53 protein-coding genes (1 of these 53 only partly in view) are annotated in these 57,671 nt (G+C 39.5%); 35 read left to right on the top strand and 18 right to left on the bottom strand.

The annotated features are described in order from the left end of the window. Positions 1-186: 186 nt before the first annotated feature. On the bottom strand, positions 187-762 hold the full coding sequence (locus tag EOK74_RS11375; protein ID WP_133470130.1) for a TetR/AcrR family transcriptional regulator: 576 nt from the start codon (positions 760-762) through the stop codon (positions 187-189). Between the two features lie 97 nt (positions 763-859). Between EOK74_RS11375 and EOK74_RS11380 the strand changes: the two genes are divergently transcribed. Continuing rightward, positions 860-1,300, top strand: a complete 441-nt coding sequence (locus EOK74_RS11380) for a cupin domain-containing protein (RefSeq protein WP_133470131.1) — start codon at positions 860-862, stop codon at positions 1,298-1,300. 1 nt (position 1,301) lies between these two features. Here EOK74_RS11380 and EOK74_RS11385 read toward each other — a convergent pair whose 3' ends face one another. Then, entirely contained in the window at positions 1,302-3,329 is a 2,028-nt protein-coding gene (locus tag EOK74_RS11385; protein ID WP_133470132.1) for a TonB-dependent receptor, read from the bottom strand. A 201-nt stretch (positions 3,330-3,530) separates the two neighbouring features. Between EOK74_RS11385 and EOK74_RS11390 the strand changes: the two genes are divergently transcribed. After that, complete coding sequence (locus EOK74_RS11390; RefSeq protein ID WP_133470133.1) at positions 3,531-4,886, top strand: hypothetical protein; 1,356 nt, start codon at positions 3,531-3,533, stop codon at positions 4,884-4,886. A 143-nt stretch (positions 4,887-5,029) separates the two neighbouring features. Here EOK74_RS11390 and dnaK read toward each other — a convergent pair whose 3' ends face one another. Further along, positions 5,030-6,937: a molecular chaperone DnaK gene (gene dnaK / locus EOK74_RS11395; RefSeq protein WP_133470134.1), complete on the bottom strand. Its 1,908-nt coding sequence runs from the start codon at positions 6,935-6,937 to the stop codon at positions 5,030-5,032. Between the two features lie 290 nt (positions 6,938-7,227). Between dnaK and EOK74_RS11400 the strand changes: the two genes are divergently transcribed. From EOK74_RS11400 to EOK74_RS11410, 3 genes are all read left to right on the top strand, one after another. Further along, entirely contained in the window at positions 7,228-7,995 is a 768-nt protein-coding gene (locus tag EOK74_RS11400) for a Crp/Fnr family transcriptional regulator (RefSeq protein ID WP_239024095.1), read from the top strand. Positions 7,996-8,295: 300 nt separating this feature from the next. Next, on the top strand, positions 8,296-8,673 hold the full coding sequence (locus tag EOK74_RS11405) for a hypothetical protein (RefSeq protein ID WP_133470136.1): 378 nt from the start codon (positions 8,296-8,298) through the stop codon (positions 8,671-8,673). Between the two features lie 201 nt (positions 8,674-8,874). Continuing rightward, positions 8,875-9,138, top strand: a complete 264-nt coding sequence (locus EOK74_RS11410; RefSeq protein WP_133470137.1) for a hypothetical protein — start codon at positions 8,875-8,877, stop codon at positions 9,136-9,138. A gap of 76 nt (positions 9,139-9,214) precedes the next feature. On the opposite strand, the gene EOK74_RS11415 is transcribed toward EOK74_RS11410, so the two are convergent. From EOK74_RS11415 to EOK74_RS11425, 3 genes are all read right to left on the bottom strand, one after another. After that, positions 9,215-9,439: a hypothetical protein gene (locus tag EOK74_RS11415; protein WP_133470138.1), complete on the bottom strand. Its 225-nt coding sequence runs from the start codon at positions 9,437-9,439 to the stop codon at positions 9,215-9,217. A gap of 12 nt (positions 9,440-9,451) precedes the next feature. Further along, a complete protein-coding gene (locus tag EOK74_RS11420; RefSeq protein WP_133470139.1) occupies positions 9,452-10,612 on the bottom strand; it encodes a Na/Pi symporter in 1,161 nt (386 codons plus the stop codon). Between the two features lie 79 nt (positions 10,613-10,691). Next, positions 10,692-11,567 (bottom strand): DNA ligase, encoded by an 876-nt coding sequence (locus EOK74_RS11425; protein ID WP_133470140.1) that lies wholly within the window; start codon positions 11,565-11,567, stop codon positions 10,692-10,694. A gap of 123 nt (positions 11,568-11,690) precedes the next feature. Between EOK74_RS11425 and EOK74_RS11430 the strand changes: the two genes are divergently transcribed. Continuing rightward, on the top strand, positions 11,691-14,087 hold the full coding sequence (locus tag EOK74_RS11430; RefSeq protein ID WP_133470141.1) for a fatty acid cis/trans isomerase: 2,397 nt from the start codon (positions 11,691-11,693) through the stop codon (positions 14,085-14,087). Here EOK74_RS11430 and EOK74_RS11435 read toward each other — a convergent pair. Continuing rightward, positions 14,084-14,734 carry a TVP38/TMEM64 family protein gene (locus tag EOK74_RS11435; protein ID WP_133470142.1) on the bottom strand — a complete coding sequence of 217 codons (651 nt, stop codon included), beginning with the start codon at positions 14,732-14,734 and terminating at the stop codon, positions 14,084-14,086. The genes EOK74_RS11430 and EOK74_RS11435 overlap by 4 nt on opposite strands. A 327-nt stretch (positions 14,735-15,061) precedes the next feature. Between EOK74_RS11435 and EOK74_RS11440 the strand changes: the two genes are divergently transcribed. The 3 genes from EOK74_RS11440 to EOK74_RS11450 all read left to right on the top strand — a co-directional run bounded on the left by EOK74_RS11440 (position 15,062) and on the right by EOK74_RS11450 (position 18,368). Beyond that, the gene (locus tag EOK74_RS11440) at positions 15,062-15,964 is read left to right on the top strand and encodes an isopenicillin N synthase family dioxygenase (protein WP_133470143.1); all 903 of its coding nucleotides are present in this window, start codon (positions 15,062-15,064) and stop codon (positions 15,962-15,964) included. Continuing rightward, positions 15,961-17,160: an MFS transporter gene (locus EOK74_RS11445; protein ID WP_133470144.1), complete on the top strand. Its 1,200-nt coding sequence runs from the start codon at positions 15,961-15,963 to the stop codon at positions 17,158-17,160. Before EOK74_RS11440 ends, EOK74_RS11445 begins: the two co-directional genes overlap by 4 nt. 86 nt (positions 17,161-17,246) lie before the next feature. After that, complete coding sequence (locus EOK74_RS11450) at positions 17,247-18,368, top strand: PepSY-associated TM helix domain-containing protein (protein ID WP_133470145.1); 1,122 nt, start codon at positions 17,247-17,249, stop codon at positions 18,366-18,368. A gap of 52 nt (positions 18,369-18,420) precedes the next feature. On the opposite strand, the gene EOK74_RS11455 is transcribed toward EOK74_RS11450, so the two are convergent. Genes EOK74_RS11455 through EOK74_RS11465 form a run of 3 tightly spaced genes read right to left on the bottom strand, consistent with a single transcriptional unit; the run spans position 18,421 to position 20,471 of the window. Continuing rightward, positions 18,421-19,122, bottom strand: coding sequence for a glutathione S-transferase family protein (locus tag EOK74_RS11455; protein WP_133470146.1), 702 nt, complete (start codon positions 19,120-19,122; stop codon positions 18,421-18,423). A gap of 38 nt (positions 19,123-19,160) precedes the next feature. Further along, the gene (locus tag EOK74_RS11460) at positions 19,161-19,547 is read right to left on the bottom strand and encodes an MAPEG family protein (protein WP_133470147.1); all 387 of its coding nucleotides are present in this window, start codon (positions 19,545-19,547) and stop codon (positions 19,161-19,163) included. 30 nt (positions 19,548-19,577) lie between these two features. Then, positions 19,578-20,471, bottom strand: coding sequence for an AraC family transcriptional regulator (locus tag EOK74_RS11465; RefSeq protein ID WP_133470148.1), 894 nt, complete (start codon positions 20,469-20,471; stop codon positions 19,578-19,580). A 220-nt stretch (positions 20,472-20,691) separates the two neighbouring features. On the opposite strand from EOK74_RS11465, the gene EOK74_RS11470 reads away from it, so the two are divergent. The 5 genes from EOK74_RS11470 (at position 20,692) to EOK74_RS11490 (ending at position 24,742) form a co-directional block, all read left to right on the top strand. Next, positions 20,692-21,513, top strand: coding sequence for a type 2 periplasmic-binding domain-containing protein (locus tag EOK74_RS11470; RefSeq protein ID WP_133470149.1), 822 nt, complete (start codon positions 20,692-20,694; stop codon positions 21,511-21,513). Between the two features lie 132 nt (positions 21,514-21,645). Continuing rightward, the gene (locus tag EOK74_RS11475) at positions 21,646-23,139 is read left to right on the top strand and encodes an Hsp70 family protein (RefSeq protein WP_133470150.1); all 1,494 of its coding nucleotides are present in this window, start codon (positions 21,646-21,648) and stop codon (positions 23,137-23,139) included. A gap of 340 nt (positions 23,140-23,479) precedes the next feature. Next, positions 23,480-23,986 (top strand): hypothetical protein, encoded by a 507-nt coding sequence (locus EOK74_RS11480; RefSeq protein ID WP_133470151.1) that lies wholly within the window; start codon positions 23,480-23,482, stop codon positions 23,984-23,986. 30 nt (positions 23,987-24,016) lie between these two features. Further along, positions 24,017-24,235 (top strand): Imm27 family immunity protein, encoded by a 219-nt coding sequence (locus EOK74_RS11485; protein ID WP_133470152.1) that lies wholly within the window; start codon positions 24,017-24,019, stop codon positions 24,233-24,235. Between the two features lie 171 nt (positions 24,236-24,406). Continuing rightward, positions 24,407-24,742, top strand: coding sequence for a hypothetical protein (locus EOK74_RS11490; RefSeq protein ID WP_205964633.1), 336 nt, complete (start codon positions 24,407-24,409; stop codon positions 24,740-24,742). Positions 24,743-24,883: 141 nt separating this feature from the next. Here EOK74_RS11490 and EOK74_RS11495 read toward each other — a convergent pair whose 3' ends face one another. Then, positions 24,884-28,132: a S41 family peptidase gene (locus EOK74_RS11495; protein WP_133470154.1), complete on the bottom strand. Its 3,249-nt coding sequence runs from the start codon at positions 28,130-28,132 to the stop codon at positions 24,884-24,886. 168 nt (positions 28,133-28,300) lie between these two features. Further along, positions 28,301-29,242 (bottom strand): alpha/beta fold hydrolase, encoded by a 942-nt coding sequence (locus tag EOK74_RS11500; RefSeq protein ID WP_133470155.1) that lies wholly within the window; start codon positions 29,240-29,242, stop codon positions 28,301-28,303. Positions 29,243-29,855: 613 nt separating this feature from the next. Between EOK74_RS11500 and EOK74_RS21055 the strand changes: the two genes are divergently transcribed. The 5 genes from EOK74_RS21055 (at position 29,856) to lepB (ending at position 33,014) form a co-directional block, all read left to right on the top strand. Next, positions 29,856-30,347 carry a hypothetical protein gene (locus EOK74_RS21055; RefSeq protein WP_239024096.1) on the top strand — a complete coding sequence of 164 codons (492 nt, stop codon included), beginning with the start codon at positions 29,856-29,858 and terminating at the stop codon, positions 30,345-30,347. A 67-nt stretch (positions 30,348-30,414) separates the two neighbouring features. After that, positions 30,415-31,329 carry a M14 family metallopeptidase gene (locus tag EOK74_RS11510; protein ID WP_133470156.1) on the top strand — a complete coding sequence of 305 codons (915 nt, stop codon included), beginning with the start codon at positions 30,415-30,417 and terminating at the stop codon, positions 31,327-31,329. Positions 31,330-31,400: 71 nt separating this feature from the next. Then, a complete protein-coding gene (locus EOK74_RS11515; protein WP_133470157.1) occupies positions 31,401-31,919 on the top strand; it encodes a hypothetical protein in 519 nt (172 codons plus the stop codon). Positions 31,920-32,003: 84 nt separating this feature from the next. Continuing rightward, positions 32,004-32,219, top strand: a complete 216-nt coding sequence (locus EOK74_RS11520; RefSeq protein ID WP_133470158.1) for a hypothetical protein — start codon at positions 32,004-32,006, stop codon at positions 32,217-32,219. A 144-nt stretch (positions 32,220-32,363) separates the two neighbouring features. Next, the gene (gene lepB, locus EOK74_RS11525) at positions 32,364-33,014 is read left to right on the top strand and encodes a signal peptidase I (protein WP_133470159.1); all 651 of its coding nucleotides are present in this window, start codon (positions 32,364-32,366) and stop codon (positions 33,012-33,014) included. Here lepB and waaA read toward each other — a convergent pair. Both waaA and EOK74_RS11535 read right to left on the bottom strand, forming a co-directional pair. Continuing rightward, positions 33,011-34,294, bottom strand: coding sequence for a lipid IV(A) 3-deoxy-D-manno-octulosonic acid transferase (waaA, locus tag EOK74_RS11530; protein WP_133470160.1), 1,284 nt, complete (start codon positions 34,292-34,294; stop codon positions 33,011-33,013). The genes lepB and waaA overlap by 4 nt on opposite strands. 16 nt (positions 34,295-34,310) lie before the next feature. Beyond that, positions 34,311-35,042, bottom strand: coding sequence for a glycosyltransferase (locus EOK74_RS11535; protein WP_239024097.1), 732 nt, complete (start codon positions 35,040-35,042; stop codon positions 34,311-34,313). 283 nt (positions 35,043-35,325) lie between these two features. Here EOK74_RS11535 and EOK74_RS11540 point away from each other — a divergent pair, with 283 nt between their 5' ends. Next, a complete protein-coding gene (locus EOK74_RS11540; protein WP_133470161.1) occupies positions 35,326-36,003 on the top strand; it encodes a sulfotransferase family 2 domain-containing protein in 678 nt (225 codons plus the stop codon). A 15-nt stretch (positions 36,004-36,018) separates the two neighbouring features. Here EOK74_RS11540 and EOK74_RS11545 read toward each other — a convergent pair whose 3' ends face one another. Together EOK74_RS11545 and EOK74_RS11550 are read right to left on the bottom strand one after the other, a co-directional pair. Further along, on the bottom strand, positions 36,019-36,834 hold the full coding sequence (locus EOK74_RS11545) for a glycosyl transferase (RefSeq protein ID WP_166638758.1): 816 nt from the start codon (positions 36,832-36,834) through the stop codon (positions 36,019-36,021). Positions 36,835-36,973: 139 nt separating this feature from the next. Continuing rightward, the gene (locus EOK74_RS11550) at positions 36,974-37,810 is read right to left on the bottom strand and encodes a DUF2797 domain-containing protein (protein ID WP_133470162.1); all 837 of its coding nucleotides are present in this window, start codon (positions 37,808-37,810) and stop codon (positions 36,974-36,976) included. Between the two features lie 181 nt (positions 37,811-37,991). Here EOK74_RS11550 and hpf point away from each other — a divergent pair, with 181 nt between their 5' ends. The 3 genes from hpf (at position 37,992) to EOK74_RS11565 (ending at position 39,891) form a co-directional block, all read left to right on the top strand. Next, positions 37,992-38,348: a ribosome hibernation-promoting factor, HPF/YfiA family gene (gene hpf / locus EOK74_RS11555; RefSeq protein ID WP_133470163.1), complete on the top strand. Its 357-nt coding sequence runs from the start codon at positions 37,992-37,994 to the stop codon at positions 38,346-38,348. 150 nt (positions 38,349-38,498) lie between these two features. Further along, positions 38,499-38,792, top strand: a complete 294-nt coding sequence (locus EOK74_RS11560) for an EF-hand domain-containing protein (protein ID WP_133470164.1) — start codon at positions 38,499-38,501, stop codon at positions 38,790-38,792. A gap of 115 nt (positions 38,793-38,907) precedes the next feature. Next, entirely contained in the window at positions 38,908-39,891 is a 984-nt protein-coding gene (locus tag EOK74_RS11565; protein WP_133470165.1) for an oxidoreductase family protein, read from the top strand. 10 nt (positions 39,892-39,901) lie between these two features. Here the strand turns inward: EOK74_RS11565 and EOK74_RS11570 are convergent, their stop codons facing one another. Next, positions 39,902-40,675: a type 2 periplasmic-binding domain-containing protein gene (locus EOK74_RS11570; RefSeq protein WP_133470166.1), complete on the bottom strand. Its 774-nt coding sequence runs from the start codon at positions 40,673-40,675 to the stop codon at positions 39,902-39,904. A gap of 68 nt (positions 40,676-40,743) precedes the next feature. On the opposite strand from EOK74_RS11570, the gene EOK74_RS11575 reads away from it, so the two are divergent. The 6 genes from EOK74_RS11575 to EOK74_RS11600 all read left to right on the top strand — a co-directional run bounded on the left by EOK74_RS11575 (position 40,744) and on the right by EOK74_RS11600 (position 48,821). Next, on the top strand, positions 40,744-42,492 hold the full coding sequence (locus EOK74_RS11575) for an ABC transporter transmembrane domain-containing protein (protein WP_133470167.1): 1,749 nt from the start codon (positions 40,744-40,746) through the stop codon (positions 42,490-42,492). Positions 42,493-42,545: 53 nt separating this feature from the next. Beyond that, entirely contained in the window at positions 42,546-43,064 is a 519-nt protein-coding gene (gene def / locus EOK74_RS11580) for a peptide deformylase (RefSeq protein WP_133470168.1), read from the top strand. A gap of 68 nt (positions 43,065-43,132) precedes the next feature. Next, positions 43,133-44,380: a lytic murein transglycosylase gene (locus EOK74_RS11585; RefSeq protein ID WP_133470169.1), complete on the top strand. Its 1,248-nt coding sequence runs from the start codon at positions 43,133-43,135 to the stop codon at positions 44,378-44,380. Positions 44,381-44,582: 202 nt separating this feature from the next. Further along, positions 44,583-44,993 (top strand): universal stress protein, encoded by a 411-nt coding sequence (locus EOK74_RS11590; RefSeq protein ID WP_133470170.1) that lies wholly within the window; start codon positions 44,583-44,585, stop codon positions 44,991-44,993. A 471-nt stretch (positions 44,994-45,464) separates the two neighbouring features. Next, a complete protein-coding gene (locus EOK74_RS11595) occupies positions 45,465-46,373 on the top strand; it encodes a DMT family transporter (RefSeq protein ID WP_133470266.1) in 909 nt (302 codons plus the stop codon). A 150-nt stretch (positions 46,374-46,523) separates the two neighbouring features. Further along, positions 46,524-48,821: a YgiQ family radical SAM protein gene (locus EOK74_RS11600; protein ID WP_133470171.1), complete on the top strand. Its 2,298-nt coding sequence runs from the start codon at positions 46,524-46,526 to the stop codon at positions 48,819-48,821. Between the two features lie 121 nt (positions 48,822-48,942). Here EOK74_RS11600 and EOK74_RS11605 read toward each other — a convergent pair whose 3' ends face one another. Next, entirely contained in the window at positions 48,943-49,764 is an 822-nt protein-coding gene (locus EOK74_RS11605) for an HAD family hydrolase (protein ID WP_133470172.1), read from the bottom strand. Between the two features lie 294 nt (positions 49,765-50,058). Between EOK74_RS11605 and EOK74_RS11610 the strand changes: the two genes are divergently transcribed. From EOK74_RS11610 to EOK74_RS11635, 6 genes are all read left to right on the top strand, one after another. Beyond that, entirely contained in the window at positions 50,059-50,352 is a 294-nt protein-coding gene (locus tag EOK74_RS11610; protein ID WP_133470173.1) for a high-potential iron-sulfur protein, read from the top strand. Positions 50,353-50,358: 6 nt separating this feature from the next. Further along, positions 50,359-50,838 carry an RNase H family protein gene (locus EOK74_RS11615; protein ID WP_133470174.1) on the top strand — a complete coding sequence of 160 codons (480 nt, stop codon included), beginning with the start codon at positions 50,359-50,361 and terminating at the stop codon, positions 50,836-50,838. 257 nt (positions 50,839-51,095) lie between these two features. Then, complete coding sequence (locus EOK74_RS11620) at positions 51,096-52,604, top strand: DUF4397 domain-containing protein (protein ID WP_133470175.1); 1,509 nt, start codon at positions 51,096-51,098, stop codon at positions 52,602-52,604. Positions 52,605-52,789: 185 nt separating this feature from the next. Beyond that, positions 52,790-54,460 carry a DUF3466 family protein gene (locus tag EOK74_RS11625; protein WP_133470176.1) on the top strand — a complete coding sequence of 557 codons (1,671 nt, stop codon included), beginning with the start codon at positions 52,790-52,792 and terminating at the stop codon, positions 54,458-54,460. Between the two features lie 78 nt (positions 54,461-54,538). Continuing rightward, positions 54,539-55,333, top strand: coding sequence for a phytanoyl-CoA dioxygenase family protein (locus EOK74_RS11630; RefSeq protein ID WP_205964641.1), 795 nt, complete (start codon positions 54,539-54,541; stop codon positions 55,331-55,333). A gap of 206 nt (positions 55,334-55,539) precedes the next feature. Continuing rightward, positions 55,540-57,671, top strand: partial view of a bifunctional aconitate hydratase 2/2-methylisocitrate dehydratase gene (locus tag EOK74_RS11635; RefSeq protein WP_133470178.1) — the 5' portion only. It continues 682 nt past the right edge of the window; the window shows 2,132 of its 2,814 coding nt (coding positions 1-2,132); it begins with the start codon at positions 55,540-55,542; its stop codon lies beyond the right edge, outside the window.

Raw genomic sequence — 57,671 nt, forward strand, 5'->3', positions numbered from 1 at the left:
AGCCTAGCAGTTTTGAGGATGTGAAAAATCACCTAGGAAGTTGCTTAAGTATTAAGTTTTATACATGACTTTCCCCTGTAAGAAGACTCTAGTGTTGTTGAATTGATGTTTAAATACCAAAAATACAACGAGTAACAATACACATTGGGTTCAAGCTAAACCGTACAAGCAGAAAAAGTATATCTGCTAATTCTTATATTTTTGGTCTAGGTAATCTATGGCTTGTAGCACCATAAGTTGCGCGCATTCTGTCGATGTGGTGAGGTCAAAGTCATAATTGATCCTGTAATACCGCCAGCTTGTGGCGCTTATAAGATATCTTAAGTTCGCGGCTGTTTTTATCACTTCTGCTTGCTCGGCTTTTGGGTAAGCAGTAATTAATAGTTGTTTAAAAACATTAAATCGAACTTCCGATGAATTATTTAATACCCTTGGAAATAAATCAGCGCTTAACAACACCATAACTTTACGAGGTTGAGCATCGAATTTTTGATACAAGCAAATTAAATAGTGTGTAATACCGTGGATAGTGTCAGGTGGGGGAGGTAGATTTAATTCATTATGTAAACGCTTAGCTAAAGCATCAAGAAAATCATCTCTTGTTCGAAAATATCTAAACATAGTTCGTTCGGATATTTGGGCTTGTTTGGCAACTTTTTTAAAGCTTAATTCGCTCACCTCTTGAGTTTGAATTAATTCACAAGCAGCATCTAGTAATAAGTTAATCGCTAGCTCATTTTTCTTTTTTTGTAGCAGATTCATTTTTTGTCATACCTCATGCCATATTGACGTTTATTCTGTCTTTGTTTATATTTTATCCACTTGGCACTATTTTTACAAATATGAAAAGGAGAGAGTAATGACTACAAATACTATAGTAAAACAAGCTAATGAGGGAGATTGGTTAGATGTATTAGGAATGAAAGTTCAGTTTCTAAGTACCAGTAAAGACACACAAAATAGATATTCGAGTATGTTAAATACAGTTCCTAAAGGAAAAGGCGCACCGCCCCATTGCCACCCCTGGGATGAGTCTTTTTATATTCTCAAAGGAGATATAGAACTTTGTATAGGCGCTAAAAAACACCATTTGTCGACTGGTGATTATGCTTTGATTCCTGCGGGCCAATCCCATGCTTTTACTGGATTGTCTGAAGAAGAAGGGTTGATGATATTGTTTGACTCTCCAAGCCATTCTCAAGCATTTTTTCAAGAAATAAACGACACAATAAAATCTATTCCACAAGATTTACAGAAAATGCCAGCCATCGGAGACCGGCATAAAGTAAGTTTTTTATAGTTTAGAACTGGTAGGTGACGCCCATTCTAACCGTGCGTGGTTCAATAGGGTGGTAGTGGATATCTTCAACGCCTTCTTCGGCTTCACCTGGCAATCTGCTGGTGTACAAGTAGTCTATATCGTGGTCTTCACTGTCGAGTAAGTTCAGCACTGATAAGTCTAACCTCCAATCGTTTAGTTGATACTGAGCGTTGGCATTCACAACGGTGAAACTATTTGATTGGGTTTCATTAAAGCTATCCAAGGTCCGCTTTCCAAAATGGCGAACTCGTAAGTTTGTGTTTAGCTGATCGTTTACTTCCCAGTTGATCCCAAGACTGGCAACAAATGGCAGCGAGCCGTCTATATAATCACCTTCACCTTCCGCTGATTCACTAAAACGAGAATGTGTCCACGCTAGCTCCAGATCAGTGGTGAGGTTAGGGGTTAACCAAAAGTTACTGGAAAATTCTACTCCTTTGCGTTCAGAAGCTCGGCTCGCTTCGGTATTACCTGCATCTCCTACAAATACTAATTCCGAGTCATTTTCTAGCCACCACAATGATAAAGACATATTGTACCTACGGATAAGTGATACCCGTAAGCCAACTTCGGCACCTTGACCGCGTACTAAAAGGTCTACTGGGTCGGTGGGTTCTAATGTTGTTGGATCAAGGCTAATGACTACGCCTCTAGCATCATTAGAATGGAACGATTGCCCAGCATTAGCATAGGCCTGCCATTGGTCATCAATCAAATAGCTAATACCGGCTTTTACGTTTGTCATGTGGTCGTTAGCTTTACCACTATTGGCATCTAAGTCACTTTTAACATCGACTGATAAGTAGTCATGCCTAATGGCTGCATTGGCAATCCAGTCTTCACCTATATAGGCGTCTACTGTATAAAATACGCTAGCAGACCACTCGTCAACCGAGTCAGTACGAACCGTGGATAAGCGCTCTCTTTCTTTGGTCTTGTAAAGGCCAACTTCAGCAATATCGTCATACTGTACATCTAGCCCTACTTTTTGATGGAGGTGGTAGTTGTCCGTATCAACAGAAAATACTTTAGTGATATTACCGCCATAGATATTTCTATCGTCGACTTGTTCGAATTGGTCGCCGTTAACTGGATCGTCAAGAAAGTAAGTAAAATTTGAATATAAATCTAAGTCACTGGTGATGGCATAACCAGATACAAACCAATCTTGGTTTTGCCAGTTTGCAGATAGACTGTAGCGATTAGACTCGCCACCAACTGTGGTGTCTAATGAACCTAATGGGTTAATTAAACCAGACGTGATTGCCCGTTCTGGTATTTGGTCTGCCGAATTCCAACTATTGTCGTACCCTAAAAAAGTGACGTTTAACATGCCGCCAGCTAACACTTGTTGATACCTAGCAAATAGGTTAGTTTTGTTTACATCTTCATTTACGTCTGTCCATGGGCCATCATATTGTTGCCACTCGGCTCCAAAAGCAAAGTTTCCTTCATCAGTGGCCACATTGTTACCCACAACACCGCGTACATAACCGTTTTCACCTAATTCAACTTTGGCTAAAGGGTTTTGGATGATCGACATTAACGAAAAGTTAGCGGCGCCTGCTGTAGAAAAGTCGCCTTGCGTGCCTTTATATGGGCCTTTTTGATAGTCGATTCGTTCGACAAACTCAGGAATAATGAAATTAAGGTCGGTATAACCTTGGCCATGACCGTGGGTTCTCATATTGACTGGCATACTATCTATAGTGGTACTGAAATCTGTGCCGTGATCTAGGTTAAAGCCTCTTAAAAAATACTGGTTAGCTTTACCGGAGCCGCTGTGTTGAGTCACAACCATGCCAGGAATAAACTCTAGAACCTCGCCAGCTCTTAATATAGGGCGTTGTTGAATGTCGCCATAACCTATGACGCCTTCAGAGGCCGATAATGAATCCCCAATTAAATGGGCCTGCTTACCATAAACAACAAAGTGTTCAAATCCTGCACCGTCAGCGAAAACGTAAGTGCTCATGGCAAAAATGGGAATATATAACAAAGCTTTCATGAAATTAAATGTCTCAATAATTTTTAACAAAAGGAGAAGTTAATACTCCAAAAATAATCGCGAGATAATACAATAAAGATTAATATCCTAAAATGTTAGTGAACCCAAATTTCTGATACATCACAGTTTTTCCTTAATTGATGGTATTTTTTCAATCGTGTTGAGGTATTTTCTCTAGGTGAGATTTATTAAGGAGTGACATTGAAACATACAAAATCAGCCCCTTCGCAAGATTCTTCTGAGCAAGTTCGTCCAGAAGTGAGTGCTGGATTACCCGGTGCGTCACCAGTATTGCATCGTAACCTTAGAAAGGCCGGTATTGATCCAGACAGGCTTTCAATTTTACATTTGGGTTTGCCTGCTCACTTGCATCGTCAATTTCCAGCTTGGATGAAGCGTATGTTGGTGGGCTATGCATTATGGCTTGCTTTGTTTGTATTAAAATTAAATTCGGTAGCTATATCTCCTTATCTTGAGGCCGTTTTTTCACTTGTAGTGGGGTTATTGATTATTCAGGTGGCATGTCAGGTGTTAGTGACAGCGACTGAGCGATTTGCTGCGCGAATGGGCTGGACACACTATGTTGCAGGTACCGCCTCTGAAATCCTATCGACCTTACCAGAATTGGTAGTAATTGCGTTTCTTGTGCCTGTTAGCCCTTTAACCGCATTTATTGTGACTATGATAACCATCTATAACAACACCTTAGTTTTTAGTATTTACTCTTTCTTCTTACCAAAAAACTATATGGGAAAATTTCTGATGCCAAAGCCGATAACCGATGCTGGTACTCAAGTATTGATAGCTGGTGGCGCTTTAGGTTTAGTGCTAGGCGTGGTGATGTTGGTTCTTTCTTCAAGTGGCCATCCTAAACAAGGGTTTGAAGCTTTTGACTTGGCTGTGGTTGCCGTTTTGTTGTTAATTATATTTGTGGTGTATCTCTATAAATTAGTCAGAGATATTGGCAAGGAAGAAGATGATGTACAGACGACTTTGCAGTTAACAGAGCATGAAATGGAAGAACGTCAACAACTTGCATTCAAAAATGTGGAGCGCTGTGGTTATGGACAGATCGCCCTTTTACTTATTTTGGGGATGTTAGGGGCAGTATTAGGGGGGGAAAGCATCGCCGAATTTGCATCTTTGGTTATCGATGAGATGGGAGTGAGTGGCATAGTCGCAGCCTTAATACTTGCGGTTTTTGCTGGCATGAGCGAATACGTTATATTGTGGACATCTCATCGTAAAAAAGAATACGGCATAGCCTTAGCAAATGCATTTGGTGGTATCGCCCAATTATTATATTTAACAGTGCCATTTACCTTTCTTGCAATTGCTTATTATCAAAGCTTTGTGGATCCCAACCATGATGACTTCCCTCTGTTATTCTCGGTGCCAAATATATTATTGTTGATTTTTCTTTTTCCTACTATGCACACTTTGGCTTCTTTACTAGAAAAAGATCACACTATGGATATTTTGGATACCATTATTATGGTTGCCTTAGTGGGATTGTTGCTTATTTTGTTGGTTGCTTATGGCGCGGTGCCAACTTAAACCTAGCTTTAGTTTGGTAATGCATACTGGTGTTTTATAAGATAAAAAAAGCCCCTAATACTGAGTATTAGGGGCTTTGTATTTATCAAAACTAGTATTTTAAAAGTAAGGCTTGCTTATACAAGCCTTGTTGTATTTAACGATTAACCGTTGCTTACATCTTCAAAATCAGCATCGATTATATCGTCGTTAGCACTATTGCTGGCTGGCGCGTCTTGCTGCTGACTTGCTTGCCCCTGTTGTTGCGTCTGAGCCTGCTGGGCTTGCATTATGCTAGCGTAAGCTTGTTGTAATGCGTTTTGGCGCATTTCAATGGCTGACTTATCATCACCGTTAACTGCCATTTTAAGCTGTTCAATTAAGGTTTTAAGCTCAGTTTGCTGTGCTTCAGGCAAACTTGTCATCGATGTTTGCACCGTATGTATCAGTTGGTCTGCTTGGTTACGTTGCTCAACTAACTCACGTTTTCGTTTGTCTTCGCCAGCATGCTGTTCGGCATCTTTCACTAAGCGATTGATTTCATCTTCAGTTAAACCACCAGAAGCTGTAATCTCAATGCTTTGCTCTTTACCTGTGGCCTTGTCTTTAGCTGACACATTTAATATACCATTTGCGTCAATATCAAAGGTGACCTCAATTTGCACTGAGCCTCTTGGCCCAGGGCTGATGTCACTTAAGTTAAATTGACCCAGTGACTTGTTATCTGCTGCCATTTCACGTTGGCCTTGTAACACATGTACGGTTACCGCAGCTTGGTTGTCTTCAGCTGTTGAGAACACTTCTGATGCCCGCGTGGGTATGGTAGCGTTTTTCTCAATCAGCTTAGTCATCACGCCGCCTAGGGTTTCGATACCAAGTGATAGAGGGGTCACATCTAACAATAATACATCGTCAACTTCACCGGATAACACGCCAGATTGAATAGTTGCACCAAGTGCTACTGCTTCGTCCGGATTGACATCTTTACGTGGCTCTTTACCAAAGAAGTCTTTAACTGCGTCTTGCACTTTGGGCATACGTGTTTGACCACCTACCAAAATCACCTCGCTAATTTCGCTGATACTCACACCTGCATCTTTTAATGCTTGCTCACAGGGCGCAATGGTGCTTTTTACTAAGTCATCTACCAGCGACTCTAGTTTGGCTCGTGTTACCTTCACATTTAAGTGTTTAGGGCCACTTGCATCAGCCGTTATGTATGGCAAGTTTACTTCGGTTTGTAATGCCGATGACAACTCGATTTTTGCTTTTTCAGCCCCTTCTTTAATACGCTGTAGTGCCAAAGAGTCTTGTTGTACATCGATACCACTTTCTTTTTTAAACTCATCCGCTAGGTAGTTAATAAGGCGTAAGTCAAAGTCTTCACCCCCTAAAAAGGTATCGCCGTTTGTGGCGAGTACTTCAAATTGTTTCTCGCCATCCACGTTTGATATTTCGATAATCGACACATCAAAGGTACCACCACCTAAATCATATACTGCGACTTTTTGGTCGGCTTTACTGTTTTTGTCTACGCCATAAGCCAGTGCTGCAGCTGTAGGTTCGTTAATAATCCGTTTCACGTTAAGTCCTGCAATTTTACCTGCATCTTTAGTGGCCTGACGTTGTGAATCATTAAAGTAAGCGGGTACCGTAATTACTGCGTCGGTAACGGTTTCACCTAGGTAGGCTTCGGCGTCTTTTTTCAGCTTACGTAAAATTTGTGCCGATACTTCTTGTGGTGACAAGGCCTTACCATTGACTTCAACCCATGCATCGCCGTTGTCTGCTTTTACAATTTTGTAAGGCGCTAACTTAATATCTTTCTGTACTTCTTTGTCGTCAAACTTACGACCAATTAAACGCTTAATGGCGAATAATGTATTCGTTGAGTTAGTCACCGCTTGTCTTTTAGCGGGTTGACCGGTTAATGTTTCGTTATTTGCATAAGCAACAATCGATGGTGTGGTGCGGCTACCTTCGGCATTTTCAATAATTTTTGCTTTGCCTGCTTCCATCACTGCTACACATGAATTTGTTGTTCCTAAATCAATACCTATAATCTTTGTCATAATAATCACCTAATATTTAGTTGGTTTAATCTAATGCTTATGGTGTTGACCAAGTAAGCAGTTTGACCACATAAACACCTTGATATTGACTAACTAACTTTGCCGCTAACACTCAAGATGTTTGGTTAGTGGGGCTATAATACGCAGGCTAAAAAAATGCCGATGTCACAATTGTGACAGTAATTGAAAGTTTGTTATTTTGATGTCGCTTGGGTATGTACCCACAACAGGGTAGAATGAATTTACTTATTTACAGTACTGCTTAAATCTAATTTTTTATGCACCCAGACGTGTCTCATTTACCGCAAAAAGCCAGCCCAGTATTGGTGAAACAAGCAAACATGTTTGCGGGTTTGCCGGCTACGTTAATAGAAGACTTTCAACAAGAGTTTTTATTAAACGAATGGCACAAAGGTGAATACTTTGATCCTAAATTATTGACGCAACGATTTTTTGTGGTGTTAGATGGCCAAGTAGAAATCAAACAATGTAATCCAGAGACAGGTCGAGAAACCACCTTAGATATGCTGTACGCCGGTGACTGTTTTGATTTGATTGTGCTATTAGATGACCAACCCCACGATGTCATAGTGTCGCCTTTGAGTACGGTTAAGTTGCTGTCGGTTAAACTGGATACCATGCGTAATTGGTTGTGGACCTACCCAGAGTTCAATAAACAGTTTATGCCTTATCTTGCTCAAAAAATGCGCGAGAAAGAAGAGCAAGCCAGTAGTGTGATTTTGCACAATGTCACCACACGTTTAAGTCGTATCATTTTAAAACACATTAAGAAAATTAAGTTTTATACCGGCCGCAAAGAAGAAGAGCATCAGCACCATTTAGTGAATGGCTTAAACGACGACACCCTAGCCAGAATGTCTGGCACAGTGCGGCAAATAGTGAATAAACAGCTACAGCTTTGGAAGAAAGACGGTACCATAGATAAAAAGCGTAATCAGCTGATAGTAAAAGATTTAGAAGCTTTGGAGAAAGAAGCTAAATATACGGATACCTTGCCCAATACGCGGTTAATTGAAGCGCCCAACAAAAAGCGTTGAGAGCTTTTTTCTGAGTTTTTATTATGATCTTTTAGCTACCTTGTAGTTATGCATAGGAGCCTAGCCTATTAGTTTGCAGAGTTTTATCTCCTCCTTCATCCCATATCCTCCATTACTTATTTTTTCATTTACCACATCTACGTTCAGTGCGCTTCATTTTATTTATAGGCAAATTACCAGACTTTTACTGAGAGATTTTTGGATTCTCTCACACTGATTATTTGCTTAGCATAGAAAGAAAAATTACGGCATTCGTTATCGAGTCGAAGTAACAATAATCAGTAAATTAAGGAAGGTATTATGTTTTTCATTAGATTGAAGTGGCTTACAGTGGGGGCTTTGATGCTAGTTCCGCTAACATCAACTTATGCAGATACATTTTTAATATGTAAACCACCAAAAACAGGTATGGCCGGAAAAGGGGCATGTATAAATGCCTATAATCCAACGGCAAATCAAGTTTGTTCTGGTAGCGGCGAAAATAAAGTCTGCTCAACGCAAAGTCTTGAAGACTTATGCATAAAAGTAGGTACCAAAGTAGGAATACCATTCAATCAATTTTCTTCTGGATTAGGCACATTCGAATCAGAGTCACAATGTTTGCAATCATGCAACAAAGAATATGGGGGGGCGTTTGTAAAGTTTGGCGGCGAGTGTTTTGGAACAGTGTCAAAGTAAATTAGTTAAGCTGAATTAACAGGCAATGATTAGAAAATGTCAGATTTAATTTTGATCTTACTGAACAACTCCTCTCTGCCTATTTATTGTACTATGACTCGACACCTGATATCATCTTGACCTATAGGCCATATATCAGTATGGCCTAATCAAAACAGACTCGGTGCCTCTATCGAGTTGATGTTTTACAAGGAGGATGGTATGAGCATTAAGGTTAATCATTATGCAGCAAAAACTATAGAGCCTAGTTATTATTTGAATTTCGAAGCCTTAGTTATTGAGTTATCTGTTGCTGTTATATTGGGTGTTATGGCTATTGGTGGTTATAACACTGGGCTTTGGGTGGTGTGGGTGCCCTGTGGCGTTATTTCGGCTTGTTGTTTGGTGTTGGTTTTGTATTCGCTTTACAACTATATTTCGGACAAACTGACTCGTAAAATGGTTGCTCCTACCGACAATAAATAGTACTGCTAAGCACGTTTATGTCACATTTTCAATGCGGTAGCTTTGCTTATTACCCACTTAAAACTATATATCGGGCCTACTCTCGGCTTTTTAAATCATTAGTAAGATAGGCTAAAAACTCACGTATGGTATCTAAGCTTAATTCAGCGTCTTTCATATGTTCTTCTAAGTTTTCAATAGCGTTTTCTTGTTTCAATAACTCTCTTCTTTCTAACTCTATGGTGAGTTGTTTGAGTGTACCTTCAGTATCTGCAATCAAGGCTTTCAGACGTTCGGTAGTAAGTACGTTGACATTTGCCATGGGCTTTAATCCTTACTGAAATTGGTTCGATACAAGAATACACAGAGCAGGTACGATAAAGAACACACTTAAAATATAGGCTAAAGCGACCATTTTATTTTCAGATGCGCTACGTCCTAACCATTCGGCACATTGCACTGGTATGTAACGAAGAAATGGCAATCCATATATGAGTAATACCCCTAAAATATTGTAAGTAAGATGAATAAAAGCTATTTGTAGGGCCGCTTCGCTATTACCCGTTACTGCGGTTGCTGCTAATACTGCTGTGATACATGTTCCAACATTTGCCCCTAGGGTGAATGGATAAATCTGCTTTAAGCTAAATGACCCTGTACCCGCTAAGGGCACCATCAATGAGGTGGTGGTGGACGAAGATTGCACTAATACAGTTACCAGTGTGCCAGAAAAAATTCCTGATATTGGACTGCGCCCAATGGCTGAGTGCATTATTTGCCGCGCTTTACCCACCATGAGTTTTTTGAGTAGCTTTCCCACCAAAGTGATGGATATAAAAATCAGTATGATCCCAAATATGATGAGAATGATCCCACCAGTCTGGTCGCCAAATGATTGCATGGCATATTTCACATTACTGACAACAGGAGAGGTAGCAGCTTTTACAAAGTTGAAGCTATGCATTGAAACTTCGCTGCCACCATAAAATAATTGGGCAAGCAAAGAGCCTAACTTTTCAAGTAATCCAAAGGCAATCTCTAAAGGTAAAAATATCAGTACTGAAAGCAGATTGAAAAAGTCATGGACTGTGGCGGCAGAAAAAGCTCGGGAAAATTCTTCCTTAGCTTTTACATGACCTAAAGACACTATGGTATTGGTAATAGAGGTGCCAATATTTGCCCCCATCACCATAGGAACCGCCACTGAAACTGGCAAGCCGCCAGCTACTAGGCCTACTATAATGGCGGTAACCGTCGAAGAAGACTGGATTAAAGCTGTCGCTACTGTACCTATTACCAAACCTGCAAAAGGGTTGCTTGCAAAGGCAAATAGCTCTTCTGCATGGCCTCCAGCAGCCATTTTAAAGCCGCCCCCAATAATGCTTACTGCACAAATAAGTAGATAAACGAGTAGGGCAACAAAAAACCATTGAGATAAGTGGTTCGAAGTACGGTCTGGGTTGTGGGTTGAAAGGGTGCTAGTGAGTTCACTCATTCTTACTATCCAATAATATTGACTAGCTTAGTGTACGAATGAAATGCGTCAGTGTTATGACAGTGGTCAATTTGCTCAGTTAACTCTTGGTTAAATTAGGTTTAACTCTCAAAAAAACTGCGAAACGGGGTATACCTTTTGCGGTGTATCCATAATATTTGAAGGTGATGGTTGTGCCTATTTGAGGTGGGTTTCGTCTTTGTAGGTCGCTAAAGCCGGAGCCTATTTTAAATTGTAGGCCGCTATCTAGCTCTACCAGTATGGCTCCTAACATACCAAGATATTTACCTTTTCCTGGCAAATGGGCAACCACAGTTGCTTCACTGTCTTGGTGTTTTTTTAGCTTAAGCAAGTTTGCACTTCTACCATTCTGATAGGTCGCTCTTTGATGATGCAACATTAACCCTTCAGCACCTTGGGCTACCAACTCATGTAGCTTGGCCATCAATTGATCTTTAGTATTTAACTTGAAATGGGGAATAACGAACAAATAGGGATTGGTGGAGTTATCTACTATCGTTTCTAAGTCACTAAGCCTACGGGTAAAATCTCCCTTATGTTGGGGCAAATCAAACAACATATATTTGATTTGCTTCCATTCATCTGTGGGAGTATCTCGTAAAACAATTGAGGCAGTTTTTTCAAAACTATTACGTGCTAACCATAACTCACCATCCAATACTTGATTGCCGAAGCCTTTTACAAACCAGCTAGGTGCATGAATTCTATTGCCATTTCGGGTGATAAGTTCTGAACCTGTCCAGCGGGCACGGATACCGTCTAGCTTTTCGCTTATCCAATATTCTTTAACCTTTATATTGTCTTGATAAACTTGCGCAAGTTGTTGTGGTTGACTGGATTTATATAGCTCTGATTCTCTGGCTAAAGATAAATTAATTACTGCGAGTAGTTGGCTTGTGGCAACTAGAGCATAAAAGTATTTTGAAAAGCGCATATTCAGTACTGTCCATGTTGTTGAATAAAGTTAAGCCTAGCTTACAAATGTAAAATTGTTAGCTAAGGGACAGTGGGTTATCATTATATGTGGCTGTTTATAATGTATTTGAGTGGAATAACTATGCAAAACACATATATTCGGAAATTGAAAATTTTCATCGTTGCGGTTTTGATTTTGTCCGGTTGTGCGACTATCGCTAACTTGGATTTGAATAAGCTTTATGGTGATGAGAACTCAGAAAACCGAGCTTCTGCATATATAGAGCAAGCCTCATCCAATAGCTCTGCGAGTCAATTTTTTGAAAATGATGTTGCGCCCATAATCGAACAGCGTTGTGTGGTGTGTCATGCTTGTTACGATGCCCCTTGCCAATTGAAAATGAGCTCACCTGAAGGCATAGAGCGTGGAGCCAATAAAGAAATGGTTTACCACGGAGATCGCCTATTAGCGGCCACGCCTAATCGTTTATTTATGGATGCATTAAACCCTATAGAGTGGCGGGAGCGTGGTTTTTATCCAGTACTGAACGAGCGGCAACAAACCCCAGTGGCTAATACTCAAGCCTCTGTTTTAGCAAAAATGTTAACCCTAAAGCAGCAACATCCATTACCTAATGACAAGTTATTAGACGACCGATTTGACGTAAGTATTGATAGGGCGCAAGAATGCCCAACCATCCAAGAGTTTGATTATTATGCTAAGACCCAACCCTTTGCAGGTATGCCCTATGCCTTACCCGAACTAACGACTGATGAGCACAACACACTTATGGCGTGGATTGAAAAAGGTGCCTATATGCCTTCTCAAGCGCCAATTTCAGCAGAGCAACAGCAAGCGGTAGATAATGTAGAAGGGTTCTTAAATGCCGACTCTTTAAAAATGCAATTAAGCGCTCGATATATTTATGAGCACCTGTTCACCACTCATTTATATTTTAACGAATTAGTTGAACCTGACACTCAACCGCAATTTTATAATTTAGTGCGATCAAGAACGCCTATTGGTGAGCCCATTGATATTATTGCTAGTCGCCGTCCTTTTGATAAACCTGATGTATCTCGTGTGTATTACCGATTACAGCCTGTTGTCTCAACTATAGTCACCAAAACTCACCAGCCCTATGCCGTGGATCAGCCTTTAATGGACAAATGGCAATCATGGTTTGTGGATGCTGAGTATAAAGTCACCTCTATGCCAAGTTATGAACCAGAAGTAGCGGCTAATCCTTTAACGGCGTTTGCGCAATTACCGGTAAATGCTCGCTATCGTTTTATGTTAGAGCGTGCCCAAAACACCATTATGGGTTACATCAAAGGTCCTGTTTGCCGAGGGCAGGTGGCCCTTAACGTGATCAACGATCATTTTTGGGTGTATTTTGTAAAACCAGAAGTGGCAACATCCCCAGAGCTGAATGCTTTTTACGAATCTCAACGTGACAACTTGCGTTTACCTGCTGAACAGGAAAGTACTGCTTTGGCTGTGAATTGGGTTGAGTATGCAAAACGTCAAGGGGACTATGTACGTGCTCGGCACAAGTTTATGAATTCGGCAGTAGAAGGCGGCCAACAGTTTTCTATTGATGATATTTGGAATGGTGATGGCAGCAATGATAACGCTAGCCTTACCATATTTAGGCATTTCGATAATGCTAGTGTAATTAAGGGGTTGGTTGGTGCGCCACCAAAAACAGCTTGGGTTATAGATTATCCACTACTTGAGCGTATTCATTATTTGTTGGTAGCTGGTTTTGATGTTTACGGTAACTATGGTCATCAATTGTTAACTCGTTTATATATGGACTTTTTACGGCTTGAAGGAGAGGCAAACTTCTTAGCATTTTTACCACCTCAGAGTCGTAGTGAAGTGCATAAGTCTTGGTATCAAAAAGCAGGTCCAGAGTTAACTTCTTTCATGCAAGGTAAAGTTAATAAGTTTTACCAACCAAGTGGCATAGAATTCACCACTAAAAATTATAAAGAAGAACTGTTTGATATGTTTGCTGAACACCTTAAATCAGTGCAACCCAACGAATACAAAATTAAAGATAGTAAGTTGAGCCATAACAACAAGGCGCTACTTGCCGAACTCAATAAGTTAAAGGGCTTTAGTGCTGCCATCCTGCCAGAGCTAAGTATGATAATGGTTGAGCTAGAAAATAGTGATGAGCCTGAAATATTTACTTTGGTACGTAATAGTGCTCACTACAATGTAAATAGTTTGTTTTTTGAAGAAGGTAATCGTGATTTTAAAAATGATAATGTGACCTTAGTGCATGGCTTGTTAGGGAGTTACCCAGATGTGTTTTGGCATGTAAAAGAAGCCGATATTGCCAAGTTAGTGGCCAAGGCCCAGCAAATAAAGACTCAGCAAGATTATGAAGCTTTTTTAGATATATTTGCATTACGACGTACCTCACCCGAATTTTGGTCGTTTAGTGATAGGTTGCATCAAACATTTATGGCACATAAACCAATCGAGGGAGGCCTGTTAGATTACAACCGCTTGGAAAATCGTTAGCTGCACTTTGTCTTTACGCGATGATAATACCATGCCAACCAAAGGAGCACGTTGACGCTTATTGCACTATAGATTGCAGGGGCAGGGTTATCTAAGGAGCTAACTGAGCCAGCATAGGTACAAATTAAAATATAAGGAGTGATACTCAGCAACCAAGCTCCTATGAATCTACTAAAGGGCATGTTAGTCATACCTGCCATACAAGCTGATATCTCAGGCAACATGGGAATAGCTCTAGAAAAAAGTATCATTACGTAGCCATGCTTTTTAAAGTTTTGTCTAGCATCTAAGCGTTGTTCCGAAGTTGGTAAAATACGTTTTTCGATTTTTTCGCCATGGTGATAACTCACCACATATCCCAGCATACCCACTAACATCAAGCCTATTAAACTAGCGATTGCGCCATAAGTATGTCCTAAAAAATATCCACTCAGGGTGACTGTGGCAAGGGTAGGGATAGACAGTAGCAGGTCTGATAATAGTATAACTATTACAATTAGTATCAGTGTTAACACGCCTGCGTTTTTTGCTATCAATAGCCAGTTTTCGACTTTATCAATGGTAATGATGCCAGTGAGTTTCATCACTATAAATATGCTGATAAACACTAATGCTAAAGACAAAATGAGTTTTACTAATGCTTTCACTACAGCTCTTTTAATTAATGTGGTGGGTTAACAGTGCATATTTTAATGGGGAGTACTTTATCAGGTTAACTTATCCCTTTAACTGAATTTATTAGAAATTTCTTCCTATTAAGTTGCGGTTGTTTTCATAATTGCAATTGAAATAAACAGCGTTTAGTATTTTCAATAAAGGATAAAAGCTGGTTTTGCTATTTTACTGGTTAATTCCTAAGTGACTTAAATTATTTATACTCGTCTACTCATGTAAAACTCTGCCTGCTTTGCGTTTCACGTTTGTCCTATATGCTAATGCCACAGTCTCACTTATATCAATAAAGGAAATGAGCCATGTCTATACCTGTCATTCAGTTTAATCAAGATCCTAACGCTGGCCAAGCCATTCACGATAGTCTGAGTGATTTAGGTTTTATGCAAATTAGTGATTTTGGTATAGATACTGAACTGCTTAAAAAAGTGTATGACCAAAGCCGAGCTTTTTTTAGCGGAGATAAAAGCACTAAGCTGCGCTGTCAATATCGCTCTGCAAAAGAAAACTTTGGGTATCAAGGCTTAAAAGAAGAAAACTTAGATCCTAATGCCCCTGCTGATTTAAAAGAAACTTTCACTATGCGTAATATCATTATGGGAGATATAGCTGACGATCGCTGGCCATCTGTGGAATTTAAAACCCTGATGCAGCAGTTTTATGCTAATGCCCTAGCTGCGGGCCATACCTTGCAGAAAACCATGGCTAAACACTTGAATCTTGATGAGGACTTTTTTAGTTCGACCCACAATGGTGAGAGCATTTCTCTACGTTTACTATTTTACCCAGCCCAACCTGCAGACTCGGTTATTGAAGAGCAATTAGGGGCAGGAGCCCATACAGATTACGGGTTTTTAACCTTGTTGTTTCAAGACAGTGTAGGCGGCTTGCAGGTGTTAAATCATAATGACGAATGGCAAGGGGTTGAGCCCAGAGAAAATACCGTTGTGGTCAACAGCGGTGACTTATTAGAGCGGTGGAGTAATGGCCATTATCGCTCAACTCTGCATAGGGTGGCACCTTGTACTCATGGTAAAGACAGGTTATCCATCGCAATGTTTTTTGACCCAGATAGCCCAACTTGGGTTGAGCCGTTACAGCAATTTATATCTGACGAACAGCCCTGCAGATATACTGCAACAACAGCTGGTGAGCATATTCAAGAAAAGATACAGGCCACCCATAAACAGAGGTTTGCTAAATGAAAAATCGTTTTGCCTTTTTGATACCTTACATTGGGCTGATTATTGCGGCTAGTGCTGCGTTTTCTATGTCCACCTTGTTTAGCTCAGTTAAGCCTGTGTTGTTAACGCAATTTATGAATGAGGTAGGCTTTAAAGCTGGCCTTGCAGGTTGGTTGGTGGCTGCACCTTTTATTGGCATTTCTCTGGCTACCTTTGTGGTAGCAAAATTATTAGAGCGGTATTCATATAGACGCATTATTAGCTATGCAGGTTTGCTTTTAGTCGCTTGCCAAATAGGAAACAGTTTGTTCTTTAGTTATGCCATTTCTACTTTGTTACTGCAACTGTTTAGCGGTATCAGTGTGGGAGTGTTGATGGGGATAACATCAAGCTTTATAGCCCGTTCAAACTCGGCTGGTACCCTGTTTGGCTTAGTTGACATGATAGGCGTGTTGCTCATGTCTTTCATGGTAGCGGGCGCTAGCATGGCCACAGAAAAAAGCGGTGTGGCTGGTGGCTTCATATTTAGTGCTATCTTAAGCGCAGTATTTTGGTTAGCCATGTTTGTTTATAAACATAAAGCAGTAGATAGGGTAGAAAGTCAAAGTGCACCAGAGCTTGAGAATACAGCCTTTAACATCAGTTTGCGGCCTGTGATTATCATTATTATGGGTGTGTTGTTTGTGACCTTTAGCGGCCAAGGTTTTGCCTTTATGTTTACCATAGCGACTAACTTAGGAATGACCTTTGAACAGTCTGGCAATAGTATTGGGCTTATTCTATTTGTGTCGGCTTTCGCTTGTTTAATTGGTGGCATGTGTAGTACCCGTTTTGGTCCAGAAAAACCTTTGTTTTGCGCTTTTGTTGTGTGTGCAATAGGCTGGACTGTGGCTATTAACAGCCCCTCCCCAACTATATTTTTAATGGGATTGTTTCCCGCTATTTGTGCCTTACAATTTTGCTTCCCTGTATTGTTGTCGTTAGCTGGAACACTTGATAATGAGGGGAAATGGGCAGCAGTAGCTACGCCTCTACTCACCAGTGGATTTGCTTGGGCGGCTGTGTTGTCGGGGCAAGTGGTTGAAGTTTGGGGAGTCCAGGCATTAGCCACTAGCACTCAAATTGGTATGCTTTTATGTATTCTCCTATTGGGCTTAAGTGTCTTTTTGTCTGTATCTCAGAGAGTAAATACCAGTACCGAAATTGATGGTGTTTAATAGTGATATAGACGTCGGGTTACACACTAGAAGACCTTTTAAGTATTAAAAACTAGCTCAATAATGAGCCTATGTTAGAGATTGATATGACTTTTAGAAAACTATTTTTTTGGTTTCACCTTATTATTGGCTGCAGTGCAGCGATATTTATTTTTTTAATGTCGTTTACTGGTGTTGCGTTAACCTATGAAAGACAAGTTATTCAAAGTGCTCAAAAGGCTAACTTTCCCGTGGCTCCTAGTAAGAACGCCAGTCGCTTAGCCTTAGATAAAATTGTGTTTATTGCTAAGTCATATCCTACAAAACAAGCCTCTACTATTAGTTTTTCAAAACAGCACAATGCTCCTTTTGTGATAAAAGATGGTCGTAAAACCTTAGCCTATTTGAATCCGTTCTCTGGCGAAGAGATTGCAGAGCCAGGCCAAGGAACGAGAGAGTTTATGGGTAAGGTCAGAGCCTTTCATCGCTGGTTAACCCTTGATGGAAAGTTCAGTGAAACGGGCCGTTGGGTAAATGGTATTGCAAATATCATCTTCTTTTTATTGGCACTAACAGGCTTGTATTTATGGTTGCCATCTAGGTTTAAGAAAAGAGCCTTTAAACAAAAGTTGATCCTCACAAAAGAACACCCTAGCAAACAAGCTAGAAACTACCAGTGGCACAATACTTTTGGATTTTATATGGCGCCTATTTTAATTGTGGTGATTTTTACAGCATTCTTTTTCTCATTTAAATGGCCAGGTAAAACCCTAGAAACCTTAGTATCAACAAGTACTAAAAGCTTTCCTAAAGCGGTGGCGTTAAGCTCGCAAATTACTCTGCAGCCCCTAACTACGCAACAGTTATTTATAAACGTTAGTAAGGCAAACCCAGATTGGAACACTATTAGTTTTTCGGCACCAAACAAAGCACTAAGTCTGCAAATATTTGATCTGGATATGGGCAATGGTGGCGAGCCTCAAAAGAAGAAAAGCGTGTGTCTAGACACCCTAAGTGGTGAGTTAGTGGCAGAGAAAACCTTTGATGACTATTCAACCTATCGAAAAATTAGAAACTACATTCGTTTTTTACATACTGGTGAAGTGTACGGGTTAATCGGCCAAACCATAGCGGGTATTGCTTCGCTATTAGCCTGTTTGTTGGTGTATACAGGTATAATGATGTCGATAAGGCGCTGGAAAAACAGTAGAGCCAAAGCCACTGTTTAGTGGCTTTGTATTTTATAGTAACTTGAATTAGATTAGGTAATTAACCTAATTATTAGCTGTAGTAAGCTGAATGTATCCTTTCACAGAATGCCACTAAATTACTGTACTCCTTGGTTAGATCAACTAAGGGCGACGGCATATTGGACAAGAGTATTTGCGCTAACATGGCGTAGCTAGTGATATCGAGTAGGCTGAGTTTGTTATTGAAAAAGTACTCTTTGTCTCCTAGTAAATCACTCATAGCTTGTAATTGAGCTTCGGCTATTTGCAGTATTTCAGCTTCACTGTGACGGCCTATACCATGGCCATGCATAGATTTTATCATGCCTTTTCGGGCAACCTTAGGGATTATCTTGTTTAGTGGAAATGGCATGCTACCAAAAAAGGTGGGTTTGATTATTTCCCAGTTACTCTGGTACACCCATCTAAAATGTACAATACACCAATATAAGCGCTCTTCTAGGCTGGCACATGCTAAGTGGGATATAGCATTTTGCTCGGGGCTTAGGTGGCTATTAACATCAAACTGATATGTGTCTTTTAGGTAGTTTTCTATAAAAAAGCTATCGGATACGGTTTTATCGCCATCTTCAATATATGGGAGTTTTCCTTTCGGTGCTTTCTGCAAATATTGTGTACCACTGAGTACTTCAAAGGGCTGCTTTGAAACAGTAAGCAAAAAGTTTACTTTCAATACAAAAGGGCTTGGGTCAGGCACATTTAAGCTAGGGCCAAAGCTATATAATTTAATCATTTTTCATCTCGTTAAACGCTTAAAATTGAATGTTGAATTCAGTTAAAAAGTGCAGTTACTACACTAAATATTGCTAAAGCAGCAAGTACCATTATGGGGACAAGGGTTAACATAAATCCTAAGGATCTAGATGATGGTCCGCTGATATAAGCTCGCCAATAGATAAATCTACCTACTAAGTAAACACAGCCGATGGCGGCCACCCATATAGGGTTTTGATGTTGCCCTGCCACAAACAAGGATGGTAAAAATGCTACTATCATTTCGAGTGTGTTCATTTGCACTCGATACATGCGTTCGAACACTGGCGAGCCTGTTATGGCAGGTGCTTTTAAACCGCTGGTTCTTCTAGCTTTACCTGTCATTGCACCAAAAAATAAATACTGGGCTACGGCTAGCATGGCAATTAATTCAATGTAATACATGGGTGTTCACTTAATTGGTAATGGAGTGACTTAAGCTGATTGTGGCTCAATGGGCACAGCGTAATAGACTATTGAGTCGTCAGATTGGTAGTTAAACTCGGGTCCGTAGGTTTCAACATCGGGGCCGTAGGTATGCTTCATGTTTGAGCGCAATAACCAGCTTGAGTAGATGTAGCTAATGGTGCGATTAAAATGATCGGTATTAACTTGGCCAGTGTGCTGAAACTCAGCGTATTGTTGTTCTGGTAATTGAGTCGTCACCATTCCCTTTGGAATATCTGAGGCTTTTGATACCTCCACACACGACATATAAAACAGCTTTTGCTCACCACTGGCATTTTCTTCAACAGTGATAATGCCGTAACAAGTACCTTCTATTGTATTGCTGATTTCAGCTAGCCTAGGCATAAAGCCTTCCCACAATGCTGGAAGTTTATCTGCTATGTTTGTTTTTTCTGACTCAATACCAATGACTTCGATTTTTATGCCCACCAATATTTTGGCTGGCTTAGTATAAATACGGGGCTCTAAATTGAGGTGTTGATGCAGGTTCTCTAAATACCCTTGGTCAAACCGAGCTTTTTTAATGATTAACGCTTGGCTGGCCCGTTGCCGATAGTCGCTTGGGGTATATCCAAATAACTTTTGAAATGCGCGGGTGTAAGACTCGTGGGACTCAAAGCCAGAAGCAATGGCAACGTCTAGTATTGAACGTTCTTTATCAAATAAGATATCCATAGAGTTGGCTATGCGTCTTGAGCGAACATAGGCCTTTAAGGTTTCGTTTGTTAGGGCTTTAAATATTCTCTGAAAATGCCAATGGCTCATGTTGGCATGGGCTGAAATAGAGGTAAGCGGTATGGGGGTGTCTAGGTTATCTTCAATGTAGTCAATGCCAAGTTGAATGCTGTCTAAGTATTTCATGTCTAATCCCTATTAGGTAGTGAAGCTATGTTAAACTCTAAAATTGTTGTTCATTTGACCTTTTGTGCTTTTTCTTTTTTTAAATGTAAATCTCTATTTGGGTTAGCCACAAGCTTACTGGATCTGTGCTGCTCAAGAATGCTTATGGCTTTACCGATAAACTAAGTACTTTGCAAAATAATGGCTATATTTATACTCTTTTATTCTCCTAATGGCTGGCATGTTAAACATCAAACCGATTATTCAGGTATTACTTTTATTTAGTTTTTTTGGGACGGTGTTAAACGTTTACGCTGTTGATGAAATAAAATTGCTCAAGCCACTTTTGGGAATGGACAAAAGGGAAAGGCATAAAGATGAAGTTATATTTAGGGCTCTTGAGATAACTATCCCTGAGTTTGGGCCATATTTATATAAAACTATAGATGTGGATATGACTCCGGGAAGAGCCCTTATTTCAATTCGTAGAGGCGAGTTAATCAATACTTACATTGCAGCGTCCAGTGATATTTGGGACAAAAGTGCAACAGCAATAAAAATTCCTATACGACGAGGCTTAATGAGTTACCGGTTATTGCTAATACACAGAGCTAACCTAGATAAATTTGAAAACGTTCAGACATTAGAAGATTTAAATATGTTAACAGCAGGTTTTCAGAGAGATTGGGCCATTACTGGCGTTTTTGAGAAAGCCAATATGAATATGATGACGTCACACACTTTCGAAGGGCTGTTCTCTATGTTAGAAAAACGTCGTTTTGATTATACGCCTAGAGCCATATATGAGGCATATGATGAATTAAACACCCGTAAAGATAAGCTTCCTAATTTAATGGTGGAGCCACATTTAGCTTTATACATTCCGCTTGTGACTTATGTTTATGTTTCAAAAAATGCGCCTCGTATCGCACAGAGAATCGAGGCCGGATTAAAGAAAATGTCAGCTAATGGAGATCTCGATAAGCTGCTAGATAAATATTATGAAGAGGATATAAAAAAGGCTGACTTAGCAAATAGAAAAATTATTTATTTTGATAAATAACCTTGTCGTCACCAGATGTGCTTTTACCGCCACCGTAAAAAGAAGCTTAAACAGCTGATGCAGTATTCGATATTTTCTATTACAATTCTCGGCCATATTTTTTAAGCATAATTTAGGTTTCGAGCGGCAGACATGGCAGCAATTGGTATAGATTACGGTACATCAAATTCTGAGGTTGTGTATTTTGATGGTGAGCAGCATCATTTTATAAAGCTTGACCCTAGCTTAGAGTCTGCAAATAAAATTCGTTCGTCTGTTTTTATCTACTATCAAGATGAATTGCCGTTACCGCCTGCAGCTATTATTGAAGCTAAAGTGTCACGTATCAAACAAGCCATAACCGAACAGCTTGATAAAGCTAAAGATGGTTATTACGAAGCCAAAGACCCAAGAGAGCAGCGAGTTTACAGCGATAGAATTGATGAGCTGCGCGCTGAGTTACACAACCGCCCCGCATTACAACGCCGCGCCATACAATTGTTACTTAAAGATATGACGGTACAAGATTTATCACTACAACAGTTGGTAGACACAGGGCAGTTTGCATTTGGTGAAGAGGGCTTTAAACGTTATTTAAAAACACCTGATAAAGGGCGTTTGATTTATTCACCTAAAAACTTTTTAGGGGCCAGTTTAGTAGAAGGTCAGCAGCAGGCATTTATTGGTATGATTGCTAAACAGTTAGAGTTTTTTAGGTTAAGTGCTGAGCAACAGCTAAATATGCCAGTTGATACTGCTGTGATTGGCCGCCCTGTTAAGTTTCATGGTACTAGAGGCGATGCCGGTAACAACCAAGCCATTAATATTATGACCCAAGCAGCCCAAAAAGCCGGTTTTAGCAAAGTAGATTTTTTAGAAGAGCCCATAGCAGCGGCCTATAAAATTGAACGCACCCTAAATAAACACACCAATGTGCTGGTGGTAGATATTGGTGGCGGTACTACTGATATTTGTTGTATTCGTCTCTCTCCCGAAAAGCTGGCGAACCTAGACCGTCAACAAGATGTGCTATCGGTAACCGGCACTCGCTTAGGGGGAATGGAATGTGATAAGAATCTTATTGTTAAGTCGATTTCACCTACAATGGGACAGGGGTTGCTAATGACCAATGGTTTGCCTGTGCCGCCGACCTATTACTCTGATATGTGTGCTGTTGATGATATTCCAAAATTAAACCGCTTTTTCTCTGAAGAGTACGGTTTAGAAATAGCGCAAACTAAACATATGGTGAAAGAGCCAGAGTTATTAGAGCGCTTACTCACAGTGCAAGAAGAAAAGCTTTCTGCCAGATTAGTCAACTCTGCACGTTTAGCTAAAGAGCTGCTATCGAGTAAACCCGCTATCACTTTGCCGCTACATTACATTGAAGCTGATTACGGTGTAGATATTAATGTAGAAGAATTACAACGCTCCATGCAGTCATGGTTACGTCGAGTGAAAAAACTAGTAAAAGAATGTTTAGATAACAGCGCAGAACAGCCAGAAATGCTATTTATTACAGGCGGCATGAGTTTGTCACCCATAGTGCAAAAAGAGCTACTAGAGATGCTACCCAACTTACCCTTAATGGAAGGCGACGCCTTTAACTCTGTGTGTGAAGGGTTAGCGATTCAGGCCGCTAAGTAGCTGTTAGCTCAAATCAAATAAAGGCTTAGCACGCAAAGGTGTGAGTTTGCATCAGGCCAATTAGATGACACATAAAAAGGAGAAGTAATAACACTTCTCCTTTTTTGGTATTTGGGTAATTAAAGTTAAGGTTTGGTGGTGGGGGGATTTGTAAATAAGGTACGGGTGTAACTTCACCTTTCACGCAGCGGTTAAGGCACGCGTCTTTTATAAGATATTGATTAGCATAAATTACTGCTTTAGAGTGAGACTGGCTCAATTCGTGATAGAAAATGTTATGAAGAAAATTAAATAGGTATTGCACCTTTTATTAAATTGTTAACGTCACAAGGAAGTCATATTGTCACCTGAAATAAATAAAGATGTATTAGTTAAAAATGTATTCGTACTTATGTGGCCTTGGGTAGCTGTAATTATTGCAATTATCGTAAGTATTATTATTTTAGGTATTGGTATATGGCTTAGTTTAGAGTTAGATGACTGGACTATATTTTCACGGTCTGGCTCTCTTCTGGTAGTGATTGCGCTAGCTTTGGCTATCCTTGATCATTCCAACTGGCTACAAAAAGTCATAAATGTTGGTAGTGATGCAGCCCTTCCTGAATTTAAAGAGAAACTAAAGCAAAACTTTTTAAATAAGGTTACCGAGAGACTAAGTAAGCATAATCTTCAAAAGTCTGAAGACGAAATTGAATATATAGTAAATATTGAGATATCTAAATATATTGAAGAAGTGCCTAACCGTATAGGTTCTAAGGTTAAAAGGTCATTTCAAAAATACGAATTAATAATTGCTGCTATTGGTACTATTGTTTGGGGTTTTGGAGACCTAGCCAAGTATATTTAGCTTGTTAGCAGCGGGAGATGTAAAGGAAGTATGGGTATAATTTCAGGGAGTGAAACAGTTAAGAGTTACATTAATGCCAACCTTGTTAAAGTCGCAACTGATGATAGTGGTTGGAATGCACTTTACTTAAACAAAATTGATAATCAATATTGGGTGTTAACTTATCCTAGGTCTGAGGTTCATGGTGGCGGGCATCTAGAGCTTCAGAAAATAACCGAACTTTCCGCAAAGAGAAAATTTTGCTTTTAATATATCATCCTCAAAAACATGAATAGTGATGTACTCAGGTTTTCCTCAAAAGTGGTGCAGGTTAATTTTGCCAAATGAAAGCTTAAAACTGCCACATTCAAAAAGTCATATATTTAGGAGCGTTTTATCAAATATCTAACTGTAGTGTTTGCTGTTACATTATTGGGTTGTGTGTCCAAACCCGAAAAAGTTACTGAAACACAAACGGTTACTGAGACGAAGTTGGTTACTGTTGAAAAAGAATATACTCCTCAATTGTGGTCTCACCACAAAGTCGTAAAAGAGACGCCAGCGTTATGTGCTGTAAAAGGTGTTTCTATTTTAAACTCATTAGGGTTTAAGTCGGTTGTTAAAAATGGAAATTACGTTTACGGTAATTTTAGTAATAACCGTGCTGCGATAAAGTGCGTAACCGTTGATAAGCAAACTTTTGTATATGCAGCTGTAGCAGGAGCTGATGTTAAGACTGTTGAAAAGCTTAGAAATGAAATTGCTTGGAAGTTGTAACAGTTCATTGGCATACTTTCGCGCTTTCTTTTTTACGTCGGCTTTTCCATAAAGCTTAAAAATACCACTGCGGTATAAGTCCAGTAAAGGTGGGTTAACAATGAAACCCACCTTTGAGTTTTTACTATTTTTAATGGCGGGTTATTGAATAGGATTTGGGACTCTAATTGGTGGCTTAGGCTCTGTAATTACCGGTGATTGATAACCAGAGAGCTCACTTAACGCCTCTTTTATCCCAGCGTCTAATTGAGGATCGCGCCCTTTAACCGTATATTTTGTCCATTGTTCAACATTAATATCGGGTGCAACACCTTCATTTTCTACTTTCCATTGCCCTTGTAAGTCAAAGAAACCAGACCTTGGTGCGGTAATGTAACCACCGTCAATAAGCGGAGGTACGCCCCATATACCTACTAATCCTCCCCAGGTGCGCTTACCAATTAGCTTGCCTAATTTATAGTGTCTGAACATATAAGGCAGCATATCGCCCCCAGATCCAGAAACCTCATTAATTAGCATAACTTTAGGCCCCCAAACCCCCGATCCAGGGCTTGTCATAGGGTTTGCCTTGGCGAAGGGGTTATTGAAAAAGCCGCTTGGTTCTCGCCTTAATACATCGATTATATAGTTTGCAATAAAGCCTCCGTGATTAAAGCGTTCGTCGAGAATCACCCCTTGTTTATCCGATTGAGAATAAAAATAACGATTAAAGCTATGGTAACCATCTTCTGCGGTGTTTGGGATCCATACGTAAGCCAATTTTCCATCAGATTGTTTATCTACATATTTACGGTTGTTTTCAACCCATTCATTTCTTCGAAGTGCAGTTTCATCGGCAATAGGAACGATATTGAAAGTTTGTAGGTCTTTAGGCCGTTTAGAATTTCCAACAGTAATACTGGTTACTTGGCCTAGTGTGCCTTGAAAGTATTGATAAATATTTTGGTTTGGATCTATAGAGGTACCATTTACCTTAAGTAGATAGTCGTTATCTCTAATTTTATGGGCAACTTTTGCTAGTGGTGCCTGACTGTTCTGAGTGGGGTAGTAGCTTTCACCTGTATAAACCTTTGCTATTTGCACGCCGTTATCGTCAATCTTATAATCAGCCCCTAACAGGCCAACATAATTTTTCCCTTGGTAGGGCAATTCCCCTGTAGATGTATATGAATGACCAATTGAAACTTCAGCGCCAATATTGTCTAGTAAATAGGTAAGGTCAGCAGGATGTTTAACCGATGCAACCAATGGGCTGTATAATTGGTAAACTTCCTCCCAGTCAGCCCCATGAAAATTATCAACATATAAATAATCTCTTTGATAACGCCATGCTTCTCTAAATATTTGTTGCCATTCTTGTGAATAATTAACACGTTTGGGTAGGGCTAATTTTAGTACTTTATCGTCTTTTCCAGACCCTGTTGCGCTATTGAATACGCTCCAGCCAGCTTGAGACTTTGCTAGCAGAGATTCACCATTTGAGGATATTTTATAGGTGTTTATGTCGCTTGCGAGGGTGTTTGTTTTTTGCGTTTCTAATTCGTAGCGAATTAAATCAGTTTTAGTTTCTCCTGAATTATTTTCATATTGAGACACATAGAACAGCTCTCCCGATTTCCCTGTTTGTAGCTGGCTAAAGTGCCCTGACTCTTTAGATAAAGGCAGAATACGTTTATGTAAATTTTCAAAATCTACAGTGACAGACACTATGGACTTCTCTGCATCCTCGCTGTTTTCTTTTGATTCTTCTTCGCCTGCCTGTTGAGTGGCTTCTTCTTCATCTGATTTCTCTAACAGTGGAGAGTCATATTTATTGGTTAACAGTGCATAGTAAATTTGAAAGCTAGGGTTGAATGCGACCGTTGACATATCTAGCCAAGCCGCTTTAGGGCCATAATCTGTACTTGCTAGAAAATACAAGCGCTCACCATTTTTATCCCAAACAGGGGAGCGTATTTCAGCGATGCCTTCGGTTACGGTATAACTTTTTCGCTCTGTCACAGAATAAATCAAGAGTTGGCGAAACATATTATTAGTTTGTTGGGTGTATGCTACCCATTTACTGTCTGGTGACCAAGCAGCCATGGCAGAAGGTTCGGGGTGAGTAATGGCATTTTGAGCAATAATTTTTGTGCTGCCATTGTCTGCGTTTGCTATCCAAAGCTGCTGAAAATTATCACTAAAAATTAAACGTTTATTATCCGGTGACCATTGCAGCTCATTGTAAAAGCCTTTTTCTGCTAATTTAATTTCTTTGGCGATATTACCTTTTTGATCCGCAATATTTAGGCGGTATTCACCAGTGTCATCACTGAACCAAGCAATGAATTGACCGTCGTGAGACCATGCAGGTGAAACCTGACGACTAGCTGAGTTATCGGTTAAGTTACGTGGGCTGCCATGTTCAACAGGTACAGTGAAAATATCACCACGGGCTGCAAACACTGCCCGTTTAGCATTGGGAGAAACATCAAATTCAGTGATGTGATCTTCGGCTTTTACATATTTATTAGTGGCCCAATGAAAATCTCCTTTAACATTAATAGCTATCTTCTGGGGGTTGGCTGTTCCAGTTTGTAAATACAGATCGCCGTGATATTCATATACTAGATTATCGCCGTCAATGGTGTAGCCCATAACGTCAAATTTTGTAGAGTGGGTAATTTGTGAGACTTGCTTATTTGTTGTTGAGTATTTGAATACGTTAGTGACTTTTGAATGATTAGATAAATAATAAATATCATCACCTTGCCAAATAGGGTCGGAGTCTAAGTCATTATTGAACGGCAAGTCATACTCTTCTAAGTCATCTAACTTAATTACCCGTAAGGCTTGGTTTTGACCACCTCGGTAATTACGCCAGCCTTTATCCCAAAACCCTGCTCGGCGGAATACTAAATGTTTAGTGTCTGGTGAATAGCTGCCACTAAAGGCTCTATTCATGGGGAGTAAACTTGGATTTCCGCCGTTAATATCTATTGTATAAAGGCGTTGCCAGCTTCGAGGTGCGTTATCTCTTCGAGAATTAAATAACACAGTTTGACCGTCTGGTGACCAGCCTACTACTTGGTCGTTTGTAGGGTGATAAGTCAGCCGCTTAGGCTCACCCCCTAAACTACTCACTATGTAAACATCATTATTACCGTTATATTCGCCGGTAAAAGCAATCCAATTACCGTTAGGTGAAATTTTTGGAGACGACTCTTGTCCTTGAAAACTTGTTATTCGAGTGGCGGTCCCTCCTTTTAGCGTAACTTTCCAAATATCGTTTGCATAAGCAAACACTAGCAGATCATTTTTTAAAGAAGGCTCACGTAATAGCTGGGTTGCAAAGCCATATTGAGAGATAAAAATTAGAACACTGAGTAGTAGATAGGTTAGAACTTTCATGAATATTCCTTGTTTTGCTATTATTTTCTATTTGTAATATGCCCATTTTTTCTATGTTGGACCACTCCATTGTCTATCTGTATTGTACAATATTCATCCAGCTATGAAATCACCTAACTCATGTATGATGAGGATATTTGATGGGAGTATAGCTTTATGCTTAGGTGGCTATCGATTTTTAGGTGATTTTAAGGCTTTGGGCTTCTTTTTAATTAGCCGTTTTTTCTCAGCTTTGGTGACATGCTTAGCAATCCACTTTGTCATTTTTCCCATTAGTATCGGTGGAAAGTTATGCCCCATACCATCAATGACTTTGAGTTTTGATTTGCGAATGCGTGCAGCTGTGTCTTGGCCGCCAGCTACTGAAATTATTGGATCATCCGAACCATGGATAACTAATGTAGGCGCTTTTATTTTTTTTAATAAGCTGCGTCTATCACCACTACTGGTAATAGCGACAAGTTGCCTTTTTACACCTGCTGGGTTGTGAGCTCTATCAATATTAATGGCAGCATGGTTACGTAATATGGACTCATCTATTGGGTAGTTTCTGCCACTAATTAGGCGGTTCATTTTAATATTGTATCGAATGGCCGCTTCTCTATTGGTTTTTATTGGTGGCCTAGCTAACTTCAACAGTAAACTAAGTTTCGGGGTTGACGTTGCGGCTGAGGGAGAAGACATAATGGAGGTGAGGCTCAAAATCTTCTTTTTATGTTTTGCTGCTAGAATTTGCGCAATCATGCCTCCCATTGAGGCTCCTACTAAATGAGCCTTTTTAATCTTTAAAGCCGTCATTAGTTGTATCACGTCATTAGCCATATCCTCTAGCTTGTAGGGAATATTCGCCTTTAATGGTAGACGCTTGCTTAACCAGCTTCTTATTAGACTTGGTTGTCCCAATTCATCCAATTGACTGGATAAACCTACGTCTCGATTATCAAATCGAATCACTCTAAACCCTTTCTCTACTAATCCTTGATATAGCTCCTCGGGCCAGACTGTCATTTGTGCGCCAAGTCCCATTATTAGAATAATGACAGGAGCTGATTTTTTACCTGTGTCTTGGTAGTTAATAGAAATACCTGAAGTAAGGCGAATAGACTGCATTATGATGTGGTTTTATATATCGAAACTGGCTAAGTAAACTTAAAACGTGTGATCTAGATTGGCATAGCATTATGAACAAAACATGACGGTTGCGATGGTAGTTAATCTGTCGTTTTGATCTTAGTTGATATAATAGTGACTAATGGCATTGTTCTAGTTTTGGGAACACTGGCAAGTTACCTAAACTCATTTGTGTCTATTATTTTTACATTTTTGATTGTTTTTAAATCTTTTTTATTTAAGTGATTGATATTTAAGAGTTAATTATGTGGCCTGTATTTTGCTTTTAATTGCATTGTGAACTTTTATTAAAGAGAAATGAACTTTAGGTTTTGTTGGGTTTAGAAAACTTAAATAATAAAATTAAAAATAGCGTTACCTCCCAACAAATTAGGGCCAGTTAGTTTTACTAGCTGGCTTTTTTTATGTCTTTTAGTTTGTGATTTGGCTCAATGCAAAGGGTTAAAGCTACGGGATTACACACTGTGTTACGTTTAAATTATCTAGCCTTTTAACTGTTTATCGGAGATCATTACCCTAGTTTAGTTTTTAAGAGGTTTGGGTCATCATTAAGGTTAAAAGTTTTAGAATTTTCATTATATTTTTATTGGTTTTGCACTCAAGTGTTAAAGCAGAAACTATCACAGATAAGTTGATAGTGGCCTTAATTGAACAGAATACTCCTAAGGTTTTGCATAACGAAAAAAACCAACCTTGGGATTTTGGTACCTATGATTTTCAGGTAAAAAAGGCTGGGGTCGTTGGTTTTTCAAATGCTGCAGACGACATTAGGTTAACTTTACCCATTGAAGTGGTAATGCAAGGTAAAGTGAATAAAGACTTTCTAGGTCAGAAGGTTGTTTTGAACTGCGACAGTACCTTTGAAACTGAGACCATATTTGACGTAACTCTTTTGCTTAATCCCCCTAACTCTGCAGCTAAAGTGCGAATATTGGCACCTATTCCTGAGGTCTTCCTATTTTGTGATGGGTTGAAACTACCTATCCAGCCTTTTTTACAACAGCTTGTCGCTGAGAAAAAAGTCGAGTGGGAGCAAAAAATCACAGCTGAAATCCAGAGACTATTAAAGCAAGCTGGTATTTGATTGCTGACTTGATGCTAGTTGGCAATAGCTAAATCATAAATTAATAGAGATTTTAGAGGAGCATATTATGCAGACTAATACTTATCCAATAGGTGAGCCAGGACAAAAATGGGGCGACCAGCAAAAGTGTCTTTGGTTAGCGAATCAAACTAAAAAGCGTTCGTATCAAGAGGATGTGGTGAGCCAATTAGATGGCTTGGCTTCACAGTTTGATATTGAACAGCATGGTACTTTGCATTACGAAGTGGGGGAATTCCCACTTTACGCATTAGGAAGCCTAGGTTGGGATAATAGTAAGCCCAACGTATTAATTACAGGTGGTGTCCATGGCTATGAAACCAGTGGTGTTTTAGGGGCCCTTAGATTTGCCGAGACTGAAGCTAAACACTACCAAGACAAATTCAATTTAATGATAGTGCCATGTGTTAGCCCTTGGGGTTACGAAACCATTAATCGATGGAACCCAGACGCTATTGATCCCAATCGCTCCTTTTACAGCAATAGTCCTGCACAAGAGTCAGCCGCGTTAATGAAGCTAGTGGCAGGTCTAGATTTTATTATGCATATAGACTTACATGAAACTACAGATACGGATAATTCAGAGTTTCGCCCAGCATTGTCGGCACGAGATGCAGTTGAGCACAAAGAGTGGGCAATACCAGATGGATTTTACACTGTGGGTGACAGTGCTAACCCTTGTGCTGATTTTCAGCGAGCTGTGATTCAGGCAGTTGAGAAGGTCACCCATATTGCGCCAGCTGATGAAAATGGTCGAATTATCGGTGAGAAAATTCAGCAACAAGGCGTTATTAACTATGACCTGAAACCCTTAGGTTTGTGTGCAAGCGTAACGAATGCAAAGTATGTTACGACTACAGAGGTTTACCCTGATAGCCCAAAAGTAGACGGCGAAAACTGTATATTAGCGCAAGTAGCTGCTGTAAAAGGTGCCTTGGACTTTGTTTTGCCTCAGTTAGATTAAACTATTTCTAATGGTAGAGCGTACTTAAAGCATCCACAGATAAACGAGATACATAAAACATGAAGAGCAGAATGTTAGTGATATTGTGTTGCCTTACCGCCTTGGTTGGCTGCGCTAACTATGATTATCCTAGTAAGGTTAATATTGGAGACGCCTTTCCGTCAGCCTCTGGGCAGTCTTTAGAAGGTGAAAGCGTTAACATACCGGGTGATTTTGAAGGTGAGCCAACTCTGTTATTGCTAGGTTACAAACAAGACTCTCAGTTTGATATCGATCGCTGGTTGATTGGCCTAGATATGACAAATACGCGGGTAGCGGTTTATGAAATTCCTACTATTCAAGGTATGTTTCCTAGGATGTTTAGCACTGTGATAAACGATGGAATGCGCAAAGGGATCCCTAAAGCGCTATGGAAGGGAGTGATTACCGTTTATGAAGACGGAGAAAAATTACAGCGTTTTACAGGTAACCAAAACCCAAACAACGCTAGGGTTGTGTTGTTAGATGGGCAAGGTAAGATTATTTATTTTTATGACGCTGGCTTTGCTGTTTCGGCGTTAAATGCTTTAGGTAGCAAAATTACTAAGTGAGTTGTAGTGTGATTGCCTGACGTGTGTCTTGACTCTAAGGGCTATCGCATCACACTGTTTTATTTTTCTTTAATCTTAAATTATATGCAAACAGAAATTCTATATAGCTTTCCCTCTGCCACCATTGCCAATCGCTTTTTAAACGAGCTGAAACATTGGTCTGTGGCTGATGTAAAAGCAAAGTTGTTTAATAACTCTGAGTCAGTAAAAGTGAGTTACGAGTTTGACGGCAAAGGGTTTGATTACACTTGTTCTGAGCTTGACGATCTAGCCAGAAAATACGACGGTGAAGAGGTGTAGTGACTACCTTGAAATCCATTATTTTATTGTTGTTCGCTATGCGCTGCTGCTTTGTTGAAATATAGGTTTACATTTTAGTGGTGAACCTGATGCTTGATGTTATGGTCAAATCATGGCTAACACTATTTTTAAGGGACGTAAACTATGCAACTAAAATCTCAAATCCAAAACACCATCAAGCAAAACTCGGTTTTTATATTGGTGATGCTACTAATGTTTGCGTCTCGCAGTAGCTTGGCTGATTGGTATCATGTGCCTACAGGCTCAATGTTGCCAACCATAGTTGAAGGTGACCGAATTCTTGTTAATAAGATGGCTTATCGATTAGAAGTTCCTTTTACCGATATTACTGTGATGGAGATTGCTAAACCAAAGCGAGGCGATATTGTAGTTTTTAATTCTGTAAAGGCTGATAACCGTTTAGTAAAGCGCTTGATTGCTGAGCCCGGCGATACCGTGGCCATGGAAAGCAATAAGCTTATTATTAATGGTACGCCAGTGCACTACGAACAAAGAGAACAAACTTTTTTACAAACTGAGTATCTAGAGAATACTGCTCATTTTGTGCAATTTACCCCAGTTGCAAATCCTCGAGATAGTTTTGAGTCAGTAACAGTACCCGAAGGTCAATATTTGGTTTTGGGTGATAACCGTAATAATAGTGCAGATTCTAGGTATTATGGTTTTGTACCTGCTATTGAGATTCAAGGTAAGGCTACAAAAGTGTTGTTGTCTTTAAACCCAGATAACTACTATTTACCTCGCAAAGAACGCCTGCTGACTCCGTTAATTTAAGCAGCCAGTATTTGGCAAATATGTTGGTTTAAACGATCGGTTGCCCCTTGGTTTTCAGAAATAACTAAGGTGGCATTTTTACACATGTTTTGCCTCATACGCTTTTCAGCTAATAGCTGTAATACTGCATTGGTTAGCTGAACTGGGTTTTCAACCATTAATACTGCATTACTTGTCTGCAGTGATTGATATATTTGTTTAAAGTTGAATACATGCTTACCACTAATTACAGGTACATCTAGGGCACTCGGCTCTAAGGGGTTATGGCCGCCATGTTGTACAAGTGAACCGCCCACAAACGCTATGTCTGCTAATGCCCAAAATAGTAAAAGCTCGCCCATGGTATCCCCTAAAATCACCTGTGTATTTGCATCTGGGAGACTGCCATCACTGCGTTTGATGTAATTTAACCCTGATAAATGTACTAGCTCGGCCACCTGTTCAAAACGCTCTTGATGCCTGGGCACTAATACTAAAAGCAAGTGAGGCTGGGTTTGTAAAGCTTGTTTGTAACTACTGAGTATTAACTCTTCTTCACCTTCATGGGTACTGCCCGCTACCCAAATAGGTCGCTGATAGCTACTTGGCGCTAACCATTGTTGTTTTAGCTGCTGGCTTTGTTGTTTGAGGTGTTTATCTATACTTATATCAAACTTGATACTTCCAGTAATGGCTAGTTTATTTGGCGTAAGACCTAACTTTAAAAAGCGGTTTGCATCTTGTTGAGCGTGGGCCGCGATTAAAGATATATCGGCCATCATCTTACGGCTAAGAGTAGGTGCTTTTTGATAGCCCAGTGCGGATTTTTCAGATAATCGCGCATTAGCTAATAAGGTTTTTATAATAAATTTTTGGGCAAAATGTAATAAGTTAGGCCACAGCTCTGTTTCAAAGATTACCAATAATCTAGGTTGGGTTTGTTGATAAAAGCGTTTGATTGCTCCTGGAGTATCAAAGGGTAAATAAATATGAAATACAGAGTCTCCAAACATTCTTCTTACTTGATCTGAGCCTGTTGGGGTAGTGGTGGTAATAGTGATTGGGAAGTAGGGGAATTGTTGTTGTAGCTGTTTAATTAGTGGTGCTGCGGCATTTGCCTCTCCCACTGAAACACAGTGGAAACATATACCATGGCGATTAGCTTCTGATGTTTTAAAGTAGCCAAGGCGTTCACGCCAACGAAGCCGATAGTCGGGGGCTTGTTTACCTTTAATCCATAGCCGCAATAAAAGTAACGGTAACAATATGCGAATCAGGGAGTTATAAAGATATTTTCTCATTTTAGTTCACCTCCTTTTAACGCCAGTGCTCTGCTACCCAAGGAGTGGGAAGCACTTTTCTATACCACTTACCGCTTTTTCCATATATAGCGTCTGGTGGGTTAGGGTTACCATGAAACACTACAATTTTGCAGTTTTTGGGTTTTTTGGGGACTTTGAACCATGCCATTACCCCCTTATGAATACAATTGTATTTGAAGCTTTTACACCAAGTGTTGGGCCAATAACTTAGCTCGCCAATTTGGGAAACATATTGAGATAAGTACTCTTGTTCGTTGCGAACTTTTTGGCGAATAGTGCTATGGTTTTTACGAAAATTTTCTAGAATATTAGCGTGTTTACCCACAGTAAATCGATATACAGATGAGTTGCCTGTCACATCAGTTTTTACCCAGTCCTTGATGATCGGAAATTCTGCTTCATGTTCAAAAAAACAGTCAATGTCGTCGATAATCACCACATCTAAGTCTAAAAATAAAGCTTGGCCTTCTAAATCATACAAGGGACTACTAAAGGTCACTAATTTATTCCAACCTCTCTCTGGGCCGTCTGGTATATCTAATTCAGGTATGGGGAAGGTTTCTATTTCAGGTAATAGATTTTTATTGTCGTCGGTTAGACAAATAAATCGAAAAGGCCGCGTTAAGTGACGGTTAACCATACGGTATAGGGTGTTCACATAATTTGCTTGATACTTAGTTCCCCACTTCATGCATATAACATTTACGGTTTGCTCGGATCCCTTCACTGCTACTTTCCAAAAAAATTATCACTTTTTAAAAAGTAGAAGATAATAATGACAAATTTATGACCAATATCTATGCTACAAACTTGTGTTTCAAACCCACTCTTTTTTAAGAAAAAGGAATTGCCGTAACTATCTCAATAAATCTAAAGAAATCAGATGCATGTGTGCATTTTTACTCTTTACAACTATCGGCTAACCGATTTCATTTAACTTATATTTCATGAAAACTTCATATTTTAGGTTAGCTTAGGTGAGCTAAAATCTTGGAGTCTTGCAATTACAATTGTCAAAAATATTTATGCCTTTTTTTAAAGTCCGAGGTGAAAGTCGTATAATTATTACTAATTTTAAAGTGATGTTTACCTCTTTTAAGGCCACTGGAAATTTACAAAAACTAAAGCGTTATCGAGCTTATTTCTATCTTAAGTTAACTAGTCCAGACATATATTTCACAGTAAGAGATCCTTACGCTAAGGCTGTTTCATTTTACAAAGATAAGTTTCAAAAAATACCAAACCAAGTTGATAGCTCTCAATACTTTAAATGGGAAAAGCCCCAAAGGGTGTTCTTCCCTCTTTTAGGGCTAGATAGCCGCACTAGTAGTACAGCTGAAATCAAACAAGGTTTACTTGATACTTCGTTTGATGAATATGTTGATATGTTGGCTAAGGTATATCACTTGGATGAGCATATTAATCCACAATCGTGGATTTTGAATCACCCAAATTATGTTGCATTTAAGTCCTTAGGTGTGTCTTTAGCAGAGGTTCAAATTTTACACATTGAAAACCTGAAGCACATGCAGCGCCTCTCTTCAGTTACAAATTTTGATGTTAATCAAAAAGCGAATAGCACCAGTGTTGTTAAGCAGAAATATCAAATAAATGCTAAACAACGGGTTATTTTGAATCAGATTTATGCTGAAGATTTTACTAATTTTGGCTACGAAACCATTAATTAGCATCGCTTGTGTTGTTTATTCTTTCCATAGGTTTTTTACCCAAGAAGTAGGTAAAATATAATGCCTAAGATGGGCGCTTAGTGAACGGTTTCTAACACCTTTTAACCCTAATTTTATATGCTCTAAAGGCGTGCTGATGCTCTCTTTTGAATGGTAACGTCCTTCAATTGCATCGATTGGGTTTAAGTCTCCTGGAAATATAACGATTTTGCTATTGGAAGGAAGTTTAGCTTCTTTGAAGTAATTTATAGGAAAACTGCGCCGGCATTGTTGCCGAAAATGGAGTACCCAAGGTTTAGGCCAAAACTTGACTCCGCCAGGGGCATTTCGGGTAACGTACCTTTGTTCATATTTGTAAGTCTCAGCTATGTCTAGTGGATTTAATGCAAACTTTTGAAGTAAGGGTTTCAGTTTCCCAACGGGAAAACGATACACAGAGGTTTGCCCTAATTTCTCCAATGGATTGCTGGGGTTTCTAGCGAGGATTACATCTTCAGGTTCGCCATAGGTAAAAAAGTCATCTAGGTTTCCAGATATGACTACATCTAAATCTAGAAATAGAACAGGACCGCTTAACCCTCCAAGGTTTTCTGACCAGAGTCTGCATTTGGGCCAAATTCCTTTTTTAGTAACGGGTAATGCAAAGTTTAATGTTGGTAAATCAAGGGCATTTATTTCTGGGTTTAAACCTTGGCTATTATCTGTAAAGCAAGTGAAGCTGAAGGGGGGGCTAGTATTACGGGCAACCATGGCATACAGGCGATTAATATATTCAGCGCCGTATTTTGTTCCCCAGTTTATACAAATGAATTGTTTGTTTATCCTGTTCAAAGTAGTAAGCCATAGCCGTAATCCTAGGCTTTAGGTTATCGAGTTATGGTTAATTATTTATGACAAAACCTTGGGAGTGGCAATTGACTAAGTTAAGGAAGAAGGCAAAACTGCCTTCTCTGATTACTTAAATTAATTGCTACACATCTATGGTCAATGCGTACCCCGAATACTTTCGCATATTGATCACTCTATCGCCATCTAGTAGCAAATATTGGCCTTTAATGCCTAATAAGGTGCCTTCAAAGCTAAGTTCTTTATCTAGGTTAATAGACTTCACCTTTTCTGGGTATTGTTGCACTGGATAATGGATATCTATGGCTGGCGCATCAACTATATCAATTGCTTGAAAGCCGTACTCTTCAATAATTTCGTCAAGCTCGCCTTCAACTTCTGTCAGCAATGACTCTTTAAGTGCTTCAAGGTCAACTTGGTCTGGTTGGCTTTTTAGCATAGTACGCCAATTGGTTTTATCGGCAATATGCTCTTTAAATGCCATTTCAACCAAACCACTGGTTAATCTATTTTGCACCCGCATAATGGCAATGGCTTGAGTCGCCCCTTGGTCTATCCAGCGGCTAGACACGCCATCAGTAACGTGGCGTGTGATCCCCACTTTTACCGTACCTGTGTTGGCTAAATATACAAAATGATCAGATAAACAGTTTGCTTCGCCCCATTTAGGATCGCGACAGGTTCCGGCATCGTAATGACACAACTCTGGTTTTATAATGCAGGTATCACACTGTGCTAATGTCATTAAACAGCGATAACAATGGCCTTGGTTGAAGCTTTTTTTGGTTTTTGTTCCACAGTTTACGCAGTGAATCTCTCCTGCGTAGCTGACTTTTATGGAATGGCCAATAAGGGCATTCATGTTTAGGTTTTCGTCATCTATTGGCAAAGCGTATTGGGCTAAATTGCCTGAGTCTGTGGTTACCCGCATTTTGCGAATATTACCCTGTAATTGGGTCATGAATTTTTCCAATGATAATCGGTCATAAATATCCCGTAAATTTACCATGTGACGACTAACTTGGCGAAAAATATCAAACAGTATGATTATTTATATTGGTTATTCCTTGTTTTCTGTGCAAGATGTCCCAAGCTATATATTGAAGACAATAAAAATGTAATCAAAGCAAAGAGGAAAATCTATGAAAATAAATGTTTCAGGTCATCATTGCGATATCACAGAAGCGGTTAAAGAAAGCATCAATCAAAAACTTTCAAAAGTAGGCAGCCATTTTCCCACCCTGATCGCGTTAGATATCATTGTGACTAAAGAGCACGGCGAGTATAGCGCTGAGATTTCTACTAAGTATGAAGGCTCAAGTATAGCTGTAAAAGGTAAGGGAGACGTTATGTACCCTGCTATATCGCAAGCTAGTAAGAAATTAGATGCCGCCCTTAAACATCGAAAGGGTCAATTGAAAAGCGATCTACACGCTAAGCCCAGTTGTACTACACCAGAAATCGCTCACGAAATTATTCAAGAGATGGATTTAACCTAAATAACGCTTTTAATATCTGCGCTGAAGAGTCACTTCAGCGCTATCAATTCTATGCACATTCGTTGCACATTTTTTGCGGGTTTGTTGCACACTATCTTAATAAAAATACTGTAAAGTACTCCTGAACTTAACCAAGATACAGGTGTTAATATGCATTCATTTAAATCTACATTTTCTAAATTATTTATCGCTTCAGTGGCACTTGCTTTTACTTTTAGCGCTGTTGCTCAAGAGCGTGGCAGCAGAGATATGCAACGAGGTGAGCGTCCAAGCTTTTCTTCTCTTGATTTGGATGGAGATGGTGTCGTGACATTTGCAGAGTTTGAACAAAGTGATGTACCAAACAATGAGCACGCTACTATTTTTGGGCATATTGATGCCGATGGCGATGGTCAAATTACTGAAGAAGAATTTACTAGTCATAAGCCCCCAAGAAGAAACTAAACCTTAGCGAATCCCTTTCTCTGCTCAATTAAGCCATCAAAATAGATGGCTTTTTTTTATTTTTAGTTTTTTTAATATTAGGATAGCCCCACCTAATATTTTTATTGAACACTAAATGACAACCAGCGCATTACTTCTAGAAAAACTGCAACTTCAATTAGCTGATAATGGGTTAATTAAAACAGAAACAGTACAAGCTTTGTGGAGTGGTTATGGTGAGATTGCTCGGTATTTCAGTCCTAAAGCTGGCAACTCATTTATTGTGAAAAGCATTTGCCCACCTACACAGCTAGCGCACCCTAGAGGTTGGAATACAACTGCTAGTCACGACCGTAAGTTAATGTCTTACCAGGTAGAGTCTTGTTTTTATCAGCGTTATCAAGCTCAGTGCAATCAATCTTGTAGAGTGCCTAATTTAGTCACAACCCTGGATGTTGAAGAAAATCAGGTAATGGTTTTAGAAGATTTAGATGCAGCTAAGTTTTCGGTTAGAAAATCTCAAGTGGGCCTTAAAGATGTAGCTAAAGGCGTAAAATGGTTAGCCCACTTTCACGCCCGCTTTATGCAAACTAACGCAGAGGGCTTGTGGCCAGTTGGTAGTTATTGGCACTTAGCTACCCGCAATGATGAGTTTGATAAAATGCAAGTGGGAGAGCTAAAAGATAAAGCGCAGAAAATTGATAGTGTGTTAAACCAATCAAGCTTTCAGACATTAGTCCATGGAGACGCTAAATTAGCGAATTTTTGCTTTCCTGATGATGAATCTGTTGAAAACTTAGCTGCTGTTGATTTTCAATATGTGGGACGTGGAGTAGGAGTCAAAGACTTAGCTTACTTTTTAGGAGGGTGTTTAAACTCCGCTGCCATATTTGACTATGAAAGTGAAATCTTAACATTGTATTTTACTGAGCTAAAAAAAGCCTGTGTTCGTTATCATATTGCTGTTGATGGCAATGAAGTAGAAGCTCAGTGGCGTAACTTGTACTCATTAGCTTGGGCTGATTTTCATCGGTTTTTACTGGGGTGGGCAGCAGAGCACTTAAAAATTAATGCCTATATGCAACATCAGACTAAAACAGCGCTTTTAATGATTAATTGATAATTTACTTTTAATTTTGAACAACTGATTTGAAGGCGGACTGCAGCTTTAAAAGTTTTTCTGGGGCGATGTTTTTACCTGCTGCTAAGTATCCTGTAGTGCTCAATTCCGGCAAATCTTTAACTAAATAAACATAATCTTTAGGCTTGTTGAAACGCTTTAACATATCATCAATGAATTGTCGGCTATCTATAATTAGATCAATGTTTTTATTGAGTAATAAGTTCCATGAACAATCAATATCAGCACAAATCATAAAGTTTTTACCTTCTTCAAGGCCTTGGCTTAGCATCCAATCATGGGCGTAGTCGTTGCGTTGTACCGCTATAATGTATTTAGATATTTGTTCTATGGTGGAGAGATCCATTGGTTTATTACTGCTTAAAGCTACAAAACCGAATTTATACTCAACTACTGGTATTAGCCAATGAAACAAATCGACTCTTTCAGTTGTTTTAGCTATTGAGTAAATTAAGGTGTCGGGCTCTTTAACTGCTTTATTATACGCTCTTGCCCAAGGGTAAATGTCGTAGTCTGCGGTTAACCCTGTCTTTGCAATAAACGCTTTAACTGTGTCGGTAGCTGGCCCAGCTACATTATTGTTTTCCCATAACTGATGGGGAGGAGAAAGCTCAGTAACGATATTTAAATCAACAGCAACTGCAGCTGTCGCTTTATAAAAGAATGTTAAGCATAATGCGAGTAAAGTAATCTTGCTTAGCATGAGCTGAACTAAAACCTCTGGGTCAATAATATTTAAACGTATACTTGGCATTCTACTCATAAACCCTACACAATTACATTTTGAGTTTGAAAAATTACCTCATTATTTTTAAAAAAGAGAATCATATTTTGCAAAAGGTAAAAACCTCTACCCTAATGAGCTGGTTGTTTGGCCAACTTAAACCCTACCGCTCAAAAGTCGCTATTGCCATAGTCGCCCTTATTATCGCTGCTGCCTGTTGGTTACTGCTAGGACAAGGAGTAAAAGCTGTGGTGGATGATGGGTTTATAGCGAATAGCGCAGATAACATCACCCGATATATGTTGGTGGTATTGGGCATTGCTTTAGTTGGAAGTGTGGCTGCGTATTTTCGTTTTTATTGGATGATATGGTTAGGAGAAAGAGTAAGTGCTGATATTAGAAAAGAGGTATATAGCCATTTATTGACTTTAGCACCAGATTTTTTTGCTACCACTCGAACAGGCGAGGTTATATCGCGGTTTACTGCGGATACCACATTGTTGCAATCAGTAGTTGGGATGGGGTTATCTATGGGGTTACGTAGCACTATTACCTTTATTGGTGCTTTGTGTTTAATGCTGTTTTCTAGCCCAATGCTGACCTTATATGTCCTGTTATCAGTACCTTTAGTGTTACTGCCCATTCGTGTATTAGGGGCAAAAGTACGTTTATATTCCAAGACTAGTCAAGACAGAGTGGCGGATGTGGGCGCTTATGTTGATGAAACACTACACGAAATTCATACCGTACAGGCTTACTCACACGAGGCAATTGATACTGGCTTGTTTCAAGACCGTGTGGAAAATGTGATGCAAGCCGCCCACTCTAGAATTAAATATAGAGCCTTATTGGTGGCGTGCATCATGGCTATTAGTGTTTCTGCCATTGTGGTTGTGGCTTGGATTGGAGCACAAAGCGTTTTGGATGGAGCGTTAACTGCCGGTGAGCTTACCGCCTTTATGTTTTATGCTGTGATGGCTGGGGGCGCGGTAGCCACTATCAGCGAAGTGATTGGTGAAATTCAAAAAGCGGCTGGGGCAAGTGAGCGTTTAATGGAGCTTTTACATACCCAAACATCAATTGCTTCACCAGCTCAAGCCAAAGCTCTAACCAACAAAGCTAGCGGCGATATTAAATTGAATAATGTAGGGTTTTCATATCCTCAAAGCCCTGAAAATACCGTGCTTACTAATATCAATTTACACATCAAATCTGGTGAGCGTATTGCTTTAGTTGGCCCAAGTGGGGCTGGTAAGTCTACTATGTTCCAATTGTTAATGCGTTTTTACGATGTTAACTCTGGAGGTATTACATTAGACGGAAAAGATATTGCGAAGCTAGATGTGTCTAGCCTTCGCCAACAGTATGCTTTGGTGCCTCAGGAGTCTGTAATTTTTGCCACTAGTGTGGCAGATAACATAAGTTATGGTAGACCAAATGCGTCGCAAGCAGAGATAAAAGAAGCAGCAAAAGCAGCTAGAGCTCATAACTTTATAGAAGCGTTACCAAATGGTTATCAAACTAACCTTGGGGAGCGGGGTGTTAGGTTATCTGGTGGCCAAAAACAAAGAGTCGCAATTGCAAGAGCGATTTTAGCTGACCGACCTATATTGCTATTAGATGAAGCCACTAGTTCTTTAGATGCTGGCAACGAACAACAGGTTAAAATAGCCCTTGATGTATTAATGGAAAATAGAACTTCTTTGGTTATTGCCCATCGATTAGCAACTGTAATCAATTCAGATCGAATTATTGTGATGGATAAGGGTCAAATAGTAGCAATAGGTACCCATATAGACTTAATGGAAAGTAATGATTTATACCGAGAGTTTGCACAGTTACAGTTAATGAGTTGATACTAAGCTTTGTATTATATGAGGAGTACTGAAATCTATATGAGAACTTGGCAATGAAAATAGCTCAAGTGGGTGAGTCAATCCTTAAAACACCTGCTCGCAGTGTGGCTAAGGACGAATTTGCTACTGATAACTTTAATCATTTTTGCGACGCATTATTAGCTGCTATGTTAAGTGCTGAAGGGATTGGTATAGCTGCTCCCCAAGTGTTTGACCCAAGAGCTATTATGATTATTGCTTCGCGGTCTAACCCTAGGTATCCGGATGCTCCAGATATGCAGCCTATGTTTTTAATTAACCCACAAATTCTAGCTTGTAGTGAACAGCTAGTATGGGAGTGGGAAGGGTGTTTATCTGTTCCTGGATTGAGGGGACGCATTGAACGCCCCAATTGGGTTGAGGTTAATTATGATGACAGGCAAGGTAAAACACAGCATATTAAGTTTGAAGGTTTTATTGCTCGTATTTTTTTGCACGAATTTGATCATTTAATTGGTAAAACTTGGCTTGATCACATCAGCAGTACCGATAATATTATGGCTAACGATCTATGGATTGAAACATTCACTTAAGAAGTTTTGATATCAAATTTCATTCAGTTGGTTAGCATTAGGTTTACTATTTTTTAGGAATTTTTAGATTGGTTTCTTTTTCATCATATAAAATTATTTTGTCTGCGGTTAGTTTAAGTTTGGTGAGTTTGTTTAGCTCAGCTCAAGAGGTCACGCCAGAGCAAGAAACATTCCCTCAATGTATCGATAGGCTGCAGCAGCGAGCCTTAGCTGCTGGCGTATCAGAAGTGACAACTAATAATGTATTAGCAAAGATTGAGTTAATGCCAAAGCTGTTAGAATACGATCGTAATCAGCCTGAGTTTGTTCAAACATTCACAGGATATTTTTCTAAACGAGTAACTAATTGGCGTATAGACAAGGGGCGTGAAAAGTTCGCTGAGCATAGAGCGTTTCTAGCTAAGTTAACTCAAGAGTACGGCGTTCCCGCCCATTATTTATTGGCGTTTTGGGGGCTAGAAACAAATTTTGGCAATTACAAAGGTAACACTCCTACATTACGGGCATTAACTACTTTGGCTTGTGATCAAAGGCGTAGTCGCTATTTTTCAAGTGAATTGGTTCAAGCTTTAATCTTGCTTGAAAGAGAAAACCTGCAGCCTGAGCAGATGATAGGCTCTTGGGCTGGGGCCATGGGGCATACCCAATTTATGCCTACCGCTTATCTTAAATATGCTAGAGATGGTGACGGAGACGGCAAAATTGACTTATGGAATAGTGAACAAGATGCTTTGGCATCAGCTGCAAATTTTTTAAAAAATTTAGGCTGGCAAGCTGGGTATAGATGGGGTAGGGAAGTGCACTTACCAGAATCTTTTGATTATCAATTAGCGGGTAAAACTCATCCTAAATCACTTTCTTTTTGGAATGAGCAACAGGTTACCCAAGTATCGGGGCAAGCCCTAGGCGATAGTGATATCAAGTCTGCTTTATTGATACCCGCAGGATATACGGGCTCAGCATTTTTGGTTTATTCAAATTTCGATGTAATTCTACGTTGGAACAACTCTGAGTATTACGGAATAGCTGTGGGGCATTTGGCTGATCGTATCGCAGGAAAAGGTGACTTATCTAAGCCTCTACCTGATTTACCTAAATACACAATTTTAGAAATGCAGGCTTTCCAAGAGAAATTAAACCAACTGGGTTTTGAGGTGGGAGAAGCCGACGGTATTTTAGGACCTGCAACACGTAAAGGTGTTCGAGATTTCCAAATGTCTGTAGGACTGATTGCCGATGGTTACCCCTCTAAAAATACTGTTGAGGCCGCTATGAATAAGTCGACAACGGTTAATCAGGTAGATGTAACGTCTTAATTATAGACTTGTTAATCTGTAGCCAGAATAGTATGAATTAAAAGATGGATAACAGTGATAGTCTGTTGTCCATTTTAAACTTTAAGCTAGTCAACTTTCTATCGGTTTGAAATTTGATCGCCATCATAAAATAACTTCCCAAATATTTACAAAATAAGTAATAATATTTGAATCTGGGTTTTCATTTATTAAAGGATTTCTTATGTATAAAACTATTATTTGTGCGATCGAAGCTACTTCTGAAGGTAAGCAGGTTCTAGCGAAAGCGGTTGAAATGGCTACATTTTATGAAAGTAAATTGTTTGTGATGCATGTTTTACCATACAAGGTGTTACCTAAAGATTATCAAAAGGAATTAAAAGATAAAATTTATCCGAAAATCGAAGAGCTATGTGCTGGTTTCAATATCCCAAAAAAGCAGCGTTTAGTTAAGGTAGGTAAGCCTTATGAGCTTATATGTAATGAAGCCATTAAAAAGAAAGCAGATTTAATAATGTTAGGTACTCACTCTAAAAAAGGTATTCAAGCATTAATTGGCTCCACTGCAAATGGTGTGGCAAATTACGCTCATTGTGATGTTACCTTAGTGAGAATCGCTAAAAAAACTAAATAACAAAAACGATATTACTCCTAACTCTTTAGGGTTAGGAGTTTGGTTCGAGCTACATTTATCCCCGCCATCAGAAATCTCAAAACTAATTAAATCGCGATTTTTAAATTTTACTTATTATCGATAGTTTTTATTGACTTAATGTTTAGTGGCAGTCAGTATCTTTAGTTAGTGTTTACGAGGTCTATTTCGTAATTAACGGTAACAGTATAACCAATCGAGAATCTATTAAACGTGCTTAATCTGCTCCCTAGCAAACGATTTATACCTAGCTTTTGGCTATGGCGCGTACGCTGCGTCAAAGTCTATCTAGCCGTTTCTGTGAGTATTGTTTTAACCGTAAATTTGTAACTGTTAAAATCCCAATCGCCACAGAGTCTCAGGTCTGTGGCATCGAATTTTTTAAAGTATCAATTTTATTCCGCAGCCTAACTCTCTGGCCTAAATTAGAAATGTGCAAAGGAGTTAGTGAAAATGCAATTAGTGGCTGTATACATTGCCGTATTATTAATCTGGTCTACTACCCCATTAGGGATTGTCTGGAGTTCAGAGTCTGTTAGTCCAAGTTTGGCTTTGTTGTTACGCATGGGCATTGCTTTGGTGATAGGTGCGGTGTTTATTAAACTAACTAATATTGAGTTTCCTTGGCATAAAAAAGCCCTGCATTTTTATGGCGTTTCTGCTGTTGGTGTAGCCGGAGGTATGTTTTTTACTTACTTAGCGGCTCGTACCATGCCTTCTGGTATTTTGTCACTAATCTTTGGGCTAGCGCCTTTATTGTCTGGGTTATTTGCTCAAAAAATATTGGGTGAAAAACCTTTTAGTTTGCCTAAAAAATTAGCTTTGATTTTAGCTTTTACTGGTTTGTTGATAGTTTGTTATGACAAGCTTTTTGAAGTTCAAGCCGCGGTACCCATAAGACTAATCGACTTTATATTTGTGTTATGTGCGGTGAGCTTGTTTTCTTTAAGTGGCGTATTGATTAAAAATGTTGAATTAGACATGCACCCAGTCGCAAGCACAGTGGGAACTCTAACCGTGAGCATGCCAATTTTTATTCTATCTTGGTTAATATTTGACGGTGATTTTATTATGCCTAGTTTGGGCTCTCGGTCAGGTTGGAGCATTATCTACTTAGGTGTATTTGGCTCACTGTTTGGCTTTGTAGGCTATTTTTATATCTTAAAAAGATTGTCAGCTAGTACAGTATCTTTAGTCACCTTAATTACACCTGTTTTGGCTATGTTTTTGGGAAGCCAGTTAAATGGTGAGGTCATAACTGATAATTTGGTGATTGGTGCAACTCTGATTATTTTGGGGCTATTTTTGTACTTTTTTGGAAATAAAGCAGTATGGATATTAGCTTTAAGTCCTCGTAAATAAACAATTACCCAGCCGCTCTTAGTGTAAGTTGCTTGGCTGGGTGAAGAATGTGGGATCTATTCGGAAATATAATTAGTATTCTGTTATAATCCCGCCGTTTTTTTGACCAGCTATAATCAGTAATACTTAGCCTATTTTGTAGAGAGCACCATGCCAACCATTCAGCCAGCCTTACGATCAAAACCTGTCGCCCGTATGAAAGCGGAACGAGGTTTGTTTTCATTCCCTAAATATTGGGCTGAATGTTTTGAGCCTGCGCCATTTTTACCTATGTCTCGAAGAGAGATGGATCAGCTTGGTTGGGATAGTTGCGACATTATTATTGTTACTGGTGATGCTTACATAGATCATCCTAGCTTTGGTATGGCAGTAATTGGCCGTACTTTAGAAGCCCAAGGCTTTCGCGTGGGGATTATTTCCCAGCCGAACTGGCACAGCAAAGAAGACTTTATGCAGTTAGGTGAGCCGAACCTATTTTTTGGTGTAACTGCCGGCAACATGGATTCGATGATCAATCGTTATACAGCTGATCGTAAATTACGCCACGATGATGCTTATACCCCTAATAACGAAGGGGGCAAGCGCCCCGACCGTGCTGTGACTGTTTATACTCAGCGTTGTAAAGAAGCCTATAAAAAGCCGGTTGTGATTGGTGGCATTGAAGCCAGTTTAAGACGTATTGCCCACTACGATTATTGGTCTGACAAAGTTCGCCGCAGTGTGTTGTTTGACTCTAAAGCCGACATGTTAATGTTTGGTAATGCAGAACGCCCATTATTAGAAATGGCTCACCGTTTTGCAGCAGGTGAAACAATCGAGCAAATGCAGGACATTAGGGGGACTGCAGTACTGCGTAAAGAGCCATTACCTGGATGGCAAGGTGTGGATTCAACTCATCTAGATAGCATAGGGAAAATAGAACCTGTTATTAGCCCCTATGAAATCATTGAAGATAAATGCGCAGTATCGTCTGAAGCTGAAAGACAAGCCGCTATTGAAGAGCAAAAAGCCCAGCCTATTGTAGTACAGCCGTTTACGTCGAAAACCCAAAGGGTAAAACCTTGGGATAAAACCTATGTGTTGTTACCACCCTATGATGTGGTGCGTGCTGAGAAAACCCATTACGCTCATACGTCTCGAATTTTACATAAAGAAACCAACCCTGGTTGCGCCCGTGCATTGGTGCAACGTCACGGTGATCGCATTGTGTGGATCAACCCGCCAGCGTACCCATTAGAAACTGAAGAAATGGACGCTGTATTTGATTTGCCTTATGCGCGCGTGCCGCACCCAAGTTACGGTAAAGCTAAAATACCTGCTTACGATATGATTAAAACATCGGTCAATATCATGCGTGGTTGTTTTGGTGGCTGTACTTTTTGCTCGATTACAGAACATGAGGGTAGGGTCATTCAAAGTCGCTCTGAAGAGTCTATTATTCGTGAAATCGAAGAAATTCGCGACAAAGTCCCGGGCTTTACTGGTGTTATCTCCGATCTTGGTGGCCCAACTGCGAATATGTATAAATTGCGTTGTAAGAGTCCTAAGGCTGAACAGGCTTGTAGACGTTTATCATGTGTCTGGCCAGAAATATGTGGCCACTTGGATACAGACCAAACTCCTACTGTAGAGCTATACCGTAAAGCACGTGATGTTGAAGGGGTCAAAAAAGTACTAATAGCGTCAGGTGTGCGTTACGATTTGGCTATTGAAGACCCTAATTATGTTAGAGAGTTAGTGACCCACCATGTAGGAGGTTATTTAAAAATAGCGCCGGAGCATACAGAAAAAGCGCCATTAGACAAAATGATGAAGCCGGGTATGGGCACATACGACAGGTTTAAAGAATTGTTTGATAAATACACTAAAGAAGCAGGTAAAGACCAGTATTTAATTCCTTACTTTATCTCGGCCCATCCGGGGACTGAAGATGAAGATATGTTGAATCTTGCTTTGTGGCTTAAAGAGCGAAACTTTAAGTTAGATCAGGTGCAAAATTTCTATCCGTCACCTATGGCTAATGCCACCACTATGTATCACACCAATAAAAACCCGATCCATAAGGTTAATCACAAAAGTGAAGTGGTTGAAGTGCCAAAAGGTGAAATACACCGCCGTTTACATCGAGCGTTTTTGAGGTATCACGACTCAGCCAATTGGCCTATGTTACGTAAAGCTTTAAAAGAAATGGGGAAAGCCCATTTAATAGGAAATGGCCCTAAATGTTTGGTACCAGCAGAGAGTCGTCATGAACTTCGTGGCAAAGATCAAAAACAGTATGCAAAACGTTCAGTTAATAAAGCCTATGCTAAGGGCAAGTCTAGTAATGCAGCCAGGGCTCAAAAAGGCTTAACTCGTTTTAGTGATAACCAACCTCATAATGAAGTAGCAAAAGGCGAGCAGGGAAATCACTCAAAGCCAAACGGTAAAAGGCGTAAGTCACGTTAATTAGGTTTTGTTGCTATCTTTACCTTCAATTGATTGGATTTAAGCTGGTATGGCAACTATTAGTTGTATTGGGCCTTGCCAGCTTCAAATTAGCATAGTTCAGGCGCAATTTATAAAGTTCTTAAAGTGAAAAACGTTCTCTTAAAAAGTGGGCTATGCCATCTTCATGGTTATGGCCTATTACGCCATGTGCAGACTCTTTAATTTCTGACTTGGCATTTTCAGGGGCATAACATTCGTCGGCCTCGGCAAACATACTTAAATCATTATCTCCGTCACCAAAACAAATGACTTTACTAGCGCCTAGCTTATTTTTTAAATTAGTTACGGCACTACCTTTATTAGCTCGTTTATGGTGAACATCCATCCACCAAAAGTTACCGCCTTGAATTGCTGGGCCAGAATAAGCTATCAGATTGCTATGGCTATTAAAAAAGTGCCACATTTTTTTTATGCCTGTAGCGTCTCCAATCATACTAATGTTGGTGACTTGACTGCCTGTAGGAAGTGTTTCTAATGGCAATAGTGTAGCCATGCTGCCTGCAAAGTACTTTTCGATAAGATCTTTTTCGATTTCATGTTGTATTTTGGCGTGAAAAATAAAATGCTTATGATGATTATTAATGACATTTATAAAGGGTGTAATCCCGTGGGAAAGCGCTACTTCAATAACAGTTGAAATTTCGTCGCTGTCCAGAAGGTTTTCCAGGGTGACTTCTTTCGAGTTAGGATCCCAGACTGTGACGCCATTATTGAAAATGTGGGGTAGGGTAAAGTTGTGCCCCTCAACAATGCGTTGTGCAGACAACATAGTACGGCCAGTAGCCACAGTATAAGCAATGTCTTTTTCCCCTAACAACTTTAAGGTTTCTTTAGTAAATACTGATATTTCAGAGGCATCGTTTAATAAGGTGCCATCTAGGTCGAAAAAAATTAACTGCATATTTATATCTGTCGCCTAATAATTAAAGGAAGTGATAGCTAAATCTATTTTTTATATTGTAATAAGTTTACTATGTATACACATATATTTGTCACCTTAGGTGAGAACTTAATTTTAGAGAGAATATATTTTAAATAACTGTAAGTTGATTGATCTAAGTTTTTTCGATTTCAGTATGACTTAATGTAACAACAAGCTTGCTAAAACCAAAACTCGCCTAACTGGCGAGTTTTTGCATTTTAGGGGGTTAGTAAAAAAGAATCATTTTTATTTTCGACTACCGGAGTATCAAATATGAGTAAACTTAATCGTCGCGATTTTATGAAGCTATCTGGTTCAGCCCTTATCGGTGTGACGCTAGGTGGGGTGGCATTGCATGCTAATGCTCAAGAGCGGGTTACGCTGGATAACCCTACGGCTGCTGCTTTAAAATATGTGCATATCTCAGAGATTGAAGGAAAAAACTGTGAAAATTGTCAGTATTTACAAGGAGAAGCTGGAAGTGAATGGCGACCATGTACGTTTTTTCCTAATAAGTTAGTAAGTTCAAAAGGTTGGTGTGCAGGTTGGCTTAAAAAGCAAGGTTAGAACAATTTGCAGCTCTTCATAGATGCTAGTGTTGACCCAAAAACAAAGGTAGGCCATGGTGCCTACCTACTATTATCAAGCCCCAATAGTGATTTATCTGACGCGAGAAGCGCCATAAAAACCAAACGCTTTGAACAAACAAGTTCTACTAAGTTGGAGTTACAAATTTTACTTTTCGCTCTAGACGAAATTAACACCTCAAGTCCTCATTCTACTATTTATTTAACTGTTTTTACTGACTCTCAAAATATTGTTAGTTTGCCAAAGCGACGAGATTCGATAGAGCAAAAGAACTATACAAACCGAGCTCAAAATAACTTGAAGCATCACCTGTTATATAGAGAGTTTTATCGGTTAACGTCTATTATCAATTGTGATTTTGTTAAAGTTAAAGGGCATAAAGCTGCTAAATATAAAGATGATATTGATAGGTTATTTAGTTTGGTGGATATCGCCTCTAGAGGCGCTCTTCGAACAGAGTTTTAGTATTATAGCCCCTAATTTTATATCTTGATGATTGACCAATGGAATCATCAGTTGTTTACTTTAAAATTTAATTCATCTCCTAACAGATCAAGCCAATCTTCAAGTTTAACGCTTACTATTTAAGCGATTCCTATGCCTCATGTTTTCAAATGTGCAAACAATGTGTAACAGCGACTGAAATCAGAACTTTAGCTATTTTGCTTAGTCCCATCAGCATAAAATATTGTAAAACGTAACATAAGTTGTTTGGAGAAGTAATGAAGTGGACTAAAGCGAGTTGGACCGATGCTCTACGATTGGTAGCCGGTATTGGTTTATCAGTGTTTATTTTGTCGTCATGTTCAAGTGGTAGTGACAGTAAGACAGGTTATATTAAGTTTTATAACGCATCACCTAATGCGCCAGAAATTTTCTTAACTGTAGACGAAAACCTTGACGATGATGACGATGACGAAATCGAAGTCACTTACGGCGCAATTGAATATACAGAGGTTAGCGGTAATAACTCGCTCGATACTGGTAACTATTACATCGAACTAGCTTGGCAAGATGAAGAAAGTAGTGACCGTTCTGATTTAGAAATCATCTATGAAGATAGCGTTAAAATCACCAGCGAAGATATCAAGTTTATTTCTCTAAGTGGTGATATTACCGAGCCAGACGTGCTCATATTTGATATTGAAGTGATTGACGATGACGATGACGATGATGATGATTTATTTAATATTCGCCTTCTAAATTTACATGATGATTACCAGTCAGTTGACTTGTATGCGTCTTTAGATAATGAAACTTTTAATGAAGCAGAATTTTTAGGTAATGTTAATTACCATGAATTGACTGACAACATGAAGTTAGATCAAGATCAGTACATTTTCTACATTACTTTGCCAGGTGAAACAGACGTTTTATATACCTCGGTTGATCAGGACTATTCAGTGGTGAGCCAGTACGTGATTGTTATACGTGACAACACGGGTGTGGGTTCTGCTGACTTTACAATCGATAGCATAGGTACAAACGGCATTACAGAACTTGCAGATGTGGATTCAGAAGCTGAATTTGGTTTTTATAACGCAATTTCTACCGATGACTACCTACCTGAGTATCAGGGGCAAATCGATATTGAAGTCACTTTAGATGACGATGGAGATGTAGTGATTGATGATTTGGAGAAAGGTGAATTTAGTGCTTCTACTATCACTGCTAATGGTGACTATTCCTTTGATGTAAAGAATTCAGCAGATGGCGAAATTTATATTAGTGATGCGTTATTAAGTCTTCAAGAAAACGCTGACAGCACCATATTTTTATACGGTCGCAAAGACGCAATTGATGATGATGAAGATGGTGTTACTGATGAGAACGAAGATGGCATAGTTGATGATTATGAAATTGTTATTAAATCACTGGCACTCACTAAAAATAGTAGCTCAAGTATTTATAGTCATGGTATCCAAGTAGTTAACTTAGCCGATTCAGACGATTTCAGCAGAGTTACATTTTACTTTGTCTTGAATGACGAAGTCATCGATACCGCTGATAATTTACTGTCGGTATTACAAGAAAATTCCGGATCATTAACACTGCTAAACAATACCTATGATATTTTCGCTGTGGCGACAATAGATGGAACAGAAACTGTACTAGATAGCATGAACTTGGTTCTCGATGAAAACAGTCAAGAGCTGTATTTGATATTTGAGCAAGATATAGATGCGTCTTCTGGGTTTAGCATGAAATTGATTAATCAGGTAGTAAATTAAGAATAACCTAAGCAGTTTATACAAAGGCTGAGGTTGCGTTTATCCACTCTTCCTCAGCAACTTCTTTTTTATCTTTTAATGTTACAACGTTCGTTAACGTTGAGTGAGTATCTGCCTAGATATTCGCTATTTTTGTACCTTGATTTTAGGCGCAAAGAGTTAAATAGCAGTCAGCAGGATGTCTAATGAAAAAAGCAATAATCGCCACAGTTTTCCCCCTATGTGGCTTGTATATGTCAGTTGCTTACAGCGCACAATATGAATTGGTTGAATTACCTGTCGCCGATCTCGGTGTTAACTCGTTTCCCGCGGCTATTAATGACGCTGGGGAAGCCGCAGTAAATCTAGATACACAATATAGTCCAGTAATCGATACCACTTTAATAGATTTTGAGTCTGCGGCCATAATTTTAGGGTTGGAAAACTTAGATGGTGTCCGAGGTGGGGACTTTAGCGATGACGACTATACTTTTCTTTATACGTACATAACTGCTAATGCTGAGAGTCAAACATTTCAACAAATTGCTAGCTTAAATAGTTACATTGCAACTGAAAACGGCAGTGAGCTGCTTAGAGGTTTTGACACTATTGATCCAAACACAGATGACTACAGAAATAGCGTAAAAACTCAAGTTCGTTCAATTAATGATTTTGGCTATACAGTGGGTAGTAGTCACGATGGCTTTTATACTGAAGACTACGTTAATGAAGACGTTGATGATATCACCTATGTAGTCAATGATTTTTATATAAGAGGCTTTGCACAAGTTGATGATCAAACCACAGAATTACCTCCCCCAGATACAACCGCTGGTGGAATAAGTGAAGCTTACGATATCAACAACAGCAACCAAGTGGTTGGATATGGCACCACTGTGTTCATCGATGATACCTATTCAACAGCAGAAGAAGATTGCTCAGATTCAACTGCCCGGGGTGATATTCCAGAGGTGTCATGCCTGAGGGCATTAAGTATTAGCTTAAGTAGTGGGGTGAGTTCTGCAGCTCAGCAAAGAGGCATTATTTGGCAATTAGATGAAGACGGTGACTTAACAGATACCTACACCTTAGGAATGTTAATTGATGAGCCTGAAGATTCTAGTACCTCTGTATATACCAGTTCTGCCGTAGCCATTAATGATTATGGTATAGCAGTGGGAGAGTCTCCTGATTATTATCAAGATACAACATCATTAACCCTAGCTGCAGCTATTTATGATGGGGATGAAGTAACAACGATTAATTATGATGAAGATGTTTACACTAGTACCGCTTACGATATTAATAATGACAACCTAGTGGTAGGTAACATCACTAAAGACGTTAACGGTACAACCCGTACTAAGTTTTTTGTCCATGATCTCGATAACGATATTACAATTTACCCAGACGATTTTTTTGAAGGCTCTTCGAGTATTGCCACATCTATAAATGACGATGGGTTTGTTGTTGGTTATGGTGAGTCTGAAGCTACATTAACGACCCGAAGAACAGAAGGCTTCATCTATGATTACAAAAATGATATTTTTCAAGGGCTTAATTCACTTTTAGAGTGCAATTCAGATTACGATATTGTCCAAGCTAATGGTATAAACGAAGATAATGAAATTGTCGCTACTGCATTAGTTTTAAAACCTGAAACTAATATTCAAGGTGAAATCATATTAGATGAATATGGTGCACAAACTCTGGTGGATACGGTTGTCGCAGTAAAACTAGTGCCTATTTCTGGGGGCTCTATTGATAACTGTGATGCATACGAAGAAGAGACGGTTCGCCAAGGCGCTAGTTTTCCTCTTTATCTTTCTGGACTGTTGCTTGGTTTAGTCTTCTTTAGGCGTAAATATATTTGCTAAGTATTTGCCTATAGAAGAGTATTATTTTTAATTCTCAATAAACACTGCGTCAGCAGGACTTATGAAGGTTTTTAAATAGTGCACCCACTTATTACTCAGGCCCATATCGATACGTTTCAACAAGATGGTGTGGTTTTAATTAAAGGACTCTTTAGAGCTGAGTTGGATCTTATTCGCTCAGGCATTGAATTGAATATGCAGACGCCAGGCCCCTATGCTGCAGAAAATCTTAGTAAAGGGGATACTGGTCGTTTTTTTGATGATTACTGTAATTGGTCTCGCATACCACAATTTGAAAGTGTAATTCGATACTCTGCCGCAGCTGAAGTCGCTGCTGATTTGATGAAATCGCAGCAAGTTCAGATTTTCCACGACCATGTATTAGTCAAAGAGCCTGGCACCACTAAAGCTACACCTTGGCATCAAGATGGTCCTTACTATTTTGTTGATGGCTGCCAAAATGTAAGTTTTTGGTCTCCGATGGATCCTGCTAAAAGTAATAGCTTGCGATGTGTTGCTGGTAGCCACCTTTGGGATAAGCAGGTTTTACCTACTAGATGGCTTACTGATACTAGTTTTTATCCTGATGATAAAAATTATATGCCAGTTCCTGATCCTGATAGGCAGAATATGGATATTAAAGAATGGGAGATGGAGCCTGGTGACGCTGTAGCATTTAACTACGGTATATTGCATGGAGCTCGAGGTAATAGCACCGAACATCGCCGACGTGCTTTTTCTCTAAGGTTTGTGGGTGATGATGCTAGATATATTGAACGCCCTGGTCCCACTTCGCCTCCATTTCCAGAGCATAATATGTTAACTGGTCAATGCCTTCGAGAAGATTGGTTCCCCATAGTTTTTCAACGTTAAATTCTTCTAAGAATCCACTGTTTGCATAGGTCAAATTTATTGCACACATATGGAAAGATATAGAATATAATTTCTATCAATAATACCTATATGACCAAATTATGAAAAAGGTATTAAAAATCAGGTAAACTACCGCGACATTTGTCCCTGCTAATTATGATGTTATTAGCATTTTGTAGCTAGAGAGAAGAGAGAGAGTAAGACGCATGAGCCTATATTTAGAATACGTTGAAGAGATAGAAAGCCGTAAAAAAGACCTAGGGCTAGCGCCTAAACCCATTGATAGTGCTGATTTGTTAGCTGAAATTATTGAACAAATTAAAGATACTTCAAATGCATATAGAGAAGATTCTCTCAACTTTTTCATTTATAACACCTTGCCAGGCACGACTAGTGCTGCCGGTGAAAAAGCTAAATTTTTAAAAGAAATTATCTTAGGTGAAGAAACGGTAGCAGAGATTTCTGCAGAGTTTGCCTTTGAATTGTTGTCTCATATGAAAGGTGGTCCATCTGTTGAGGTGCTTCTTGATTTAGCCCTTAGTGATGATGCCGCAGTTGCAGTTCCTGCAGCTGAAGTATTAAAAACACAAGTATTCTTATATGAAGCTGATACAGACCGCTTAGAAGCTGCCTTTAAAGACGGCAACGCAATAGCTAAAGAAATTTTAGAAAGCTACGCAAATGCAGAGTTCTTTACCAAGCTACCTGATATTGAAGAGAAAATCGAAGTTGTCACCTATATTGCAGGCGAAGGTGATATCTCAACTGACTTACTTTCTCCAGGTCATCAAGCCCACTCTCGTGCAGACCGTGAGTTACACGGCCAATGTATGATCACGCCTGAAGCACAGCAAGAAATCGTTGAGCTTCAAAAGAAACATCCAACTGCCAAAGTTATGCTTATCGCTGAAAAAGGTACTATGGGGGTGGGTTCTTCTCGTATGTCGGGTGTAAATAACGTAGCACTTTGGGCAGGTAAACAAGCAAGCCCTTATGTTCCATTTATTAACATTGCGCCAGTTGTTGCTGGTACTAATGGTATTGCACCTATCTTCCTAACCACAGTAGATGTAACGGGTGGTATTGGTCTTGACCTTAAAAACTGGGTTAAGAAAGTCGACGCAGACGGCAATGTTGTCACTGACGAAAACGGTGACTCTGTATTAGAAGAAGCTTACTCAGTAGAAACTGGCACTGTATTAACTATCGATAGTAAAGCTAAGAAGTTATATAACGGTGACAAAGAGTTAGTTGACGTGTCATCGGCCTTTACTGCTCAAAAAGTTGAGTTTATGAAAGCTGGTGGTTCATATGCTGTGACCTTTGGTAAAAAGTTACAAACTTTCGCTGCAGAAACCTTAGGTGTAAAACCAGCAAGTGTTTATGCTGCGTCTAAAGAAATTTCACATGCAGGACAAGGTTTAACTGCAGTTGAAAAAATCTTTAATCGTAATGCTGTAGGGGTTGCTTCAGAAACACCTCTTCATGCGGGTTCTAACGTTCGCGTTAAGGTGAACATTGTTGGTTCACAAGATACAACTGGGCCTATGACTTGCCAAGAATTAGAAGCTATGGCTGCTTCTATTATTTCTCCAAGTGTTGATGGTGCCTATCAATCAGGTTGTCACACAGCGTCTGTTTGGGACAATAAAGCGCAAGCGAACATTCCTAAGCTTATGGCTTTCATGAATAAGTTTGGTCTAATCACAGCTCGTGATCCTAAAGGCGTTTATCACGCTATGACTGACGTTATTCATAAAGTATTGAATGACATTACTGTTGATGACCGTGCAATTATCATCGGCGGTGACTCACATACCCGTATGTCTAAAGGTGTAGCCTTTGGTGCTGACTCAGGAACGGTTGCCATTGCATTAGCTACTGGGGAATCGGCAATGCCAATTCCAGAATCAGTTAAAGTAACCTTTAAAGGTAATATGCAAGGCCACATGGATTTTCGTGACGTAGTTCACGCCACTCAAGCACAAATGCTGAAGCAGTTTGGTGGTGAGAACGTATTCCAAGGTCGCATTATTGAAGTTCATATCGGTACCCTAATGGCTGACCAAGCGTTTACGTTTACAGATTGGTCTGCAGAAATGAAAGCAAAAGCTTCTATATGTATTTCTAACAACGAGACGTTAATTAAGTCAATCGAACTTGCTAAGAGTCGTATCCAAATTATGATAAACAAGGGTATGGACAACGAAGCTGGTATGTTGGCCGGACTTATCGACTTAGCTGATGCACGTATCGCAGGTATTCAGTCTGGTGAACAACCGGCTCTTGCACCAGATGATAACGCTAAGTACTACGCTGAAGTGTTGATTGATCTTGA

The organism is Paraglaciecola marina (genome assembly GCF_004360155.1).
Lineage (GTDB): Bacteria > Pseudomonadota > Gammaproteobacteria > Enterobacterales > Alteromonadaceae > Paraglaciecola > Paraglaciecola marina.

Coding starts and splice junctions, on each gene's coding strand:
- dnaK (WP_133470134.1), bottom strand. CDS start 6,937: ATGACAAAGATTATAGGTATTGATTTAGGAACAACAAATTCATGTGTA.
- EOK74_RS11515 (WP_133470157.1), top strand. CDS start 31,401: ATGTTAGTGATATTGTGTTGCCTTACCGCCTTGGTTGGCTGCGCTAAC.
- EOK74_RS11595 (WP_133470266.1), top strand. CDS start 45,465: ATGCAATTAGTGGCTGTATACATTGCCGTATTATTAATCTGGTCTACT.
- EOK74_RS11565 (WP_133470165.1), top strand. CDS start 38,908: ATGACAACCAGCGCATTACTTCTAGAAAAACTGCAACTTCAATTAGCT.
- EOK74_RS11625 (WP_133470176.1), top strand. CDS start 52,790: ATGAAAAAAGCAATAATCGCCACAGTTTTCCCCCTATGTGGCTTGTAT.
- EOK74_RS11425 (WP_133470140.1), bottom strand. CDS start 11,567: ATGCGCTTTTCAAAATACTTTTATGCTCTAGTTGCCACAAGCCAACTA.
- EOK74_RS11380 (WP_133470131.1), top strand. CDS start 860: ATGACTACAAATACTATAGTAAAACAAGCTAATGAGGGAGATTGGTTA.
- EOK74_RS11405 (WP_133470136.1), top strand. CDS start 8,296: ATGTTTTTCATTAGATTGAAGTGGCTTACAGTGGGGGCTTTGATGCTA.
- EOK74_RS11590 (WP_133470170.1), top strand. CDS start 44,583: ATGTATAAAACTATTATTTGTGCGATCGAAGCTACTTCTGAAGGTAAG.
- EOK74_RS11450 (WP_133470145.1), top strand. CDS start 17,247: ATGACTTTTAGAAAACTATTTTTTTGGTTTCACCTTATTATTGGCTGC.
- EOK74_RS11440 (WP_133470143.1), top strand. CDS start 15,062: ATGTCTATACCTGTCATTCAGTTTAATCAAGATCCTAACGCTGGCCAA.
- EOK74_RS11385 (WP_133470132.1), bottom strand. CDS start 3,329: ATGAAAGCTTTGTTATATATTCCCATTTTTGCCATGAGCACTTACGTT.
- EOK74_RS11500 (WP_133470155.1), bottom strand. CDS start 29,242: ATGCAGTCTATTCGCCTTACTTCAGGTATTTCTATTAACTACCAAGAC.
- EOK74_RS11420 (WP_133470139.1), bottom strand. CDS start 10,612: ATGAGTGAACTCACTAGCACCCTTTCAACCCACAACCCAGACCGTACT.
- EOK74_RS11475 (WP_133470150.1), top strand. CDS start 21,646: ATGGCAGCAATTGGTATAGATTACGGTACATCAAATTCTGAGGTTGTG.
- EOK74_RS11600 (WP_133470171.1), top strand. CDS start 46,524: ATGCCAACCATTCAGCCAGCCTTACGATCAAAACCTGTCGCCCGTATG.
- EOK74_RS11485 (WP_133470152.1), top strand. CDS start 24,017: ATGGGTATAATTTCAGGGAGTGAAACAGTTAAGAGTTACATTAATGCC.
- EOK74_RS11415 (WP_133470138.1), bottom strand. CDS start 9,439: ATGGCAAATGTCAACGTACTTACTACCGAACGTCTGAAAGCCTTGATT.
- EOK74_RS11620 (WP_133470175.1), top strand. CDS start 51,096: ATGAAGTGGACTAAAGCGAGTTGGACCGATGCTCTACGATTGGTAGCC.
- def (WP_133470168.1), top strand. CDS start 42,546: ATGAAAATAGCTCAAGTGGGTGAGTCAATCCTTAAAACACCTGCTCGC.
- EOK74_RS11550 (WP_133470162.1), bottom strand. CDS start 37,810: ATGACCCAATTACAGGGTAATATTCGCAAAATGCGGGTAACCACAGAC.
- EOK74_RS11495 (WP_133470154.1), bottom strand. CDS start 28,132: ATGAAAGTTCTAACCTATCTACTACTCAGTGTTCTAATTTTTATCTCT.
- EOK74_RS11570 (WP_133470166.1), bottom strand. CDS start 40,675: ATGAGTAGAATGCCAAGTATACGTTTAAATATTATTGACCCAGAGGTT.
- EOK74_RS11375 (WP_133470130.1), bottom strand. CDS start 762: ATGAATCTGCTACAAAAAAAGAAAAATGAGCTAGCGATTAACTTATTA.
- EOK74_RS11605 (WP_133470172.1), bottom strand. CDS start 49,764: ATGCAGTTAATTTTTTTCGACCTAGATGGCACCTTATTAAACGATGCC.
- EOK74_RS11560 (WP_133470164.1), top strand. CDS start 38,499: ATGCATTCATTTAAATCTACATTTTCTAAATTATTTATCGCTTCAGTG.
- EOK74_RS11520 (WP_133470158.1), top strand. CDS start 32,004: ATGCAAACAGAAATTCTATATAGCTTTCCCTCTGCCACCATTGCCAAT.
- waaA (WP_133470160.1), bottom strand. CDS start 34,294: ATGAGAAAATATCTTTATAACTCCCTGATTCGCATATTGTTACCGTTA.
- EOK74_RS11465 (WP_133470148.1), bottom strand. CDS start 20,471: ATGAAATACTTAGACAGCATTCAACTTGGCATTGACTACATTGAAGAT.
- EOK74_RS11460 (WP_133470147.1), bottom strand. CDS start 19,547: ATGTATTACATTGAATTAATTGCCATGCTAGCCGTAGCCCAGTATTTA.
- EOK74_RS11430 (WP_133470141.1), top strand. CDS start 11,691: ATGCAAAACACATATATTCGGAAATTGAAAATTTTCATCGTTGCGGTT.
- hpf (WP_133470163.1), top strand. CDS start 37,992: ATGAAAATAAATGTTTCAGGTCATCATTGCGATATCACAGAAGCGGTT.
- EOK74_RS11470 (WP_133470149.1), top strand. CDS start 20,692: ATGTTAAACATCAAACCGATTATTCAGGTATTACTTTTATTTAGTTTT.
- lepB (WP_133470159.1), top strand. CDS start 32,364: ATGCAACTAAAATCTCAAATCCAAAACACCATCAAGCAAAACTCGGTT.
- EOK74_RS11510 (WP_133470156.1), top strand. CDS start 30,415: ATGCAGACTAATACTTATCCAATAGGTGAGCCAGGACAAAAATGGGGC.
- EOK74_RS11455 (WP_133470146.1), bottom strand. CDS start 19,122: ATGATTAAATTATATAGCTTTGGCCCTAGCTTAAATGTGCCTGACCCA.
- EOK74_RS11610 (WP_133470173.1), top strand. CDS start 50,059: ATGAGTAAACTTAATCGTCGCGATTTTATGAAGCTATCTGGTTCAGCC.
- EOK74_RS11445 (WP_133470144.1), top strand. CDS start 15,961: ATGAAAAATCGTTTTGCCTTTTTGATACCTTACATTGGGCTGATTATT.
- EOK74_RS11410 (WP_133470137.1), top strand. CDS start 8,875: ATGAGCATTAAGGTTAATCATTATGCAGCAAAAACTATAGAGCCTAGT.